Annotated in this window: 46 protein-coding genes, 1 tRNA gene and 1 pseudogene (2 of these 48 only partly in view); 39 read left to right on the top strand and 9 right to left on the bottom strand. The window is 65.4% G+C overall.

The window, feature by feature from the left end:
- The 4 genes from LK459_RS01255 to LK459_RS01240 all read right to left on the bottom strand — a co-directional run.
- A protein-coding gene (locus LK459_RS01255) for a multifunctional oxoglutarate decarboxylase/oxoglutarate dehydrogenase thiamine pyrophosphate-binding subunit/dihydrolipoyllysine-residue succinyltransferase subunit (RefSeq protein WP_265416853.1) crosses the window boundary here: on the bottom strand, positions 1-3,549 show its 5' portion. The gene continues 312 nt to the left of window position 1, outside the view; the window shows 3,549 of its 3,861 coding nt (coding positions 1-3,549); the start codon lies at positions 3,547-3,549; its stop codon lies beyond the left edge, outside the window.
- 252 nt (positions 3,550-3,801) lie between these two features.
- Complete coding sequence (locus tag LK459_RS01250) at positions 3,802-7,743, bottom strand: ABC transporter ATP-binding protein (protein WP_227921302.1); 3,942 nt, start codon at positions 7,741-7,743, stop codon at positions 3,802-3,804.
- Complete coding sequence (locus LK459_RS01245; protein ID WP_227921300.1) at positions 7,740-8,480, bottom strand: hypothetical protein; 741 nt, start codon at positions 8,478-8,480, stop codon at positions 7,740-7,742. Before LK459_RS01245 ends, LK459_RS01250 begins: the two co-directional genes overlap by 4 nt.
- Positions 8,477-9,532, bottom strand: coding sequence for a glutathione S-transferase family protein (locus LK459_RS01240; RefSeq protein WP_227921298.1), 1,056 nt, complete (start codon positions 9,530-9,532; stop codon positions 8,477-8,479). The genes LK459_RS01245 and LK459_RS01240 overlap by 4 nt, the downstream gene beginning before the upstream one ends.
- Positions 9,533-9,633: 101 nt before the next feature.
- On the opposite strand from LK459_RS01240, the gene LK459_RS01235 reads away from it, so the two are divergent.
- From LK459_RS01235 to LK459_RS01220, 4 genes are all read left to right on the top strand, one after another.
- Entirely contained in the window at positions 9,634-10,311 is a 678-nt protein-coding gene (locus LK459_RS01235) for a PadR family transcriptional regulator (protein WP_227921296.1), read from the top strand.
- Positions 10,312-10,358: 47 nt separating this feature from the next.
- Positions 10,359-11,843, top strand: a complete 1,485-nt coding sequence (locus LK459_RS01230; protein WP_227923514.1) for an MFS transporter — start codon at positions 10,359-10,361, stop codon at positions 11,841-11,843.
- A 65-nt stretch (positions 11,844-11,908) separates the two neighbouring features.
- Positions 11,909-13,141 carry an exonuclease SbcCD subunit D gene (locus LK459_RS01225; protein ID WP_227921295.1) on the top strand — a complete coding sequence of 411 codons (1,233 nt, stop codon included), beginning with the start codon at positions 11,909-11,911 and terminating at the stop codon, positions 13,139-13,141.
- Positions 13,138-16,107: an AAA family ATPase gene (locus LK459_RS01220; protein ID WP_227921293.1), complete on the top strand. Its 2,970-nt coding sequence runs from the start codon at positions 13,138-13,140 to the stop codon at positions 16,105-16,107. The genes LK459_RS01225 and LK459_RS01220 overlap by 4 nt, the downstream gene beginning before the upstream one ends.
- A gap of 28 nt (positions 16,108-16,135) precedes the next feature.
- Here the strand turns inward: LK459_RS01220 and LK459_RS01215 are convergent, their stop codons facing one another.
- Positions 16,136-18,196, bottom strand: coding sequence for a HelD family protein (locus tag LK459_RS01215; RefSeq protein WP_227921291.1), 2,061 nt, complete (start codon positions 18,194-18,196; stop codon positions 16,136-16,138).
- A gap of 268 nt (positions 18,197-18,464) precedes the next feature.
- Between LK459_RS01215 and LK459_RS01210 the strand changes: the two genes are divergently transcribed.
- Complete coding sequence (locus tag LK459_RS01210; RefSeq protein WP_227921290.1) at positions 18,465-20,633, top strand: DUF222 domain-containing protein; 2,169 nt, start codon at positions 18,465-18,467, stop codon at positions 20,631-20,633.
- 62 nt (positions 20,634-20,695) lie between these two features.
- A tRNA-Arg gene (locus LK459_RS01205) sits at positions 20,696-20,768 on the top strand.
- 75 nt (positions 20,769-20,843) lie between these two features.
- On the opposite strand, the gene LK459_RS01200 is transcribed toward LK459_RS01205, so the two are convergent.
- The gene (locus tag LK459_RS01200; RefSeq protein ID WP_227921288.1) at positions 20,844-21,218 is read right to left on the bottom strand and encodes a cupin domain-containing protein; all 375 of its coding nucleotides are present in this window, start codon (positions 21,216-21,218) and stop codon (positions 20,844-20,846) included.
- Between the two features lie 68 nt (positions 21,219-21,286).
- Here LK459_RS01200 and argS point away from each other — a divergent pair, with 68 nt between their 5' ends.
- From argS to rho, 6 genes are all read left to right on the top strand, one after another.
- Complete coding sequence (gene argS / locus LK459_RS01195) at positions 21,287-22,939, top strand: arginine--tRNA ligase (RefSeq protein WP_227921287.1); 1,653 nt, start codon at positions 21,287-21,289, stop codon at positions 22,937-22,939.
- On the top strand, positions 22,936-24,354 hold the full coding sequence (gene lysA / locus LK459_RS01190) for a diaminopimelate decarboxylase (protein WP_227921285.1): 1,419 nt from the start codon (positions 22,936-22,938) through the stop codon (positions 24,352-24,354). The genes argS and lysA overlap by 4 nt, the downstream gene beginning before the upstream one ends.
- On the top strand, positions 24,355-25,659 hold the full coding sequence (locus tag LK459_RS01185) for a homoserine dehydrogenase (RefSeq protein ID WP_227921284.1): 1,305 nt from the start codon (positions 24,355-24,357) through the stop codon (positions 25,657-25,659).
- A complete protein-coding gene (gene thrC, locus LK459_RS01180; RefSeq protein ID WP_227921283.1) occupies positions 25,652-26,746 on the top strand; it encodes a threonine synthase in 1,095 nt (364 codons plus the stop codon). Before LK459_RS01185 ends, thrC begins: the two co-directional genes overlap by 8 nt.
- On the top strand, positions 26,727-27,704 hold the full coding sequence (thrB, locus tag LK459_RS01175; protein ID WP_407648691.1) for a homoserine kinase: 978 nt from the start codon (positions 26,727-26,729) through the stop codon (positions 27,702-27,704). Before thrC ends, thrB begins: the two co-directional genes overlap by 20 nt.
- Before the next feature lie 381 nt (positions 27,705-28,085).
- Complete coding sequence (gene rho / locus LK459_RS01170; RefSeq protein ID WP_227921279.1) at positions 28,086-30,107, top strand: transcription termination factor Rho; 2,022 nt, start codon at positions 28,086-28,088, stop codon at positions 30,105-30,107.
- 104 nt (positions 30,108-30,211) lie between these two features.
- Here the strand turns inward: rho and LK459_RS01165 are convergent, their stop codons facing one another.
- Complete coding sequence (locus LK459_RS01165; RefSeq protein ID WP_227921278.1) at positions 30,212-30,742, bottom strand: CGNR zinc finger domain-containing protein; 531 nt, start codon at positions 30,740-30,742, stop codon at positions 30,212-30,214.
- A gap of 25 nt (positions 30,743-30,767) precedes the next feature.
- On the opposite strand from LK459_RS01165, the gene LK459_RS01160 reads away from it, so the two are divergent.
- Entirely contained in the window at positions 30,768-31,010 is a 243-nt protein-coding gene (locus LK459_RS01160; protein WP_227921276.1) for a hypothetical protein, read from the top strand.
- Positions 31,011-31,105: 95 nt separating this feature from the next.
- On the opposite strand, the pseudogene LK459_RS01155 reads toward LK459_RS01160, so the two are convergent.
- Positions 31,106-32,233: pseudogene (locus LK459_RS01155) on the bottom strand (sulfite reductase subunit alpha); the annotation flags it as partial.
- Positions 32,234-32,831: 598 nt separating this feature from the next.
- On the opposite strand from LK459_RS01155, the gene rpmE reads away from it, so the two are divergent.
- The 15 genes from rpmE to LK459_RS01080 all read left to right on the top strand — a co-directional run bounded on the left by rpmE (position 32,832) and on the right by LK459_RS01080 (position 46,148).
- Positions 32,832-33,059, top strand: coding sequence for a 50S ribosomal protein L31 (rpmE, locus tag LK459_RS01150; protein ID WP_227921274.1), 228 nt, complete (start codon positions 32,832-32,834; stop codon positions 33,057-33,059).
- A gap of 137 nt (positions 33,060-33,196) precedes the next feature.
- Positions 33,197-34,282 carry a peptide chain release factor 1 gene (gene prfA / locus LK459_RS01145; protein WP_227921273.1) on the top strand — a complete coding sequence of 362 codons (1,086 nt, stop codon included), beginning with the start codon at positions 33,197-33,199 and terminating at the stop codon, positions 34,280-34,282.
- 27 nt (positions 34,283-34,309) lie between these two features.
- Positions 34,310-35,167: a peptide chain release factor N(5)-glutamine methyltransferase gene (gene prmC / locus LK459_RS01140; protein ID WP_227923510.1), complete on the top strand. Its 858-nt coding sequence runs from the start codon at positions 34,310-34,312 to the stop codon at positions 35,165-35,167.
- A 53-nt stretch (positions 35,168-35,220) separates the two neighbouring features.
- Complete coding sequence (locus LK459_RS01135) at positions 35,221-35,874, top strand: L-threonylcarbamoyladenylate synthase (RefSeq protein WP_007240735.1); 654 nt, start codon at positions 35,221-35,223, stop codon at positions 35,872-35,874.
- The gene (locus LK459_RS01130; protein WP_007240734.1) at positions 35,874-37,091 is read left to right on the top strand and encodes an MraY family glycosyltransferase; all 1,218 of its coding nucleotides are present in this window, start codon (positions 35,874-35,876) and stop codon (positions 37,089-37,091) included. Before LK459_RS01135 ends, LK459_RS01130 begins: the two co-directional genes overlap by 1 nt.
- Positions 37,092-37,423: 332 nt before the next feature.
- On the top strand, positions 37,424-37,840 hold the full coding sequence (locus tag LK459_RS01125) for an ATP synthase subunit I (RefSeq protein ID WP_007240733.1): 417 nt from the start codon (positions 37,424-37,426) through the stop codon (positions 37,838-37,840).
- Entirely contained in the window at positions 37,837-38,607 is a 771-nt protein-coding gene (gene atpB, locus LK459_RS01120; RefSeq protein ID WP_227921272.1) for a F0F1 ATP synthase subunit A, read from the top strand. Before LK459_RS01125 ends, atpB begins: the two co-directional genes overlap by 4 nt.
- An 87-nt stretch (positions 38,608-38,694) precedes the next feature.
- Positions 38,695-38,952 carry a F0F1 ATP synthase subunit C gene (locus tag LK459_RS01115; RefSeq protein WP_005179417.1) on the top strand — a complete coding sequence of 86 codons (258 nt, stop codon included), beginning with the start codon at positions 38,695-38,697 and terminating at the stop codon, positions 38,950-38,952.
- A 50-nt stretch (positions 38,953-39,002) separates the two neighbouring features.
- A complete protein-coding gene (locus tag LK459_RS01110; RefSeq protein ID WP_007240731.1) occupies positions 39,003-39,506 on the top strand; it encodes a F0F1 ATP synthase subunit B in 504 nt (167 codons plus the stop codon).
- 2 nt (positions 39,507-39,508) lie between these two features.
- Entirely contained in the window at positions 39,509-40,861 is a 1,353-nt protein-coding gene (locus tag LK459_RS01105) for a F0F1 ATP synthase subunit B/delta (protein ID WP_227921270.1), read from the top strand.
- 93 nt (positions 40,862-40,954) lie between these two features.
- Positions 40,955-42,583 carry a F0F1 ATP synthase subunit alpha gene (gene atpA, locus LK459_RS01100; protein ID WP_227921268.1) on the top strand — a complete coding sequence of 543 codons (1,629 nt, stop codon included), beginning with the start codon at positions 40,955-40,957 and terminating at the stop codon, positions 42,581-42,583.
- 62 nt (positions 42,584-42,645) lie between these two features.
- The gene (locus tag LK459_RS01095; protein WP_007240728.1) at positions 42,646-43,584 is read left to right on the top strand and encodes a F0F1 ATP synthase subunit gamma; all 939 of its coding nucleotides are present in this window, start codon (positions 42,646-42,648) and stop codon (positions 43,582-43,584) included.
- Positions 43,585-43,631: 47 nt separating this feature from the next.
- Positions 43,632-45,080 (top strand): F0F1 ATP synthase subunit beta, encoded by a 1,449-nt coding sequence (atpD, locus tag LK459_RS01090; RefSeq protein ID WP_007240727.1) that lies wholly within the window; start codon positions 43,632-43,634, stop codon positions 45,078-45,080.
- Positions 45,081-45,089: 9 nt separating this feature from the next.
- Positions 45,090-45,467: a F0F1 ATP synthase subunit epsilon gene (locus LK459_RS01085; RefSeq protein ID WP_007240726.1), complete on the top strand. Its 378-nt coding sequence runs from the start codon at positions 45,090-45,092 to the stop codon at positions 45,465-45,467.
- 237 nt (positions 45,468-45,704) lie between these two features.
- Positions 45,705-46,148: a DUF2550 domain-containing protein gene (locus LK459_RS01080; RefSeq protein WP_007240725.1), complete on the top strand. Its 444-nt coding sequence runs from the start codon at positions 45,705-45,707 to the stop codon at positions 46,146-46,148.
- 17 nt (positions 46,149-46,165) lie between these two features.
- Here the strand turns inward: LK459_RS01080 and LK459_RS01075 are convergent, their stop codons facing one another.
- Positions 46,166-46,762 (bottom strand): cob(I)yrinic acid a,c-diamide adenosyltransferase, encoded by a 597-nt coding sequence (locus LK459_RS01075; RefSeq protein ID WP_227921266.1) that lies wholly within the window; start codon positions 46,760-46,762, stop codon positions 46,166-46,168.
- Positions 46,763-46,832: 70 nt separating this feature from the next.
- Here LK459_RS01075 and murA point away from each other — a divergent pair, with 70 nt between their 5' ends.
- The 11 genes from murA to LK459_RS01020 all read left to right on the top strand — a co-directional run.
- Positions 46,833-48,089 carry a UDP-N-acetylglucosamine 1-carboxyvinyltransferase gene (gene murA, locus LK459_RS01070; RefSeq protein ID WP_007240723.1) on the top strand — a complete coding sequence of 419 codons (1,257 nt, stop codon included), beginning with the start codon at positions 46,833-46,835 and terminating at the stop codon, positions 48,087-48,089.
- A gap of 5 nt (positions 48,090-48,094) precedes the next feature.
- Complete coding sequence (locus LK459_RS01065) at positions 48,095-48,487, top strand: ArsR/SmtB family transcription factor (RefSeq protein WP_007240722.1); 393 nt, start codon at positions 48,095-48,097, stop codon at positions 48,485-48,487.
- A gap of 187 nt (positions 48,488-48,674) precedes the next feature.
- A complete protein-coding gene (locus tag LK459_RS01060) occupies positions 48,675-49,385 on the top strand; it encodes an energy-coupling factor ABC transporter permease (RefSeq protein ID WP_227921265.1) in 711 nt (236 codons plus the stop codon).
- The gene (locus LK459_RS01055; RefSeq protein WP_227921263.1) at positions 49,382-49,777 is read left to right on the top strand and encodes a PDGLE domain-containing protein; all 396 of its coding nucleotides are present in this window, start codon (positions 49,382-49,384) and stop codon (positions 49,775-49,777) included. The genes LK459_RS01060 and LK459_RS01055 overlap by 4 nt, the downstream gene beginning before the upstream one ends.
- 2 nt (positions 49,778-49,779) lie before the next feature.
- Complete coding sequence (gene cbiQ / locus LK459_RS01050; protein WP_227921261.1) at positions 49,780-50,556, top strand: cobalt ECF transporter T component CbiQ; 777 nt, start codon at positions 49,780-49,782, stop codon at positions 50,554-50,556.
- Positions 50,553-51,350, top strand: a complete 798-nt coding sequence (locus tag LK459_RS01045; RefSeq protein ID WP_227921260.1) for an energy-coupling factor ABC transporter ATP-binding protein — start codon at positions 50,553-50,555, stop codon at positions 51,348-51,350. Before cbiQ ends, LK459_RS01045 begins: the two co-directional genes overlap by 4 nt.
- A 188-nt stretch (positions 51,351-51,538) precedes the next feature.
- Positions 51,539-52,831, top strand: a complete 1,293-nt coding sequence (mdo, locus tag LK459_RS01040) for an NDMA-dependent methanol dehydrogenase (protein WP_007240717.1) — start codon at positions 51,539-51,541, stop codon at positions 52,829-52,831.
- A 151-nt stretch (positions 52,832-52,982) separates the two neighbouring features.
- Positions 52,983-54,257 carry an AAA family ATPase gene (locus LK459_RS01035; protein ID WP_227921258.1) on the top strand — a complete coding sequence of 425 codons (1,275 nt, stop codon included), beginning with the start codon at positions 52,983-52,985 and terminating at the stop codon, positions 54,255-54,257.
- 14 nt (positions 54,258-54,271) lie between these two features.
- Complete coding sequence (locus tag LK459_RS01030) at positions 54,272-55,798, top strand: VWA domain-containing protein (RefSeq protein ID WP_227921256.1); 1,527 nt, start codon at positions 54,272-54,274, stop codon at positions 55,796-55,798.
- 117 nt (positions 55,799-55,915) lie between these two features.
- Positions 55,916-57,151, top strand: a complete 1,236-nt coding sequence (locus tag LK459_RS01025; RefSeq protein ID WP_407648687.1) for an iron-containing alcohol dehydrogenase — start codon at positions 55,916-55,918, stop codon at positions 57,149-57,151.
- On the top strand, positions 57,148-57,671 hold the beginning of the coding sequence (locus tag LK459_RS01020) for a MadS family sensor histidine kinase (protein ID WP_227921252.1). The gene runs 913 nt beyond the window's last position; only the first 524 of its 1,437 coding nucleotides appear in the window; the start codon lies at positions 57,148-57,150; the stop codon falls past the right edge of the window. Before LK459_RS01025 ends, LK459_RS01020 begins: the two co-directional genes overlap by 4 nt.

Here is a 57,671-nt window from a genome sequence, read left to right as displayed (position 1 = left end):
GGCGAGCTCGTAGTAGATCTTGCCGCTGACGAGCAGAACGCGCTTGACCTTGCTGCGGTCGCCGTCTTGCTTGCGGAACTTCGGGTCGTCGATCACCGAGCGGAACTTGTCGTCGGTGAAGTCCTCGACCGGGCTGACCGCAGCCTTGTTCCGCAGCATCGACTTCGGCGTGAAGACGATCAGCGGTCGGCTGATGCCGTCGAGAACGTGGCGACGCAGCAGGTGGAAGTAGCTCGCGGGTGTCGACGGCTGCGCAACGGTCATCGAACCCTCCGCACACAGCTGCAGGAAGCGCTCGATGCGTCCCGACGTGTGGTCGGGGCCCTGGCCCTCGTGGCCGTGCGGAAGCAACAACACGACATCCGAGCGCTGACCCCACTTGGCCTCGCCGGAGCTGATGAACTCGTCGATCACCGACTGCGCGCCGTTGACGAAGTCACCGAACTGCGCCTCCCACAGCACGAGAGCGTCCGGGTTGCCCACCGAGTAGCCGTACTCGTAACCGACCACCGCGAACTCCGACAGCGGCGAATCGTAGGCCATGAAGCGGCCTTCCGAGTCCGCGTCACCATCGAGTGGTGCGAGGTGATTGAGGGGTGTGTACTCGGAGCCGTTCTCGCGGTCGATGAGTACCGAGTGGCGCTGGCTGAACGTACCGCGGCGTGAGTCCTGGCCCGACAGGCGAACGGTGCGTCCCTCGAGCACCAGCGAACCGAAGGCCAACAACTCGGCGAACGCCCAGTCGATGTGTCCGTCGCGGCTCATCTCGTGGCGGCGCTTGAGTACCGGCTTCACGCGTGGGTGCGGAGTGAAACCATCCGGAGTGTCGTAGAACGCGTCGCCGATGCGCTCGAGCACCGACTTGTCGACGGCGGTCACGAGCTTCTGCGGCAGCGGCTGATCGGCTTCCACCGATTCGCTCGGCTCCGGGGTGAACTTCTCGAGTTCCTTGACCTCGTTGAAGACCCGTTCGAGCTGCCCCTGGTAATCGCGCAGCGCGTCTTCGGCCTCCTTGGTGGAGATGTCACCACGACCGATCAGAGCCTCGGTGTAGGACTTGCGGACGCCACGCTTGGTGTCGATCACGTCGTACATCGCCGGCTGGGTCATCGACGGATCGTCGCCCTCGTTGTGTCCGCGACGGCGGAAGCAGACGAGGTCGATGACGACGTCCTTGTGGAAGGCCTCGCGGTAGTCGACCGCCAGCTTGGCCACCCAGACGCACGCCTCCGGGTCGTCGCCGTTGACGTGGAAGATCGGGGCACCGATCATCTTCGCGACGTCGGTGCAGTACTCGCTCGAACGCGAGTGTTCGGGAGCTGTGGTGAACCCGACCTGGTTGTTGACCACGATGTGCACGGTGCCGCCGGTGCGGTAGCCGGGCAGCATCGCGAGGTTGAGGGTCTCGGCCACGACACCCTGGCCGGCGAACGCGGCGTCGCCGTGCAGCATGAGCGGCATGATCGAGAACTCACGCTCTTCGGGTAGCTGGTCCTGCTTGGCGCGGACGAGCCCCTCCAGAACCGGGTCGACCGCTTCGAGGTGGCTGGGGTTCGCGGTGAGCGAGACGTTGATCTCGTTCTCGCCGAACATCTGGTAGTACTTGCCCTCGGCGCCGAGGTGGTACTTCACGTCACCCGACCCGTGCGCCTGCGACGGATTCAGGTTGCCCTCGAACTCGGTGAAGATCTTCGAGTAGGGCTTGCCGACGATGTTCGCGAGCACGTTGAGGCGGCCGCGGTGTGGCATGCCGATGACGACCTCGTCGAGCGAATACTCGGCGCTCTGGTCGATGACGGCGTCCATCATCGGGATGACCGACTCCGCACCCTCGAGCGAGAAGCGCTTCTGCCCAACGTATTTCGTCTGGAGGAAGGTCTCGAAGGCCTCGGCGGCATTGAGCTTGGACAGGATGTACTTCTGCTCGGCGACCGGCGGCTTGACGTGTTTGATCTCGACGCGCTCCTGAACCCAGCGCTGCTGCTCGGGTTCGAGGATGTGCGTGTACTCGACTCCCACGTGTCGGCAGTACGCGTCGCGCAGGATCGACAGCACGTCGCGCAACTTCATCGTGTCCTGGCCGTGGAAGCCGCCGACCTTGAAGCTACGGTCGAGATCCCACAGGGTCAGGCCGTAGGTGAGGATGTCGAGATCCGGATGCGATGTGCGGGCGTAGCTGTCCATCATGAGCGGATCGGTGTCGGCCATGAGGTGCCCGCGGTTGCGGTAGGCCGCGATCAGCTCGAGTACCCGCGCGTTCTTGTCGACGACACCCGCGGGGATGTCACGACGCCAACGGATCGGCTCGTAGGGAATGTGGAACGCGGTGAACAGCTCGTCGTAGAACGCGTCGTCGAGCAGTAGTTCGTGGATCCTGCGCAGGAAGTCGCCCGACTCGGCGCCCTGGATGATCCGGTGATCGTAGGTGGAGGTGAGCGTCATCAGCTTGCCGACACCGAGTTCGGCGATCTGCTCGTCGCTCGCGCCCTGGAACTCCGCCGGATACTCCATGGCACCCGCACCGATGATGGCGCCCTGGTTCTTCATCAGACGCGGCACCGAGTGCACTGTGCCGATGGTGCCCGGGTTCGTCAGCGAGATGGTGACACCCGCGAAGTCGTCGGCGGTGAGCTTGCCGTCACGTGCGCGACGCACGATGTCCTGGTAGGCGGTGTAGAACTCGGCGAAACCCATTGTCTCGCAGTTCTTGATGGCAGCGACAACCAGGGAGCGGTTGCCGTCCTTGCCGACGAGGTCGATGGCCAGACCGAGGTTGGTGTGCGCCGGTGTGACGACGTTCGGCTTGCCGTCGATCTCGGCGAAGTGCCGGTTCATGTTGGGGAACGACTTGATCGCCTGGACGATGGCGTAGCCGAGGATGTGGGTGAAGCTGATCTTGCCGCCACGCGTACGTGACAGGTGGTTGTTGACGACGATCCGGTTGTCGATCATCAACTTGGCGGGAATTGCGCGAACCGAGGTGGCCGTCGGGATCTCGAGCGATGCGGCCATGTTCTTCGCGACCGCGGCCGATGCGCCGCGGAGAACCTTCTGGGTGTCCTCGCCTGCGGGCTCGTCGCCGCCCTTCGGCGCGGCCTTCGCGGTCGCCGGTGCCTTCTGCGAACGCGACGAACCATCTCGGCTGGCAACGCTGTGACCCGAGGCGGCCTTGGTCGCAGTGGATTCGCGGGCGGGGGAGTTGTTGCCTGCCGGGCGCGGCGTCGGCTCCTGGTCGAGCGTCACCTGACGTGCGGCGGGCTTGTTGCCGTTGGACGACGTCCCGTTCGACGCCGACGAGTCCTTGGTGGAGGAAGCGCTCGTGGCGGATGAGGCGCTCGACGAGGCTGTCGCACTCTTGGTCGTCGGTGCGCTCTTCGTCGCTGTCGTGCTCTTCGTCGGCTGACCGCTTCCGGCCTTGCCGGTGCTACCGTTGCCACTCGATCCATTGGACGGCGAGGACGCGCCGTCCTCGCCGGGCCGGTAGTCCTTCAACAGGTCGTGCCAACTCGGGTCTACCGAGTTCGGGTCCTTTTTGAATTGCTGGTACATTTCGTCGACCAGCCACGTGTTTTGTCCGAAATCTGATATCGAACTGCTCACAGCGGTATCTCGCCTCAATTCCCTCTGGTGTCGGGTCGCTCGCTCGCGTCGCTAGCCCCTCGTGAAGACTACGGCGCACCACCTGCCCATGCTACGCGCGCGACGTTGCGCGCCGTCTACCGGCCGCGACGACGCGATTGCGGCGCGGCCCCCATCCGCAGCCGGCGTTGCCGACTCGTGTCGGCAGACACGAACATCGCCTCAAGCAGGCTCGATACCGTCGGCGTCCGGATCGACACCTGCATCCCAGAACGCGCGGTACCTACCGCCTAACGACAACAGCTCGTCGTGTGTTCCCAACTCGACGATGCGGCCGTCGTCGACGACCGCGATGCGATCGGCTCGGGCAGCAGTTGCCAGGCGGTGCGCGACGATCACAGAGGTACGACTGCGTGTGACCGTCTCGCCCGCGGCGAGCACCAGCGCCTCCGTCGCCTGGTCGAGTGTCGCCGTCGCCTCGTCGAGTAGTAGGAGGTCGGGCTCGACGAGCTCGGCGCGGGCCAGTGCGATCAGTTGCCGCTGGCCCGACGACAGGCCACCCCCGCGTTCGCCCACCTGGTGTCGCATACCGCCATCGAGCCCTGAGATGACGTCCGTGGCACCCACGGCGAGCGCCGCGGCAGCGATCTCTGTCCGGTCGGCGTCGGGCCTCCCGTAGGCGATGTTGTCCGCGATACTGCCGGTGAACAGGTGGGCTTCCTGTGGTACCAGCCCGATGCGGTGACGGTAGTCGAGCAGTCCGAAATCGCGGATGTCGGTCCCGTCCATCTGCACCTCACCCGTGGTGGGGTCGTAGAAGCGGGCGAGCAATTTCACCACCGTTGACTTACCTGCGCCCGTGCGCCCGACGAGGGCGAGTGACGATCCCGCCGGAATGGTCAGTTCCACGTCGCTCAACGCGTCGGCAGAGGCACCCGCGTAGCGGAACCCGACGTCGGCGAGATCGATATCGCCGCGAAAACCGTTCGCGGGAACGGGTACTCGGTCAGAGCGTGACTCGAGTGAACTGCGAGTTCGCAGGAGGTCGGCGATGCGGCGGAGGCCGACGACGGCCTGCTGGTATCCGTCGAAGACCTGTGAGAGCTGCTGAACCGGCCCGAACAACAGCGTCAGGTAGAGGATGAATGCGACGAGCGTGCCCGCCTGCATCGTGCCGCCGGCGATGCGATGCGCACCGACCGCGATCGCCACCGCGGTGGCGATGTCGGACATGAGGGTGATGAACGGGAAGTACACCGAGATCGCGCGTTGTGAGCGCATACGCGCACGCACCCACTCGAGTGTGCGGTCGGTGAAGCGCGCCATCGCCACGGCGCTGTTGCGATAGGTCTGGGTGGTCTTGATGCCCGCGATGTTCTCCTGGAAGTCGGCGTTGACGACGCTGACCAGTTCGCGTGACCGTGTGTACGCATCGGCGGCGACCCGCCGGAAGGCGACTGTCGCGGCGATCAGGATGGGGAACACCGGAAGGATGATCAGGCCGAGTTCGATGTCGGTGAGCAGCAGAGCGACGGTGACGCCGACGAGGGTGAGGACGGCGACGATCGCCGACGTCAGTCCCGTCTGCAGGAACGTCGACAGTGCATCGACGTCAGTGGTCATGCGGGTCATGATGCGGCCGGACAGCTCGCGCTCGTAGTAGTCGAGGCCGAGTCGCTGTAGGTGTGCGTAGCTGCGCACCCGCAGTCCGAACAGGACACGCTCACCGGCGCGCGTGGAGGTCAACGTCATCACCGCGCCGACGATCCATCCGATGGCGACGAGCGCGACACCGAACGCCGCGACCTCCCAGAGCCGTGTTTCGTCCGCGCGGTCTGCGGCGTCGAGAACAGCTCGCGCCAGGGACGGGAAGGCGAGACCGATCAGGGTGTCCAGCGAGATGCAGATGATGGCTGTTGCGAGGAGCAGGCGAACCGGCGAGAGGATTCCCCACAAACTGAACTGGCGGTCTTCCCGACGTATCGCTGCGGTGTCGACATGGGGATCCTCGTCGGCGGGTGGCAATGCGTCGACCGCCCGAGTCAGTTGCGGCGTGGCCTGCATGGAGCCGAGAGCACTCGCGACGCCGCCGCCCCTGCCGGAGGGCCGACCGGGTGCGGGCGCGATGTGTGCCGCCGCTGACGTCGACGCCATGTCTGCAGGTGCCGTGTCTGCAGATTCGGACTCGACGGGTGGCCACAGCCGGGCCATGAGGCCGTCGTCGATCGCCGTCGGTGTGTCGGGGGTCGGGGATGGTGGTGCGGTGCGGCCGGAGGTGGTGGCGCCTGCCGTCTCCGCGACGATCCCGGTCATCAGTTCGCGGAAGCGCGGACTGCGTGCGTCGAGTTCAGCGACCGTGCCGATGTCGGTGATGGTTCCGCCGTCGAGTACGGCAACGCGGTCGGCGAGCATCAACGTCGAGCGCCGGTGCGCGAGGACCAACATCGTGGGTCTGCTGCTCCTACCCCCGCCTGACCCCGCGCCCGCTTCGCTGTCTGCGTGTGCTCCGCGGAGGTCACGCAGGATGCGCGACTCGGTGGCGGCGTCGACGGCGGACGTGGCGTCGTCGAGGACGAGGACTCGCGGAGCGGCGTAGAGCGCGCGGGCGAGTGCGACTCGTTGCCGTTGACCTCCCGACAGTGTCAGACCGCGCTCGCCGACGACGGTGTCGAATCCGTCCGGCAGAGCCGAAATGAACTCGAGCGCGTCGGCCCGCGCCGCGGCGTCGACGAGTCGTGGGTCGGGCGAACCGTCCGCGGAAGTTCGCTCGCCCGGTGCGGCGCCGAGGGCGATGTTGGCGGCAATGGTATCGGAGTAGAGGAACGGTTCGTCGAAGACGACCGCCAGCGCGGTGTGCAGGCTGTCGGGGGAGAGGTCGGCGACGTCGTGGATGCCGTCCCTCGCGGTCAGAGACACCGAACCGGAGGTCGGCACGAGATAGCGGCTCGTCAATTCGGCGAGGGTCGACTTCCCGGAGCCGGGCGGTCCCACGATGGCAACGCACTCACCCGGCGCGATGTCGAGGTCGACGTCGTGCACCACGGTCTTGTCGCCGAACGCGAAGTCGACGGCGTCGAGCCGGAGCCCGAGCGGCCCGTCCGGCACCGTGCCGGTCTGTCGGTCGCCCGGATCGGTGGGTTCGTCGATCACCTCGTAGACGCGGTCGACAGCTGCGCGGGCCAACTGGGCACTGACGACCAGATTGGTGAGCAGCCGGGCGAGCGAGGTCATCGTGGCGACGTAGGTGGCGAATGCGAGGAACGTGCCCGCGGTGATGGTGCCGTGCAATGTGAGCCATCCGCCGAGCGCGATCACCGCGACCATTCCCAACTGGGGGATGGCTGCCATCGTCGGCGCGAATCGCGCGTTGATCTTCGCCGCGCGCAGTCGTTTCGAGTACAGGTCGCCGGCCAGCCCGACGAGTTCGTCGACCGCGCGTGATTCCTGACCGAAGCCCTTGACGACGCGTACGCCCGTCACGGTCTCCTCGACGTGTTGTGCGACGTTGGCCGCCGCCTGCTGAGCAGACCACGTCGCAGCGAAAAGCTTTCGGCGCGTGGTGAACACGACTACACCGACAATGGGGATGATGCTCAGAGCGACGATGGTCAGCAGTGGGGACAAGTAGGCCATGATCCCGATCGCGACCACGACCTGGACCGCTGCACCCGCCGAGAGTGGCACCACGGCCAACAGGCCCTGCACGATCTGGAGATCGGATATCGACCGTGAGACGACCTGTCCCGTACTGATGCGAGACTGCGCTGCGCCGTCGAGGTGCAGCAGAGTTCGCATCAGACGTAGTCGCAGCGAATTCTGCACGCCGATCGACAGCTGCCCGGCGGTGAGCCGTCTGCCGAACTGGCAGGCATAGCGGACGACCGCAAGGATAAGCAGAGCCGTCACGATCATCGGGATCGTCACGGAGTCGTGCACCGCTCCGGTGGCGCGGTCGATCGCCGCTTTGGCGAGCAGCGGTGCGACGAGGTCGACGCCGACGGCGACGAGTGTTACCGCGAGAGTGATGACCACCAGTCTGCGGTGGCGCCAGCATTCTGCGGAGAGTCGACGAATCCAGCCGGTTCGTTCGGTCGGTGTTGCGCTGTCGGAGGTGGGTGGGGCATCTCGGGTCGGGGCCCGGCTGTCCGTGAGGGAGCCGGTCACCGATCCCCGGCGGGCAGACCGGGTTCGGTCACCACAGAACCGTCGACGACGTCGCCGTGCCACGATCTCGGTGCGGGGCCGAATGCTTCACGTGCGTTGAGGACGACGCGACGTCCGAGTGCTCGGTTGCCGACGCCGCCGACGACGGCGCCGATACCTGCGGGCATCATCTTGCCGAAGATCAGGGGCGCGCGCTTGATCGCGTACTTCTTCACGATCTTGTTCATCAACGCCGTGTTGAGTTTGCCCACGCCGCCCCCGGGAATGGCCGCGGTCCCCAGTCGGCGCAACGCGCCACCTCGTGTCCCGATGAGGCGGCCGAGTGCCGTGACCCCCTCCTCGCCGAGCGCGACTGCCAGAACCAGTGTCTTTCGTCGTTCCGACTGTTCGACGCCGATCCCGTGCACCTCGGCGATCGCGAGAGCGAGCAGAGCCGATGCCTCGAGAAAGAGGACCGTCTCGCCGGTCATGGCACCGAGCGCGGTCATCGTACCGATACCGGGGACTGCCGCGGTTGCACCGACGGCGCTGCCCGAACCCATCACGGTGCGCAGATACTGCTTCTCGAGGCGGCGGATGATCTGCTCGGGCGACTCATCCGGATGCGCCTTACGTAGCGCGTTCACGTATTTCGTGACCGCAGGAGCCTGCAGACGCTGCGCCTTGTCGAGCACAGAGCCGGTGAGTTCGACCGCCTTCTTGGGAGGCTTCTGTTCGGTCCGTTTGGTTTCGGTCATGACAGCGGTACCCAATCCTGTTCGGGAACGACCTCGTTCGGCTGCGGTGGGGGTGGTGGTGTTCCGTCGCCGAAGGGACGTCCCCCGAGTTCTTCACGGTGGTGTGGGGTCAGCCAGTTCCGCAAGTCGGGGCCGTCCGGCACGATCCCGGTGGGGTTGATGTCGCGATGAACGATGTAGTAGTGCTGCTTGATCTGCGTGAAATCGACCGTGTCACCGAAGCCCGGTGTCTGGAAGAGGTCGCGTGCGTACGCCCACAGCACCGGCATCTCCGACAGCTTGCTGCGATTGCACTTGAAGTGTCCGTGATACACCGGATCGAATCGCGCCAATGTGGTGAACAGTCGCACATCGGCCTCGGTGATCGTGTCGCCGACCAGGTAGCGCTGCGAGCTCAGACGTTCGGTCAACTCGTCGAGCTTGGTGAAGAGCCGATCATATGCCTTGTCGTATGCCTCTTGGCTGCCGGCGAATCCGCAGCGGTAGACGCCGTTGTTGACCTCGGTGTACACGCCCTTGCTGACGGTTTCGATCTCGTCGCGCAGGTGCTCGGGGTAGAGATCGGGTGCACCGTCGCGGTGGTAGTCGACCCACTCGACCTCGAAATCGACGGTGATCTGCTTGAAGTCGTTGGTGACGACCTCGCCGCTGGGCACGTCGACGATCGCCGGAACGGTGATTCCCTTGGGGTAGCCGGGAAAGCGCTTCTCGTAGGCATCCTTGAGGCGGGGGATCTTGAGAACCGGATCGACTCCGCCCGGGTCGAGGTCGAACGTCCACGAGTTCTTGTCGTGGGTGGGACCGCACAGGCCCAGTGAGATGGCGTCCTCGAGGCCGAGGAGCCGACGCACGATGAGGGTGCGGTTTGCCCACGGGCATGCGCGGGCGGCGACGAGCCGGTACCTGTTCGGCTCGACGGGATAGCCGTCGCGACCATCACGTGTGATGCGCGTTTCGATGTACTGGGTGTCGCGGACGAACTCCTGTCCGCTGGTGACATAGGACGCTTGCCCGTCGGGCTCGCGCGTTGCGGTGGACTGATCAGCGCTCATGGAATCCACAGTAGTGATCGCGACCGACGCTTGGCACGGCATAGTCGGAGCGGTATATTCCACCAGGAATATTTGGTTCGGAGTGATTGAGAGGAGGCGACGTGACCCCGACGCCGTTGGCTCCGCAGGCGATCCTGGTTCTCGGGCTGGTCAGCGAGCGGCCGATGCACCCGTACGAGATGTTCCAGACCACGATCGAACGCCAGGAAGACCGCTTGACGAAGGTCCGGCCGGGGACGCTCTACCACACAGTCGATCGGCTGGCGGCTGACGGTTTGATCGAGGTTTCCGAAGTCCGCAAGGAGGGCAATCGCCCCCAACGAACCGTTTACACGATCACCGACGCAGGCAGGGCGGCGCTCGACGCCAGCCTCGAGGCCATCCTCGAACGGCACCCGGTCGAATACCCCGAACTCTATCTCGCACTCTCCGAGGCACATTCGCTGCCGCGGCAGCGCGTCGTCGAGTTGCTTGAACGGCGCGTCGCGGCGATGCGCGCCGACTACGAGCGCATCGAGGCCGCTCAGGCGGCCGCGAATACGTGCGGAGCGGTCGAGATGTTCTACCTCGACGTCGGCTGCCGACTGGCGACGCTGCGAACCCAGATCGACTGGCTCGCCCATCTACTCGAACGGCTGCGGCACGGCGACATCGAGTGGATCGACGATCCCGACTCGACGTGGAGATCGAAGCACGCCGCAACACCATCCACCGCGACATCATCTCCAGCAACGCCATCCACCACAACGTCCACAGCACAGAAAGTTCCGAACCCGTGACAGCTCCAACGTTCAAGTCGGTGACCAACAGACCGTGGCTCTCGCTCATGGCATTGTGTGTCGGCTTCTTCATGATCCTCGTCGACATGACGATCGTCGCCGTCGCGCAGCCGCAGATCCGCGCATCTCTCGACACCGATGTCAACGGCATCGTGTGGGTGACGAGTGCATATCTGCTGACCTACGCGGTGCCGCTGTTGATCACGGGCAGGCTCGGCGACAAGTACGGACCCAAGACCGTCTACCAGGTCGGCCTCGTGGTCTTCACCGCCGCGAGTGTCTGGTGCGGCTTCTCCGGTTCGATCGGCGAGTTGATCGCGGCCCGCGCGCTGCAAGGAATCGGTGCCGCCCTGATCACGCCGCAGACGATGGCGATGATCCAACGCATCTTCCCGCCCGAAAAGCGTGGCGCCGCAATGGGTGTCTGGGGAACGGTTGCCGGTGTCGCCACACTCGTCGGCCCCTTGCTCGGTGGTGTGTTGACCGACAACCTCGGGTGGGAGTGGATATTCTTCGTCAACCTGCCCGTCGGAATCGTCGGACTGATCCTGGCCGCAGTGCTGGTCCCCGAGGTCGACAAGCACGACCACAGTTTCGACTGGGTCGGTGTGGTGCTGTCGGCAGTCGGTCTGTCCGCCTTGGTGTTCGGAATCCAGGACGGAGAGAAGTACGACTGGGCGCCGTGGATCTGGACGCTGATCATCGTCGGAATCGTGGTGTTCGCACTCTTCATCTATTGGGAGTCGCGGGTCAAGACCGAGCCGCTGGTGCCGTTGTCGTTGTTCCGTCAGCGCAACTTCTCGCTGTCGAACATCGGTATTGCTTCCATGGGCTTCGCGATCTCGGGCCAAATGATTCCGGCGATGTTCTTCCTGCAACTCGTGGGAGGCATGACGCCGACGCAGTCCGCACTGGTGATGGTGCCGATGGCGATCTTCACCGGTGTTCTCGCGCCGATCGTCGGCAGGATCCTCGACAAGGTGCATCCGAGCCTGATCATCTCGACGGGACTGTTGCTGGCCTCGATCTCGCTGTTCTGGATGGGCGCCATCGCCCGCTCGGCCACGCCGGTGTGGCAGCTCATCCTGCCGCTGTGCCTGATGGGTATCGCCTCGGCGGGCATCTGGGCGCCACTCGCGGCGACCGCCACTCGCGATCTTCCCTGGTATCAGGCGGGCGCGGGCGCCGGTGTCTACAACACCACCCGAATGATCGGGTCGGTGATCGGTGCGGCCGCGGTCGGTGCGTTGATGCAGACCAGGCTCGCAGCCGAATTGCCGGGCATGGACACAGCATCGAACAACGACAGTGCCAAGCAGCTGCCGATCGAGGTCTTCGGCCACGCCGTGCGCGAACCGTTCGCCCATGCCATGGGGCAGACGCTGTATCTGCCTGCGGCGGCACTGCTGATCGGCGTGGTGGCCACCCTGTTCCTCAAGCGCCCGGCGGGGCAGCGTTCGTATCCGCCTGCTGCGGACGTGAAAGCTGCTGCCGGCGCGGAGGGTGCGGTGGAGGAGGCCGGCGCCGCCTGAGGGCGCGGGCCGACCGCTGACGCGCCTCCGCAGATCTGTCGGTGGCAGATCGTACGGTGTTGGTCATGCGCATCCTGCACACCTCCGATTGGCACCTCGGTCGCACGTTTCACGGCATCGATCTGCTCGACGACCAGCGGCAGACGCTTGTTCAGTTGGCAGCGATCGTCGCGGAAGAGTCCGTCGACGTCGTGGTGGTCGCGGGCGACGTGTACGACAGGTCGGTGCCGTCTGCCGACGCAGTGCGTGTGTATGACGAGGGACTCGCGGCGATTGCAGCGGCGGGGGCAGCCATCGTCGTGACGTCGGGCAACCACGATTCCCCGACCCGACTCGGCGTCGGATCTGCCTTTGCCGCAGCTGGTGGACTACATCTGCGGACATCTGTCGATGCCATAGACGATCCCGTGATCCTATCCGACGAGTACGGGGACGTGGCGATCTACGGCATTCCGTACCTCGAACCCGAGGTCAGTCGAGTGGCCCTCGGTGTCCCCGACGCTCGGGGCCACCAGGATGTTCTGACCGCGGCCATGGACCGCATTCGCGGCGATCTCGCCTCTCGCAACGCACGTTCGGTCGTCGCTGCACACGCATTCGTCGTCGGGGGCGAGGCAACCGGTACTGAGCGATCCATCAGCGTCGGTGGTGTGGAAACCGTTGCCGCCGAGACCTTCTCCGGTATCGACTACGTTGCTCTCGGTCACCTGCACTCACCGCAGGAGATCACGCCGGCCGTGCGCTACAGCGGGTCGTTCCTGCCGTACTCGTTCGGCGAGCGCACGCACCGCAAGGCGGTGTGGCTCGTCGACCTTGGCGCCGACGGAGTCACCGAGGTGCGACGTCACGACATTCAGGAGGTGCGCGGCCTCAGCTCGCTCACGGGAACACTCGACGAACTGCTGACGTCCACCGATCATGCAGGCGCAGAGGACCACTACGTCGAGGCGACGTTGACCGATGCGACACGCCCGGTCGACGCGATGCGTCGACTCCGCGAACGCTTCCCACATGCGGTGCACGTCCAGTGGCAGCGTCCCGAGGCGGCAACAGAACTCGACTACCACTCGCGGGTGCACGGACGAACCGATGCGCAGATCATCCGCTCCTTCGTCACTGATGTCCGTGACGAACCCACGGCTGCGGAGTGTGCGCTCCTCGATGCCGCGTTGCGAGCCGTCGTCGGTGAGCCGGAGCATGTTGCTGCGGCGGAACAGGTCGACGAATCGCGCGACGCCGAGAAGACAGCAGAGTCGCTGACGCTGTTCGAGATCGACACCATGGCTGAGACGGCATGAGACTTCATCGCCTCCGCATGTGTGCGTTCGGTCCATTCGCCGACGACGTCACCGTAGACTTCGACGCCCTCGCCGAGGACGGGCTGTTCCTCTTGCACGGGCAGACCGGTGCGGGGAAGACGACGATTCTCGACGCCGTTGCGTTCGCATTGTTCGGTCGGGTGCCGGGAACGCGTCACGACGCCAAGCGACTGCACTCCGATCATGCGTCGGCGCAACAGGTTCCGGAGGTGGAGCTCGAAGCGACCATAAGCGGACGCAGGCTGCGCATCGTGCGATCCCCGGAGTATCACCGCCCGAAGAAGCGGGGGACGGGCACCACCAAGGTGCAGGCCAGGGCCACCCTCGACTGGATCGACGGGTCAGGCGTACCGCTCACGCGGCTACCCGAGATCGGCGAGGTGATCGGCAGTCTCCTCGGTATGAGCGCCGAGCAGTTCTTCCAGGTGGTGTTGCTGCCGCAGGGCGATTTCTCCCGGTTCCTGCGCGCTGCCAACGAGGATCGAGAAGCCCTGTTACAACGCCTGTTCGACACCGAGCGCTTCGGCGACGTCGAGGAATGGTTGCGCGACCACGCGCGTGCGGGCAATGCAGCGCTCGACGAAAAGGAGGCCACGCTCGGTCGGATCGCGGCGCAGATTGCGGCACTGGCCGAGACGGAAACGCCCGTCGAGCCCGACATGGATTGGGCCCAGGGATGTCTCGACGCCGCACGCGAGTCACATGAGCGCGAGGTCCTCCGACTGTCGTCGGTTCGAGCCGAACTCGAGCGAGCGCAAGACACATACGATCGGGGAACGAGTCTCATGCGCGACCGGCAGAGAGGACTCGCTGCCCGGTCGAAGATCGATCAACTCGAGGCTGCGAGCGCTGAGCTCCACCGCGCCGAGACCGATCTCGCGGCTGCACGACGCGCAGCTCCGGTGGTGCCGTTGATGGTGGATCATCGTGATGCTCTCGAAGCGCTCGAGCGGTCCCTCGCACGCTGTGCCGGGTCAGAATCGGCGTTGTTCGGAATACCGGAAGCTGCTGCGCTGCACGGGTGCACAGACGGCGATCTCGAGCGGGCGGCCGACACCTGGGCGGCGGAATCGGCCCGCCTCGAACCGCTGGCGCGCAGAGTTGACGAACGCCCGACCATCGTTGCCGACATAGCCGCCGTCGAACGGGAGATCGCGACCGCGACTGCCCGTGTGGACGACATCGACGCCGCGCTGACAGCGATGCCCGCGCGCAAAGCCGGTGCGATCGACGCGTTGGGTGCTGCTCGCGACCAGCGCGCACAGCTCGAGATGTTGCGTGGCAGAGTGGAGAAGGTCGAGACGGTCGACCTTGCGCTCGGCCAGCGCGAAGAACTCACGCAGACGATCGAGCGCGCCGAGCGTCGACTTCACGACGCCCGCGAGGCGCACAACGAGGCTCGCTCGCATCTGCTCGACCTCCGCGAGCGTCGACTCACCGGCATGGCCGCGGAACTGGCATCACAACTCGTCGACGGCGAGCCGTGCGTCGTGTGTGGGTCGTCGCTTCATCCGGCGCCGACGACTGCAAGCCCTGAGGTTCGTGTCAGCGACGTCGATGAGCGCGCAGCGTCCGAGATCGAGCAACGCGCGGCCGACGACGTGGCGGCAACGCGGTCGTCGCTCGGTACCTATCTCGAGCGCAGGGCGAATCTCGACAGCATTATCGGCGGTGCGAGCCGCGAAGGAATCGCTGCCGAACGAGCAGACGCTGCAGCGCGTCTCGCGACAGCCGAACGGGTTGCAGGCTCTATCGACGATCTGCAGCGCGAGGTCGACGATCTCGACGCCCAAGCCCAGCGGCTGACCGCCGAGCGAGGCGAACAGCAGTCCGCCCGTGCGTCGGCGTCGACGCGGCTCGACGCACTGCGCGCCGAGCTGACGTCGCTCGACGACGAGGTCGCGCAGGCGACCGGAGGTCGGGTCAGCGTCGCCGCACGGCGTGAGGAACTAGCCGAGCTGTGTCGCGCCATAACCTCGGTACGAGACGACCGCGCCGAGGTCATCCGATCACGTGAGCGTCTCGAGCGCACAGCCCGACGCCTTGCGGAGGCGTGCGCGGATGCCGGGTTGGTCGACGAAGAAGCGGTCCGCGCCGCTATGGCGACTCCCGAACAGATGGAGATCTGGGAGTCGTCACTGCGGCGCGCGCACGGCTTGCGCAGTGAGGCGCAGGCAACGCTGGATGACGACGACGTCTGCGCAGCACTCGCTGCCGACCCCGTTGACGTCGATGCGCTGGCTGCGGCTGTTGATAGCGCTCGTCAACGCCATGACACCGCGGCGGGTGCCGAGGCCGTGGCCGGGCGTCGTGTGAGCGGATTGGCCGATCACGTCGCCCAGTACTGGGAGGCGTTGAGCGCCATCGAGCCCGTGAGAGCCAAACAGCTGGAGCTTCGCGAGCTAGCCGAACTGGTCAGCGGTCGCGGCCAGAATGCGCGGCGCATGACACTGCGCTCCTACGTTCTCGCGGCGCGCCTCGAAGAGGTACTGGTGGCAGCGTCGGCCCGACTCCGTCAGATGTCCGCGGGGAGATACGAATTCGCGCACACCGACGCAGGCGGACCACGCGGTCGGCGCGGTGGCCTCGGCATCGAGGTACGCGACGAGTACACCGGCGCGACTCGCGCGGCGACAACCCTGTCCGGCGGCGAGACATTCTTTGCCTCGCTCGCGCTGGCACTCGGCCTCGCTGATGTGGTGTCCGCGGAATCGGGTGGACGAGTGCTCGACACCATGTTCATCGACGAGGGATTCGGCACCCTCGATCCGGAGTCGCTCGATCTGGTCATGGGTGTCCTTGACGAATTACGTTCCGGTGGAAGGGTTGTCGGCGTGGTCAGTCACGTCGACGAGTTGCGTGCGCGGATACCGTCACAGCTGCAGGTACTGCGTGGTGAGGCGGGTTCGTCTGTGAAGGTCCGCACGCTCGCCGCGTCGGGCTGACCAGTCGCGCGATTCAGCTATGCGCTCGTCACTCGGTGCGGATGATCGTGATCAGTCGCTTCGTGGCTCGCGTCTGTGCCACGTACAGATCTCTCAACCCAGCCGCGCCGGCGGACTCGATCTCGTCGGGTGCCACGACGATGACAGTGTCGAACTCCAAGCCCCTGGCTTCTGCTGCGGGAATGACGAGCACGTCGGGACCGACACGACTCGACTGCCTGGCGTTCGCGTCTTGCAGGTGGGTCTCACGGCCGTCAGCGCCCAGCACTGCGGCCCGCCCTGACGCGGCGATGATGCCGATCAGTTCGCCGGGATGGTCGCGTCGTAGCTCGGCGATGAGCGTGCCGATGGTGGCATCGACGGTGTGATCGGAAGCTGTGACGACGATCGGCTGGTCTCCATGGCGGAGCGAGCGCGAAAGCCGTTGGCTGGGCGCGATCCGACTCAGTAACGGGGCGGTGGCGTCGAGAATCTCGGCGGTTGTGCGGTAGTTGATGGTCAGGGTGTGATGGACGAAACGGTCGGCGACGAACGGGTCGAGAGCGTCAGCCCACGCTGTGATCGTGGTGGCCGGTCCCGCCTGGGCGAGATCTCCGACTACGGTCATCGACCGGTTGGGACAGCGGCGCATCAGCATGCGCCACTGCATTTCGGACAGCTGCTGTGCCTCGTCCACGACGATATGCCCGTAGACGGTGTCCGGTGGGCCGTCGAGAAGCGTGTGGAGCTCGTCGAGTAGCGCGAGATCGGCGACAGTCAAACCTGATTGGGATTCAGACATGGCCGAGTGGATGGCTTCGTCTGACAGTTCGGGAAGTAGTCGGCGTAGGGCAACGTCGTCTCGGAGGGCGGTCTGGAGAACCTCGTTCGGCTGAAGACGGGGCCAGACGCGATCGACGCTCGCGCGGATAACTTCATCCTCGAGGAGGTCGTCGCGAATTCGGTCCCAGTCGATCTCATCCAATCCCGAAGACTCTGCGGCATCGGGTGAGTCGCGGTACTCGCTGGCGAACATGCGATCGAGATCGATGCCGAACGCTTCCTTGATCTCGGCTTCGAAGTCGGAGATCTCCTGCACAGTCTGTCGTTCCAGTTCGGTGACGACGTCGTCGACGATGTACTCGATGAAGGCTTCTCTCGCGGGGTTGTGTCCGCCCCCTCCTTGGAGAGCCCGGCGTCGAGCATCGTCGACGCGATCTGCCTCGACGACGATGGTGCCGTGCCCGGTGTGCAACCGCAACGAGCTCCCGTGCGGCTGCAGTGCCCGGACGATCTCGTCGAGTGTCGCGGCACATGATGCGCGCCCCTTGGCGCGTGCGATGTCGTCGGATTCGAGACGATCGGGTTGGACGTCGACGAGATCGGCTGCCGTGGCCATGGCGACGTCGTTCTCTCCCAGAGAGGGCAGCACGTCCGAGATGTAGGACAAGAACCGAGCGTTGGGACCGAAGATCAGCACGCCGCGGTCGGCGATCGACGGAACTGCGTACAGCACGTAAGCGGCGCGGTGGAGTGCGACGATCGTCTTTCCTGTCCCGGGACCGCCGTCGACGACGACGATTCCGCGATGCTGCGACCTGACGATCTGATCCTGTTCTGCCTGCAGGGTGGCTGCTGCTTCGTGCATGCGACCCGATCGCGCACCGGTCAGCGCTGCGGTGAGTGGTGCATCGCCGACGACATCGTTCTCGGTCTGGGTGGTGCCATCCATTATCTCATCGGTGACATCGACGACCGTACGACCGTCGAGGCGTAGATGGCGTCGGCGTCGCACTCCCAGTGGTGATCTCGTCGTCGCTCCGTAGAAGGGTCGAGCGGCCTCGGCGCGCCAGTCGACGAGCAGTGTGCTGCCTTCCGCCGACTGCAGGCCTACCCGCCCGACATGCAGATACGCACCGTCATCGGTCATGTCGATACGTCCGAAGCACAATGATCGCTCTGCGCGTCGACGTCGTTGTAACCCGGCGTCGATTCGGTGGAGCTCGGCATCTCTGGCTACGCGCATCTCGGGCTCGTCCGCCCCAGATGTCAGGGTGCGTGCTCGGGCGGCGAGGATCTCGTTCTGCTCGGCGTCAAGACGGTCGTACATTTCATCAATCGCCAGCTGTTCATTTGCGACCTGCAGTGCTCTTGTCTGATCTGTATTCACCAGTGGGGCTGCTCTCTTTGGTCGGTGATGTGGCGTCCACTGTGGAGGTAGAACTCCGATATTGCAACGTTGACTTTCGCTGAAAACTTTGGCCTCACAGAGGTTTATCCACAGATGTGCTCTGTGCATCTGGGGCGGACATTCTTGTCGGTGCCCGCCCGTAGTATGGGTACAAACGTTCGATCCGGCGAGGGTAAGGGGGTGTGGGATGTCGATCGAGTCAGTTGGCCGAGGGGCCGATTCGGCTGCGGGAGGTAATGATTCAAGACGATTCGATTCGACGCCCGATGCTGTTCAGTCGGATTGGGCGACGGACCTGCCGCTCGGGTTGTTGGGTGGTGTCGATCCCGCCGCTCCCGAGGGTTCGGACACGGTTGCCGTCCTGGAGGGTTTGACCCGATTGCGGTGCGGTGAGGCGTTTGTGGCGTGGGCGCGGTATCAGTCGATCGGTGTGCTCTATGACCGGCTGGTCGTCGAGCGTGCTGCATCTGACGGGCTGATCGTCGACGGCTTCGCGGATGCTGCGGCACGCATCTCAGGAGTCTTCGCAGTATCACGTCCGCAGGCGGAACGCATGATCGACGAGGCGATCGTGCTGCGGGATGATCTGCCGAAGGTGTTCGGCTGTCTGCGGGAGGGGATCGTGTCGGTCGAGCAAGCGCGACTGGTGATCTCACGTACCGATCTGGTGCGTGGGCCGGGCACCCCGCCCGAGGTGGTGGCCGCTGTCGACGAACAGATCGCGACCACGCTACGTACCCGGCGGGGGTCGTGGAAACGACCTCGCCTGCGGGACATGGTGGATCGGATCGTGTTCCGCCAGGATCCGGATGCGGTGCGTGAACGTCGTGAACGTGCTCTGGACAAGCGGGGTGTGTTCACCGACAACTGTGGTGACGGGGTCGGGGAGATCACCGCCGTGATGTCGGCGGAGAACGTGCGGGTAGCGGTCGCGGCGGTACGGCGTTTGGCCGACGCGGTATGCGGCGGTGATGGTCGGACTCGTCAGCAACGCGCCTCGGATGCGATGTTCGCTCTCTTGAGCGGTTCCCGATTCGAATGCGCCTGCGGCAGCATCGACTGCACCGCCCAGATCCCCGCGCCGGGCACCGTACCGCCTGCCGATCCGCGGTTCGTCATCCACGTCGTGTGCAACGAAGGCGCCCTCACCCCACCCGAAACCGCCGACGGCACCAAGAGTTCCGCTGACGAACCCGCCGATTCCGCCGACAGCACCGGCGATTCCGCCGACGGCACCAAGAGTTGCGCTGACGGCACCGGGAATCGCGTCGAGGGCACCGCTGATTTCGCTGACGGCACCGGGAATCGCGTCAAGGGCACCGCTGAGTTCGCCGACGGCACCGGCGATTCCGCTGACGGCACCGCAGATCTCGTCGACAGCACCGCCGCTTCCGCTGACGGCATCGGGAATCGCGCCGATAGCACCGCCGATTTCGCCGAGGGCACCGCAGATCGCGTCGACGGCGCTGGGGAAACCGGTGGTAGAGCAGCGGATGCCGTTGACGGCGAGACGGATTCGTCGTCTGGTGGCGTCGCTCACGGCAGCGACGACGATGGTGTGTCCGACGGTGACGCGTCCGGCGATGCTGCCGGTGGCCGACGGCCCGGGTTGCGTTATGCGCGCAAAGACGGTCACCGGACCGGCCAGTCATCCGAGTCGGTGTCGGTCGGGTTCATGGACGGCTACGGCATCATCTCCGCCGAACACGTGCGTGATATCGCCGCTCGCCCGGACACGGTGACCCGCCGGGTGGTACCGACAAACACTCCCGAGAACGCCGACGGCACCTACACCCTGCCCGCACACGGTACCGACCCCTACCGCCCATCGACCGCCTTGGATGAGGCGGTGCGCTGTCGCGACGGCTACTGCGTCGACCCCGGCTGCGCCCATTCGGCATGGACCGCCGACAACGACCACGTCACCGAATACGACCACCACAACCCCGAGGCCGGTGGGCACACCAGCTACGAGAACCTCAACACCAAATGCCGATACGGACACATCACCAAGACCTTCGGCAACTGGGTCGATGACCAGTACCGCGATCCCGCGACCGGACGGCTGGTTACCGAATACATCACCCCGGAAGGATTCGTCATCCCCGGCGACGCCGAAACGTTCGAGGACACCTTCCCCGGACTACGCCGACTCCGCTTCACCCCACCCACGACTGGTGATCCACCACCCCGACCACCAGCAACCCCATCACCGCAGGCAACACCGCGCCACCGAACACGCGCGGCCAACAAACACGCCCGACGCCGCGCCGAGCGACACCGCAACCGCCAACGCCGACTCACCCACGACACTGACCAGCCCCTCGTCGATACAGGCGGACCACCACCGTTCTGAGCACACGCGTGCCGGGTTGGGATCCGTTCGCGCTGTGGGTTAGGCTTGCTGTCGCCCGTTGAGCCCCCGTAGCTCAGGGGATAGAGCGTCTGCCTCCGGAGCAGAAGGCCGCAGGTTCGAATCCTGCCGGGGGCACCGTTCTTTATCTCGGGGTCCAGCAATAGCAACCAGGCGATCGCGCGCTGGGTCCGTCGCACGCCGTAGAACCCATCACTGGGCCTGGAACCCCGACTTCGCGTCGTCGGCGAGCCCGACGTACAGCCGTCGCCACGGATCGTCGCCGAGTAACTCCCACCGGTGACCGGTTCCGTCGGTGTCCTCGGCGACCAGCACCATCCCGGGCTCCAAGCGGAATGTCTCGCCGTCGCGAGTGACGAAGTCCAGCACGCCGGCGAGGGTGATCACGTACTGACGCCGCGGCGCGGTGTGCCAGGCAAACGATCCGCCCTCGGCGGTCTCCTGGAATGCGGCGGTGGTTGTTGCAGTCTCGGCTGACCGCATCGTGTGCGCGTCGAGAGACACCGAGCCGTGCTCGACGTGAGATCGGCCGTCGGTGTCATTCCAGAGTCGTATCGCAGGGATCACGGTTCAGAACTCTACGATTCACCAGGCAGTTGTGGCTCGCCGAAGTGGGGCCAATAGGATGGTGACCTGTGACTCCCGCCGATCTCGCCGCATTGTTGAGTACCGTGACCCGGACCGTCGTGTCCGATCGCGGACTCGACGCGTCTCTGGTGCCCGAATCCGTGGTCGTCGAGCGTCCTCGCCACGCTGATCACGGCGATTACTCGACCAACGTCGCACTTCAGCTCGGCAAGAAGCTCGGCGTCAACCCGCGCGAACTCGCTGGTTGGCTCGCCGAGGCGTTCTCCGCTGCGGACGGAATCGAGAAAGCCGAGGTCGCGGGCCCGGGGTTCGTCAACATCTGGCTGGCGGCGGCCGCTCAGAACAGCGTCATCGAGACCGTCCTCACCCAGACCGCCGAGTACGGCAAGGGTGACGAGTTCAGCGACAAGACCATCAATCTCGAGTTCGTCTCGGCGAACCCGACCGGGCCGATCCACCTCGGCGGTACCCGCTGGGCAGCCGTCGGGGACGCGCTCGGCCGGGTATTGGCAGCGCGCGGCGCGAAGGTCACCCGCGAGTACTACTTCAACGACCACGGTTCGCAGATCGACAAGTTCGCACGCTCACTGGAGGCGTCCGCGCTCGGCGAGCCGACGCCCGAGGACGGGTACGCGGGTGAGTACATCGTCGAGATCGCGAACAAGGTGGTCGAGGCTGTCCCCGGCGTTCTCTCGCAGCCACAGGAGCAACGTCGTGAGACGTTCCGGTCGGTCGGCGTCGAGTTGATGTTCGACCACATCAAATCCAGCCTTCACGAGTTCGGCACCGACTTCGACGTCTTCACCCACGAGAACTCCATGTTCACCTCCGGCTTGGTGGAGGAGTGCATCGCCGAACTCCGTGCGAACGGCAACCTCTACGAATCCGACGGTGCATGGTGGCTGCGGACAACGAGCTTCGGCGACGACAAAGACCGCGTGGTCATCAAGAGTGACGGCGAAGCCGCCTACATCGCAGGCGACATCGCGTACTACCGGGACAAGCGCAATCGCGGCTTCAACCTGTGCATGTACATGCTCGGTGCCGACCACCACGGCTACATCAAGCGCCTCAAGGCAGCCGCCGCTGCGCTGGGCGACGACCCTGACACCGTCGAGGTCCTCATCGGACAGATGGTCAACCTCGTCCGTGACGGCAAACCGGTACGGATGAGCAAGCGGGCGGGCACCGTGATCACACTCGACGACCTCGTCGACGCCGTCGGGGTCGACGCAGCGCGCTACGCGCTGATCCGTTCGTCGATCGACGTCAACATCGACATCGATCTCGATCTGCTGGCCAAGCAGTCCAACGACAATCCGGTGTACTACGTGCAGTACGCGCACGCCCGGTTGTCGGCCATCGCGCGCAACGCCGACGAACTGGGTCTGAAGCCGCGCCTCGAGCACGTCGACCTCCTCGACTCGGACACCGAAGGTGATCTGATCCGCACGATCGGCGACTTCGACGAAGTCGTGGCGACGGCCGCGCAACTGCGTGAACCGCATCGCATCTCGCGATATCTGGAGTCCCTCGCCGGTGCCTACCACCGCTTCTACGCACACAATCGGGTGCTGCCGCAGGGCGACGAGGAGCCCGGCGACATCCATGGTGCACGGCTCGCGCTCTGCGCTGCGACCCGTCAGGTGCTGCGTAACGGACTCGATCTCATCGGCGTCAGCGCCCCGGAGCGGATGTGAACGCGCACCCCGCCGGACCTCGCCACGCGGAGATCCAGGCGGCACCCCACCTTGCGCAGCAGCCGCGTGACCCCGCCGCGGTGGCCAGGATTCCGGCAAACGTATTCCCACGCAATGCTGTTCGTGACGAATCCGGTGAGCTGACCATCGCGGGCGTCGGCGTGGGCGAACTGGCCGAGACATTCGGAACCCCGCTGTTCGTGCTTGACGAGGACGATTTCCGCTCTCGCTGCCGAGACATGATGGCCGCCTTCGGCCCGTACGGCCGGGTGCACTACGCGTCGAAGGCGTTCCTGTGCAGTGAAGTCGCGCGCTGGGTTGAGCAGGAGGGCCTCTCACTCGACGTCTGCTCCGGCGGCGAGCTCGCGATCGCGCTGCACGCCGGTTTCCCGGCCGAACGAATCGCGTTGCACGGCAACAACAAGAGCATCGACGAGCTGGCTGCGGCCCTCGACGCCGGTGTCGGTCACATCGTGCTGGATTCGATGATGGAGATCGAACGTCTCGACAGCCTCGCCGGCGAACGTGGCGTGGTCGCCGACGTTCTGATCCGAGTGACCGTGGGCGTGGAAGCGCACACCCACGAATTCATCGCCACGGCACACGAGGACCAGAAGTTCGGTTTCGCGCTGTCGGGTGACGTCGCCATGGAGGCGGTGCGTCGGGTGTTCGCCACCGACAACCTGCGTCTCGTGGGGCTGCACAGCCACATCGGCTCGCAGATCTTCGACATGGATGGCTTCGAACTCGCAGCTCATCGCGTGCTCGGACTTCTGCGCGACGTTGTCGCGGAGTTCGGTGTCGACAAGACATCACAGATGTCGATTGTGGATCTCGGTGGGGGACTGGGTATCTCGTACCTGCCTGACGATGATCCGCTGCCCGTCTCCGACGTCGCAGAAACCCTGGCGGGCATCGTCCGTCGCGAGTCGGAGGCCCTCGGACTGCCGATGCCGACGATCGCAGTCGAACCGGGCCGTGCGATCGCAGGCCCGGGCACTATCACGCTCTACCGGGTCGGAACGATCAAGGACATCGAACTCGGTGGCGGATCGGTGCGACGCTACGTCTCTGTCGACGGCGGCATGAGCGACAACATCCGCACAGTGCTCTATCAGGCCGAATACGACGTCCGGTTGGTGTCTCGGGTGTCCGACACCGAGCCTGTGGTCAGCCGCGTCGTCGGAAAGCACTGCGAGAGCGGCGACATCGTCATCCGCGACTGCTGGTTACCCGGCGACCTCGAGCCCGGCGACCTGATCGCCGTCGCGGCGACGGGTGCCTACTGCTATTCGATGTCGAGCCGGTACAACATGGTGATGAGGCCCGCCGTTGTTGCGGTGGCCGACGGTGCGGCGAGGGTGATCCTTCGTCGCGAGACGCTCGACGACTATTTGCGGCTGGAGGTGAGCTGAATGAGCGAGAACAAGACGATCGGCATCGCGGTGCTCGGTATGGGCAACGTCGGCGCCGAGGTGGTCCGGATCATCGAGGAGAACGCCGCGGATCTGCGCGCGCGTGTGGGCGCCCCGGTCGAACTGCGGGGCGTGGCCGTGCGCGATCTGAGCCGTCCGCGCAAGATCGCGCAGGAGTTGGTCACCGACGACCCGGCAGGTCTGGTCGCACGCGACGACGTCGACATCGTCGTCGAACTCATGGGTGGAATCGATCCCGCGCGTGAATTGATCCGTACCGCACTGCAATCGGGCAAGTCGGTGGTGACCGCGAACAAGGCGTTGCTCGCCGAGTACACCGGTGAACTGGCTACGGCTGCGGCCGAGGCGAAGGTCGATCTCTACTTCGAGGCCGCTGTCGCCGGTGCGATCCCCGTGGTGCGTCCGCTGATGCAGTCGCTCGCCGGTGACACCGTCGAGCGGGTGGCTGGAATCGTCAACGGCACGACGAACTTCATCCTCTCGGCCATGGCCGAGACGGGCGCCGGCTATGACGAAACCCTGGCGGAGGCAGGACGTCTCGGATACGCGGAGGCCGATCCGACCGCCGACGTCGAGGGCTACGACGCGGCAGCCAAGGCCGCGATTCTCGCGTCGATCGCCTTCCACACCCGCGTGACCGCCGCAGACGTCTACCGCGAGGGCATCACGCACGTGACGCCTGACGATCTCGTGGCCGCCCGGAAGTTCGACTGCACGGTGAAACTGCTCTCGATCTGCGAGCGCGTGCGTGGTGACGACGGTTCGCAGCGGGTCTCCGCACGGGTGTATCCGGCACTGATCCCGCTCTCGCATCCCCTGGCAACGGTCAACGGTGCGTTCAACGCGGTCGTGGTGGAGGCAGAGAACGCGGGCAGGCTCATGTTCTACGGACAGGGCGCAGGCGGGGCGCCGACGGCGTCGGCCGTACTCGGCGACATGGTGATGGCGGCGCGTAACAAGGTGCACGGCGGACGCGGCCCCCTCGAGTCGACCTACGCCTCGCTACCCATTGCGTCCATCGACGAGGTCCCCACGCGCTACTACGTCTCGATGCGGGTCGCCGACAAGCCGGGTGTACTCTCACAGGTCGCCAACGAATTCTCGAAGCGCTCCGTGAGCATCGCCGCCGTGCGCCAGGAAGGCGCGGGCGACGACGCCCGGCTCATCGTCGTGACACACCGCGCACCCGATCGGGCACAGTCGGAATGCGTTGCAGCACTTGAGGACATGGACTCCGTGACAACGGTGTCGAGCGTTCTTCGATTGGAAGGAACCGATGACTGACGCCACCAATGCACCCGCGCATGCCCCTGTGCACGCAGGCTGGCCGGGGCTGATCGAAGCCTATCGGTCGCGACTACCTGTCGGTGACGACTGGACAGTGGTGACTCTGCTCGAGGGCGCCACCCCGCTGGTTCCGGCACGTCATCTGTCGGAGCTGACCGGCTGCGAGGTGTACCTCAAGGTGGAGGGGCTCAATCCCACCGGCTCGTTCAAGGATCGTGGCATGACCATGGCCGTGAGCAATGCGGTGAACAACGGCAAGACCGCCGTGCTGTGTGCGTCGACCGGAAACACGTCGGCATCGGCGGCCGCCTACGCCACCCGGGCCGGGATCACGTGTGCTGTTCTCATTCCCGAGGGCAAGATCGCGATGGGCAAACTCGCCCAGGCTGTGATGAGCGGCGCCAAGATCATCCAGGTCCAGGGCAACTTCGACGACTGTCTCGAACTCGCGCGCAAGGCGACTGCGGAATTCACCGAGATCGAACTGGTCAACTCGGTCAACCCGGCTCGCATCGAAGGCCAGAAGACCGCGGCATTCGAGATCGTCGACGTTCTCGGTCGCGCCCCCGACGTCCATGTGCTGCCGGTCGGTAACGCGGGCAACATCACCGCCTACTGGAAGGGCTACCGCGAGTACAACGCCGATGGCATCAGTGATCTGCCACGCATGCTCGGTGTCCAGGCTGCTGGTGCGGCTCCGCTCGTCAACGGCGCACCCGTGAAGGATCCCGAGACGATCGCGACCGCGATCCGCATCGGATCGCCCGCGAGTTGGAACCAGGCCGTCGCAGCCAAGGAGGAGTCGGGCGGACAGTTCCGCGCGGCCACCGACGAGAAACTGCTCGAGGCATACCGACTCGTGGCGGGCAAGGAAGGCGTCTTCGTCGAGCCCGCATCGGCGGCGAGCGTCGCGGGCCTGCTCGCAGCCCACGCAGACGGTTGGATCACACCGGGTCAGACTGTCGTCTGCACGGTGACCGGTAACGGACTCAAAGACCCTGACACCGCGCTGTTGGGAATGCCGGAGGTCGAGGCCATCCCCGTCGATCCCGTGGCGGTTGCCGATGCGCTCGGCGTCGCCTGAACCCGGGACGGCCTCACGAATGGTCAGCCCGGATACGGTCTACAGGCAACTGCCCGAAGGGCTTTCGGCTCGAGTTCGTGTGCCTGCCTCGAGCGCGAATCTCGGTCCGGGGTTCGACTCCCTCGGTATCGCGCTCGGACTCTACGACGAGGTGGTTGCCACCACGACTCCCGCGGGCATCGACGTCGACGTCGACGGCGAGTCTGCCGACGAGGTACCGCGCGACGCCAATCATCTCGTCGTCCGCGCGCTGCTCGCGGGACTCGCCCACGCGGGAGTGTCGGCCGCGGGCCTGCACCTGAAGACGGTCAATGCCATCCCGCATTCCCGCGGACTGGGATCGTCGGCCTCGGCCGCGGTGTCCGGGCTCGCTGCGGCCTCGGGTCTGGTTTCCGCCGCAGGCCTGGGGGATCCGATTTCCGATGGCGACCTGGTACAGCTGGCGAGCGCCTTCGAAGGTCACCCCGACAACGCGGCGGCCAGTGTCCTCGGTTCGGCGGTGGTCACGTGGATCGAGCCGGGCGAGCACCCCGTGTACGGTGCGCGCAGGCTCGGCGTTCATCCCGACATCCGGGCAACGGTTTTCGTCCCGGCGACCGAGTCGTCGACGTCCTACACTCGTGGACTGCTGCCGGACGCGGTACCGCGCACGGACGCGATCTTCAACGTCAGCCGCGCAGCCCTGGCTGTGGTCGCGCTGACCTCCGACCCGCGGTGTCTGTTCGCCGCCACCGACGACCGCCTGCACCAGCCATATCGAGCCGAGGCCATGCCGGAGACGTCGCGGCTTGTCGCCGAACTCCGCGCCAGGGGATACGCAGCAACGGTGTCGGGTGCCGGTCCGAGTGTCCTGGTACTCGACACCCGATCGCTGGACGCGGGCACCCGCGAACTCGCCTCTGAACAGGGTTTTCGTGTTCAACAGCTCGAGATCGCCGGCGGCGTCCGAATCGGCTGAATCTTCTCGTGCAGGTACGGCGTGTTGCCCGTATCATGCCTGGGGGGTTATCATAAACTGGTCTAGCCGCGCAGGCTCGTTCCGCCGTGCTTCTCACCGATCTCTGATCAGTATCCGGTCGGCTCCCGGATGCGCACATGAACAGTCACCGATCTGGGGCATCGCGTAATCCGCGAGTCGGCAGTTTCCTTGAGAGCACAGCAGTTCAGGAGTGACACACCGCAGCGGGACCACAATCTTGCCCGCCCGTCCACCGCGGACGGCGGCCAGTTTCCTCTGATGGATTCCGACCCGTCGAGTCGATATCGCGCGTCGGACGCCTCAGCAGGCGAAATCAAGACCTCATGCAGCATCTCACTGCGGAGGAACGAAAGGACATCCGTGACTGATACGGACCTGATCACCGCGCCGAGCGTCGCCGACGACCAAGGCGCAACCAAGACCAAGGCGCGCGCAGGCCTCTCCGGCATGGTGCTTACCGAACTCCGTTCACTCGCAGGTGAGCTGGGCATCAAGGGCACGTCCGGAATGCGCAAAGGCGACCTGATCGCCGCCATCAAGGAGCGTCAGGGCGCAGGTGCGCCCGCGTCAGACGCTCCCAAGGCCGCGGCCACGAAAGCCGAGGCCCCCAAGGCCGCGACGCGCGCAAGTGCACGTCGCACCAAAGAGACCGGCTCGGCTCCCGAGCAGATGACGATCTCCGCGGAGGAGACCGCCGCGCCGTCGAAGTTGGCGTCCACCGAAGGCCAGCCGCGCCCCGCGACCAGCAGGGACGACGTGAATAGCGTCGGTTCCGCGGGCGCCGACGCTGGCGTCTCGACCACCTCGGTGGCAGCGGGCGAGTCGAGCTCTCGCAACGATCGTGCTGACGGCGACCGCGGGAGCACCGACCGAGCCGGCGGAAACAATTCCGGCAACGACAGCTCCGGCAACCAGAGCGCCAACAACCGCAACCGGAATCGCAACCGCAGTGGCGGACAGGGCGGCTCCAACTCGGGCGGCTCGAACAACAGCGGTTCCAACAACAGTGGTTCGAATGCAGGTCAGCAGGGTGGCGACACCAACCAGGGTGGCCAGCAGAACAGCGGTAAGAACCAGGGCGCCAGCAGCAACCGCGACAACAACGCCCGTGACAACCGTGACGACGACGGCGAGGGCGGCGGTCGCGGTCGCAGGGGTCGACGCTTCCGTGAGCGTCGCCGCGGGCGTGACCGCGACGGTTCGGGCAATGGAGAGCCGCAGATCTCCGAAGACGACGTGTTGCAGCCCGTCGCCGGCATCCTCGACGTGCTCGACAACTACGCGTTCGTGCGAACCTCCGGCTATCTGGCCGGACCGAACGACGTGTACGTCTCGATGAACCTCGTACGCAAGAACGGGTTGCGCCGCGGCGACGCGATCACCGGTGCGGTGAAGGTTCCGCGCGAGGGTGAGCAGCAGAACCAGCGGCAGAAGTTCAATCCGCTGGTGCGGCTCGACTCGGTCAACGGAATGGATGTCGACGCCGCTCGTAAGCGACCCGATTTCAACAAGCTCACCCCGCTGTACCCGAATCAACGGCTGCGCCTCGAGACGGGCAAGGAGCAACTCGACACCCGTGTCATCGACCTCATCATGCCGATCGGCAAGGGGCAGCGCGCATTGATCGTGTCCCCGCCGAAGGCCGGTAAGACAACGATCCTGCAGGACATCGCCAACGCGATCGCGACCAACAATCCCGAATGCCACCTGATGGTCGTGCTCGTCGACGAGCGACCTGAAGAGGTCACCGACATGCAACGTTCGGTCAAGGGTGAGGTCATCGCCTCGACCTTCGATCGGCCGCCGTCAGACCACACCTCTGTGTCCGAACTCGCGATCGAGCGCGCCAAGCGGCTCGTGGAGCAGGGCAAGGACGTCGTGGTGTTGCTCGACTCGATCACCCGACTGGGCCGCGCCTACAACAATGCGTCGCCCGCGTCGGGGCGCATCCTGTCCGGTGGTGTGGATTCGACAGCTCTCTACCCGCCGAAGCGCTTCCTCGGTGCCGCGCGCAACATCGAGAACGGCGGATCGCTCACGATCATCGCGTCCGCGCTGGTCGAGACCGGTTCGACCGGTGACACGGTCATCTTCGAGGAGTTCAAGGGCACGAGTAACGCCGAGCTCAAACTCGACCGCAAGATCGCTGATCGTCGTGTCTTCCCGGCCGTCGATGTCAACCAGTCGAGCACCCGCAAGGACGAGCTGCTGATGTCGGCCGAGGAGTTCGGGATCATGCACAAGCTGCGGCGCGTCCTGAGTGGACTCGATTCGCAGCAGGCGATCGATCTGCTGATCAGTCAGCTCAAGAAGACCAAGAACAACTACGAATTCTTGCTGCAGGTCCAGTCGAACACCCCAGGCGCCATGAAGGACGACTGATCACGGTGCAGACCGGCTGACACAGCACAGCAACTGAGCAGGGGCCCGCGGACTCTCACCTTGGAGAGTCCGCGGGCCCTCTCGTATTCTCCGAGATCGTTCTTTCACCGTGCTGTCAGGCGTGCGGCACGGTGTCTGCGCACGGCGGCCCGATTCGCGCACGTGGGCGAGCAGTAGCGCTGCCTGCCATTTCGGGAGACGTCGGCGTACACACGAGTGCATTCGGCGAGTTCGCATTCCCCCAAGCGGTCGATGCCGCGGCCCGTGAGGTGCAATGCCGTCGCGGCGGAGATCAGCACGCAGATCTGCTGCCAGCCCGCGACGTTGTCGTCGCGGAAGTGCAGATGCCAGCCCGTACCCGCATGATCGGTCAGTCGGGGAGCTGCCGCGTGGTGGAGGAGTAGATCGTTGAGAAGATCTGCCCGGACCTGTTCGTCGACGGCACGGGCAACGGCCCGCCACCGCTCGAGGTATTTGAGTGTCTTGTGTAGATCGCGGATGCCGACGTCATCGGCGTCGAACACGAACCCTGCTGCGTCGCATCGGGAAACGAGTTCACCGGCATCCCGCGGCGGATCGTTCGCCAGGTCGACGGCCAGCAGGACCGCATCCTGCCCGTAATGGTTGAAATGCACAATGCCATTACATCACAGTGGGGACATGGCACTCACACACTTCGACCATGCACACCGGTGGACCACCCAGTCCCGTCACTTCACGTCCACGGGTGCGGTTGTCTACCAACGGTGTTCGTGCGGCGCATTCTCCGTCATCGAGTATCCGATCGGGTCCACCGACACCCCCGACGAAGCCGTTCGGTTCTGCGCAGAGGTCGACGTGATCAGCCCTCGTCGTCCCACCCGATGCCAGAAAGCGAGCCCCTCTGAGTTCTCGGTCAGATAGGTTGTGCGCGAGGTGTTTCCGTCGTTGCCGAAAAGGGAAGATGATGGTCGACACCTGCTCGCGCGCATTGTCGGAACCGCTGATGGTGGGGCGGGTCAGTAGACGTCGCGGACGTAGCGTCTGTCTTTCTTGAGTTGCGCCAGCACATCCTTCGCGGAGGCGATGCTGTGGTGGCCGTGTTCGGTGACGATGTCGAGCAACGCCTCCTCGACATCGTGGGCCATGCGAGTGGCGTCGCCGCAGACGTAGACGTGAGCGCCGTCCTCGAGCCAGCGGTAGAGGTCGGCCCCGTGAGCACGCATCCGGTCCTGGACGTAGACCTTGTGGTCCTGATCGCGCGAGAACGCCAGGTCGAGGCGGTTGAGGACGCCGTCGCTGACGAACCGGGCGATCTCCTCTCGGTAGATGTGATCGCACGTCTCGTGCTGGTCGCCGAAGAAGAGCCAATTCTGCCCCGACGCACCGCGTTCGGCGCGTTCGTGCAGAAACGCGCGAAACGGTGCGACGCCGGTGCCCGGTCCGATCATGATCACCTTCGCGTCGTCGGCGGGAAGCCGGAACGACCTGTTGGGAGTCACGAACACGCCAACCGTCTGCCCGTCGACGATCCTGTCGGCGAGGTGGGTCGAACACACGCCACCACGTTCCCGTGCGCCGCCTGCTCGGTAACGGATGGTCGCCATCGTGAGGTGCACTGTTCCCGCATGCGCACGAGGACTCGACGAGATGGAGTACACGCGGTGCGCGAGCGGTTGGAGTTCTGCGAGCAGTTCGTCGGGCGTGATGGTGAGTGACCTGTCGACGTCGAGGAGGTCGAGAACGTCCTTGCCCCACAGCCAGGCGTCGAGGGCATCGCGGTCACCAGTCGACACCAGATGGGTGAGTTCGGGATCGCCGCTGCGTGCGGCGATGTGGTCGAATAGATACTTCGACGCCGTCGCGATCTCATAGCGGTCAGTGAGAGCGTCGCGGAGAGTCCGCTGCTCCTTGCGGTCGACGACCGGGGTGTCAGGGGAGACCCCGAGCCGGTCGATGATGCGGTCGACCAACGCGGGATCGTTGCGCGGCACGACGCCGAGCCCGTCGCCCGGCTCGTAGGTCATCCCGCTGTCACCCAGCGAGAGCACCAGGTGTCGGACCTCTTTCGCCGACCCCGCACCGGAGAGGACCGTGTTGGCGATCACCCTGGCCGGGTAGGGACTCTTGCGGTTCCACACAGACTTTCGTCGACGCGACGACGTCGATCGCAGCATGTCCGCGTTGCCGGTCTGCGTGGCGTAGGCGATCAGCGACGGATGCTCCACGAACTGCGCCGTAGCAGGATCTGACGTGGAGGAGTCCGATGAGCCGGTGGGAATGTAGGGAAATCGCATGTCATCCCGTCTCGAGGTGTGGCACAAGGGTGGTCGGCGCGTGATCTGTCGGCTGCCGGTGACCTGTGTGCGTATCGAGGGCCTCGTCTCGTCGCCGCGCACGACTATAACTCAAGTAACTTAGGTAAGGCACAGTAAACTAAGGTTGCCCTCATCGGGATAACGACCGGGTGAGTGATGGCATCGCGTCGTGCAAGTGTCCCAGCGTGCGGGGTGCACGTAGCCCGCTGGGCGCTGGCGGAATGAATGTGTGCGAGGACGTGTTGAGGCGTGTGACAGGCAGTCGAGTCGAGTGCGACGGCCACGACGGGAGCGCCGCGACGTCATCACGTAGTCGCGATTTCCGTCAGGGCCTGGCCCGATGGCATACTGGTCGGTCGAGTCCGGTACCGGTTCACACCGCCGAATCGCGGCGGTGACCCGGCGACCACGAGAAAGGGACACCAGAATGAAGCAGGGAATTCACCCCGATTACCACACGACCACGGTCGTCTGCGGCTGTGGCAACACCTTCGAGACCCGCAGCACCGCCGAGAACGGTCGGATCAACGTCGAAGTCTGCTCGCAGTGCCACCCGTTCTACACGGGCAAGCAGAAGATCCTCGACACCGGCGGCCGCGTCGCGCGCTTCGAGAAGCGCTACGGCAAGCGCACCAAGAAGGCCGACGCCAAGTAGCACACCTGACGACGCCCGCCCGGTTATCTTCAACCGGTCGGGCGTCGTTTGTGTTGTGTGTCGCTGTGTTGTGTGTCGCTGTGTTTGCGCCGCGAACGCGTGACTGTGTCGCAGATGTCTGACGAGGAGGATCAGTAGTGGGTGAGAGCACGAAGAATGCCGGTACGGCGATAGACGACATCCTCGCCGAGCATGCCGGACTCGAGCAGCAGCTCTCCGATCCCGCGTTGCACGACGACCCGGCCAACGCACGCCGCGTGGGCAAGCGTTTCGCCGAACTCGCGCCGATCATGGCGACCTATTCCAAATTGCAGAGTGCGCGTGATGATCTCGCCGCAGCCGAGGAGCTCGCGGCCGACGACGCAGCCTTTGCCGAGGAAGTCCCTGCGCTGCAGGAGTCCGTCGCCGTTCTCGATGCCACGTTGACCGACTTGCTCGCGCCTCGCGATCCGCATGACTCCGACGACGTCGTGCTCGAGATCAAGTCGGGCGCGGGTGGCGAGGAGTCGGCGCTGTTCGCCTCCGATCTGGCGCGTATGTACCTCAAGTACTGCGAGCGACACGGATGGAAAGCCCAGATCCTGGGTGTCACCGAGTCGGATCTCGGTGGATACAAGGAGGCAACGCTCTCGATCAAGGGCCGCGAACCGTCGCGTGACGGTGTGTGGTCGCGCCTGAAGTTTGAGGGTGGCGTGCATCGGGTGCAGCGTGTGCCGGTCACCGAATCTCAGGGGCGGATCCACACGTCTGCCGCGGGAGTACTGATCTACCCGGAGCCCGAGGAGGTCGAGGCGGTCGAGATCGACGAGTCGGACCTGCGGATCGACGTTTACCGGTCGTCGGGCAAGGGCGGTCAGGGCGTGAACACCACGGACTCGGCCGTGCGGATCACCCACCTCCCGACCGGGATTGTCGTGACCTGCCAGAACGAACGCTCACAGCTGCAGAACAAGGCGCGTGCCATGCAGGTGCTCGCGGCGCGTCTGCAATCGGCCGCCGAGGAGGAGGCCGAGGCAGCGGCCGCCGAGGGCAGGGCCGCGCAGATCAGGACGGTCGATCGGTCCGAGCGAATCCGCACCTACAACTTCCCCGAGAACCGCATCACCGATCACCGGATCGGGTACAAGGCGAACAATCTCGACGCCGTGCTCAGTGGCGACATGGATGCACTGCTCGACGCGCTCGTGGCCGCCGACCGACAGGCGCGCCTCGAGGCGGAGTGAGGACAGCGCCGAGTGATCAATGATCAGATGACGTCGACGACGTCGGAACTCGCTGAAGCGACGCGGGTTCTCGCCCGCGCAGGAATCGAGTCGGCACGCAGCGATGCCGAGTGGTTGTTCGCGCATGTGCTCGACGTCGACCGTGGGCGGTTGGCGTTCGTCGACGAACCGGATGCGACGGCGCGGGCACGGTACCGGGATCTCGTGGCCCGGCGCGCTCGCCGGATTCCGCTGCAGCACATCATCGGGCGGGCCGCGTTCGGCCCTGTCGACGTCGCCGTCGGTCCCGGTGTCTTCGTGCCGAGGCCCGAGACGGAGGTGATGCTCGAGTGGGCCGTCGAGAGTCTGCGGAGCGTCACCCATCCGCTGGTCGCGGACCTCTGCAGTGGCAGCGGCGCGCTCGCCATCGCGATAGCGGTGTCGGTGCCGTCGGCTCGGGTCGTCGCTGTCGAGAAGTCACCAGCGGCCCTGCTCTGGCTTCGCCGTAACGTCGAGAATCTCGGGGTGGGGGACAGGGTGGCCGTGCTCGGTGCCGATGTCACCGACCACGCCGGGTTGCGTGAACACATCCCCGACGGCTCGCTCGACCTCGTCGTGGCCAACCCGCCCTACGTCCCAGCCGACACAGAGGTGTCACCGGAGGTCGACGCCGATCCCGCCGAAGCGGTGTTCGCCGGCAGTGATGGCATGGCCGTGATCACGCCTCTCGCCAACGTCGCCGTACGGTTGTTGGCGGCCGACGGCTTGATCGGCGTCGAGCACGACGACTCGACGTCGTCGCAGGTGGTGGACGCCTTCACTGCCACCGGATCATTCGAGGAGGTCCTGGCGCGTCGCGACCTCGCAGGCAGGCCCCGATTCGTGACAGCCCGCCGACGAGGCTGATCGGACCGACGACGCTGATCGGCGCCAGACATGTGTCGTGAAAGGATGAACCGGTGAGTACCGTATTCGATTGCACTGACGAGGAGACCCGCTCCGCTGGTATCCAGGCTGCAGTGGGGGCGGCCAAGGCGGGACGCCTGATCGTCACGCCGACGGACACGGTCTACGGCATCGGATGCAACGCGTTCGACGCCGAGGCCGTCACCGATCTCCTCGCCGCCAAACACCGCGGTCGGGATATGCCAGTCCCGGTACTCGTCGGTTCCTGGCACTCCATCGACGGACTCGTCCTCTCTGTCTCCGCGGCTGCGCGCAGCCTCGTCGAGGCGTTCTGGCCGGGAAGCGTGAGCCTGGTCGTGGAGCAGGCGCCATCGCTGGCCTGGGATCTGGGCGACACGTCCGGCACGGTGATGCTCCGGATGCCTCTGCATCCGGTTGCCATCGAGGTTTTGCGTGAGGTCGGACCAATGGCTGTTTCGAGTGCCAACGTGTCAGGTAGGCCGCCAGCGATCACGTGCGACGACGCGCGCGAACAGTTGGGCGACTCCGTGTCGGTCTACCTCGACGGAGGCCGCGCTCCCAAGGGCGAGCCGTCGACCATCGTCGACATCACCGGCCCCGTGCCGCGCGTCCTGCGGGAGGGGGCGGTGACAACGGCCGAGGTCGCCGAGGTGCTCGACGTCGATCCGGCCAGCCTGGTCGACTGATGCTCGAGCCCGTCACCGGTGCCGGCATGGTCGTCGCTGACATGCTGTCCGCTGATTCCGGTTCTGGCGGTGCCGGTGTGCCCCTGCGGGAGTTGCTGCTCGTCGGACTCACCGCAGCAGCGGTCACCTACTTGCTGACATCACTCGTCCGCGTCGTCGCGATCCGTGTCGGAGCGGTCGCGGTGCCCCGCGTACGCGACGTCCACACCATCCCGACCCCGCGCCTCGGTGGCGTCGGCATGTTCATCGGGGTACTGGCCGCGATCGTGCTGGCAGCAAACCTGCCGGCACTCAACAGGGGCTTCGCGTACACCAACGACATGGGGGCAGTGGTCACGGCGGGGGCGGTGATCGTCATCGTCGGCATCATCGACGACCGGTGGGGACTCGATGCCCTGACCAAGTTCGTCGGCCAGCTCACCGCTGCAGGGGTCATGGTCGTGATGGGGGTGAGCTGGCTTCAGGTGCCGGTGCCGTTCGGCAACATCGGAACGATCGTGCTCGACCCCTTCCAGTCCGGGCTCCTGACGGTCGTGATCACAGTCGCGACCATCAACGCCGTCAATTTCATCGACGGACTGGACGGACTTGCCGCAGGACTGGGACTGATCTCGGCGTCGGCCATCTGCATGTTCTCGCTGGGGCTGCTCCGCGATCAGGGCGGCGACGTCAGCTACTACCCGCCCGCCCTGATCTCCGTGGTGCTGGCAGGCGCGTGCCTCGGATTCCTCCCGCACAACTTCTCTCCCGCGCGGATCTTCATGGGCGACTCCGGCGCCATGCTCATCGGACTGATGCTGGCGGCGGCGTCGACCAGTGCCTCCGGGCGTATCGCGGTGAACGCCTACGGGCCCGCCGACGTCTTCACGCTGTTGTCGCCCTTGATCCTGGTGGCGGCCGTCGTCTTCATCCCGATGCTCGACATGCTGATGGCCGTGGTGCGTCGCACGCGTGCGGGCGTTGGCTTCTACACGCCGGACAAGCTGCACCTGCATCATCGCCTGCTCGAACTCGGACATTCCCAGCGTCGGGTCGCGCTGATCATCTACCTGTGGGTCGGCATACTCGCGTTCTCGGTCGCGGCGAGCACGATCTTTCCGATGCGGGTGGTGCTCCCGGCGTTCGCCGCAGGACTCGTCGTCGCCATGCTGGCGACCATGGCGCCCCGGCTGCAGCGACGCATTGCGAGCTTGAGGACAGCGCGCGCGCTGCGGTGAGCCGACCCGGGTGCGGCACGTGTGACGGGGTAGTGGGCGACGGTCCGGCCGGACGGTAGGCGACCGACCAAGCGGATAGGTAACCGGAGAGTAAAATCGTGTACTATCAGCTGTAGTACTTGAGGGTGATGCATGCGCCTGCGCTGTCAGCGTTGTGAGCTGCCACCCCGAGAAGCCAACACATTCTGCGAGGACACCCCCCGGTGACCGTGGAAAACCGTGTTGATAAGGTCACTGCAAATGCAGAGCGTACGCTCGGCGGCTCCTGCCGCGAGGACGCACGCTCATCGTCTGATGCCCATGGCATGAGGCGTGTCACGTGAGGAGAGGCAATGGCGACGTCCGCCCCTGACTCGGCTCCCGTGTATTACCCGCCCGCGCCGACCGGCCTTCTCCGACCGGCGATCATCGCCGGTGTCCTGACGGTCATCGTCGCGGTCGTCGCGGTGTATCTCGGCAGCTGGATGTTCCCGCTGTTCTTCGCCGTCGGCGTGGTCGCCGTCTTCATCAACACCAAGATGGTCATGATCTCCGTCGAACGTGTTGCCGCAGAAGAGAATCCCCGCAAGAAACTGCTCGCCGTCAACTCTGCCGCACGCCTCGGAGCCATCACCGTGCTCGCGCTGGCCGCGGCGTTCCTGTTCCGGCCCGACGGGCTGGGCGTGATGTTCGGACTCGCTCTCGGCCAGGTCGTCCTGGTGCTGAACACGGTGATTCCGGTGATGAAAGGACTTCGTAAGCAGCTATGATCGCATCGACTTACGGCGCCGAAACCCTCGTGCTGGCCGAGGCCAAGATCGAGGTCGGCCACCACAAGCAGGTGGAATGGCTCGGCATGACGTGGAACATCGACACGATCATCGCCACCGCCATCGCGGCAGTGATCGTGATCGCGCTCGCGTTCTTCGTGCGCTCGCGGATGACCTCCAAGCGCCCCAACGCAGTACAGCTGTTCTTCGAGGCCGTCACCACGCAGATGCGTACTCAGATCGAGAACTCGATGGGCATGAAGATCGGCGGGTTCGTCCTGCCGCTCGCGGTCACCCTGTTCACGTTCATCCTCATAGCGAACTGGATGTCGGTCCTCCCGCTGCAGTACGCCGACTCCGAAGGTGCGTCCCACGAGGTGTTCGCCCCGGCGGCCAGCGACGTGAACTTCTGCTACGCGCTCGCGCTCTTCGTGTTCGTCTGGTACATGGCGGCCGGTATCCGCCGCCGCGGGCCGATCGGTCACTTCAAGCGCCTCGTGAAGGGTCACGTCGCATTCCTGGCGCCGATCAACATCATCGAGGAGATCGCGAAGCCCGTCTCGCTCTCTCTCCGTCTTTTCGGCAACATGTTCGCCGGCAGCATCATGGTCGCGCTGATCGCGCTGTTCCCCGCCTACATCATGTGGGCGCCGAACGCGATCTGGAAGTCGTTCGACCTGTTCGTCGGCCTCATCCAGGCATTCATCTTCTCCCTGCTCACCGTGCTGTACTTCAGCCAGGCCATGGAGATGGACGAAGACCACTAGCAAGTCCGACCCCCGGCCGGCACCGCGCCGGTCGGACCTTAGACCTGGCAATCCGATTGCCAGTATCACCCGAAAGGAAAGTTCTCAATGGATCCGAATCTGATTGGTCTGGGCGCGTTGATCGGTGGCGGCCTCATCATGGGTGGCGGCGCAATCGGTGCCGGCGTCGGTGACGGTATCGCCGGTTCCGCGTTGATCTCCGGCATCGCACGTCAGCCGGAGGCTCAGGGCCGTCTGTTCACTCCGTTCTTCATCACGGTCGGTCTGGTCGAGGCCGCGTACTTCATCAACCTCGCGTTCATGGCGCTGTTCGTGTTCGCCACCCCGATCTCCGGCCAGTCCTGATCTTCCCGGTCTTTAGTCGGGTTCCTCGAACAACAAGGGACATCTGAACCATGAATCTCGCCGCAGAGAACTTCTTGATCCCCAACGGCACGTTCTTCGCGTGCCTGCTGATCTTCGTGATCGTGCTGGTCGTGATCCGCGCCTGGGTCGTGCCGCCGATCGTCAAGGTGCTCGATGAACGGCAGGCACGAGTCGCGAAGACCGCCGAGGACAACAACGCCGCTGCGGAGAGTTACGAGGAAGCCGACCGGGAGTACCAGGCTCGCATGAAGGACGCCCGCGCTGACGCGACCGGAATCCGGGACGAAGCGCGGGCCAAGGGGAACGAGGAGTTGTCGGAAGCGAAGCGGCGTGCGACGGACGAAGCCGACGCCGCTCTCGCCACGATCTCCGCGGACCTCAAGGTCGAGGCCGACAAGGCTGTGACCGAGGCCAAGCGGGACGTCGACTCGCTGTCGCAGACACTTGCCGATCGCGTTCTCGGCAAGCAGGGGGCCGGCGTTCAAAGTTCTGGGGCGGCGACCGCCTCGGCAGAGACTGAGACGGTGAAGTAGCAGTGGACATTTTTATCGGACAGCTCGTCGGCTTTCTGCTCATCATCGCGCTGTTGTGGAAGTTCGTCGTGCCGTTCTTGCGCAAGACCGTGAAGAGTGCGCAGGAAGTCGTCGACCAGCAGGTCGCGGAGAGCGAGGCGGCGCAGGCACGGCTCGCAGATGCGAAGGTGGCGCACGAACGCTCGATCGAGCAGTCGAAGGTCGAGGCGCAACAGTTGCACGAAGGTGCACTCGAGGATGCCAAGGGCATCACCGACGACCTGCATAAGCAGGCCGATGTCGAGGTGAAGCGCATCTCGGAGCACGGCAAGGCGCAGGGCGAACTGACCCGCACCTCCATGGTGCGTCAGTTGCGCAGCGAGCTCGGTCTCACCGCTGTCGACGGCGCGGGCAAGATCGTGCGCGATCACCTCGCCGATCCGGCGAATCAGTCGGAGACGGTCGACCGCGTGATCGATGAACTCCATGAGATGGCGCAGGGCGGGCAGGCACCGGCAACGGTGCCCAGCTCGAGCGAACTGATCGGGCTGCATTCGATGCATGCCGCCAGCCGTGAGTCGGCGCGCGCGATCTCTCACGAGTTCGACTCCAACACGGCAGGCGCAAGCTCGCAGGACCTGGTGACGGCGAGCGAGGATCTGACAGAGATCATCGACTTCCTGCAACACCATCCGGTGCTGCGCAAGAAGCTGACCGAGGACGAAGACTTTCCGGCCCTCAAGAAGCAACTCGTGCACCGACTCTTCGACGGCAAGGCGTCGCCCATCGCCGTGGAGATCGTCGCGTCCGGAGTGGTGCAGAACTGGTCGCAGCCAAAGGACCTCGTCCCGGTGCTGCGCCGACAGAATGCCCTGGTCGTCCTCACCGCCGCCGAGCGCGACGGTTCGATCGAACAGGTCGAGGACGAACTGTTCCGCGTGAGTCGTCTGCTGGACGCGAACCCACAACTCGCGTCGCTTCTCTCCGACTTCACCAAGCCAGCGGACAAGCGCATCGGCCTGCTGGAGAACCTGATCGGCGACCAGGTCAGCACTCACACCTGGCATCTTCTGTCGCAGGCGATCCGACTTCTCCACGGTCAGCCGGCGGAGTCGGTGGCCGATCAGCTCGCACAGTTGGCCGCCGCCCGACGAGGCGAGACCGTCGCCCATGTGGTGTCGGCGGCCGAATTGAGCGATGCTCAGAAGGAACGACTCGGCGGCGTGCTCGCCGAGATCTACCACCGTTCGATCTCGGTGCAGACCGAGGTCGATCCCTCGATCATCGGCGGACTGCGCATCGGGGTGGGCGACGAGGTCATCGAGGCCGACATCGCCACTCGATTGGCCAAGGCGGCCGAGACACTGCCGAGGTAATCGCCGACGACGGTTCAGCGACACCGCACCGGCGACCGACACCTCACCACCACGACTACTCACACCGACCGACATCAAGAAAGACGAGAACCCATGGCGGAGTTGACGATCTCAGCAGACGAGATTAAGGGAGCGATCGAGCAGTACGTCTCGTCGTTCGAAGCCGAAGCCTCGCGCGACGAGGTCGGCACGATCACCGACACGGCTGACGGAATCGCCCACGTCAGCGGCTTGCCGGGCGCGATGGCCAACGAGCTGTTGCAGTTCCCGGGCGGCATCCAGGGTGTTGCTCTCAACCTCGACGAGGACGAGATCGGCGCCGTCATCCTCGGTGACTACGAGGAGCTCGAAGAGGGTGGCCAGGTCAGCCGCACGGGCGAGGTCCTCTCGGTTCCCGTCGGCGACAAGTTCCTCGGCCGCGTCGTCGACCCGCTCGGCGCACCGATCGACGGACTCGGGGACATCGAGGCAGAGGACAACCGCGTCCTCGAGCTGCAGGCGGCCACCGTCCTCGAGCGTCAGCCTGTCGAGGAGTCGCTCGCGACCGGCATCAAGGCCATCGACGCGATGACCGCGATCGGCCGTGGCCAGCGTCAGCTCATCATCGGCGACCGCAAGACCGGCAAGACCGCGGTCTGCGTCGACGCGATCCTGAATCAGAAGGACAACTGGGCGACCGGTGATCCGAGCAAGCAGGTCCGTTGCATCTACGTCGCCATCGGTCAAAAGGGCTCGACCATCGCGGGCGTCAAGACCGCTCTCGAAGAGGCCGGCGCGATGGAGTACACCACCATCGTCGCGGCTCCGGCATCTGACTCGGCCGGCTTCAAGTGGCTCGCGCCCTACACCGGTTCGGCACTCGGCCAGCACTGGATGTACCAGGGCAAGCACGTCCTCGTCGTGTTCGACGACCTGACCAAGCAGGCCGAGGCCTATCGCGCCATCTCGCTGCTGCTGCGTCGTCCGCCGGGCCGTGAGGCATACCCCGGCGACGTGTTCTACCTGCACTCCCGCCTGCTGGAGCGCGCTGCGAAGCTCTCCGACGAGCTCGGCGGTGGTTCGATGACGGCCCTGCCGATCATCGAGACCAAGGCCAACGACGTGTCGGCGTTCATTCCGACGAACGTCATCTCGATCACCGACGGCCAGGTCTTCCTCGAGTCCGACCTGTTCAACAAGGGTGTTCGTCCCGCCATCAACGTCGGTACCTCGGTGTCGCGTGTCGGTGGTGCGGCACAGACCAAGGGCCTCAAGAAGGTGTCGGGGTCGCTGCGTCTCGAACTGGCCCAGTTCCGTGAGCTGGAGGCCTTCGCGGCCTTCGCCTCCGATCTCGACAACGCGTCGAAGGCGCAGCTCGAGCGCGGCGCACGCTGGGTGGAGATGCTCAAGCAGGACCAGTACAGCCCGTACTCCGTCGAGGATGAGATCGTCTCGATCTACCTGTGCGGCGAGGGTCACTACGACTCGGTGCCCGTCGACGACATCCGTAACTTCGAGACCCAGTTGCTCAGCCACCTGCACCACAACGCAACGGGTGTCTACGACTCGATCGCAGGCGGCAAGGTGCTCGCGGACGACCAGGCCGAGGCTCTGGTTGCGGAGACCAACAAGTTCAAGAACAGCTACCTGACGCACGACGGCAAGCGTGTCGTGAACGAGGCCGAAGCAGCTGCCATGGACGCCGACGACGTCGAGCAAGAACAGATCAAGATCCGGAAGTGATCGAGTGCTTGTCGGTGTCCGCAGCGGTCGTATCCGCGCGATGGAAGAAGGGGTGAGGGCTCATGGCCAGCATTCGTGAGCTGCGCTCACGCATCCGGTCGGTCCAGTCGACGAAGAAGATCACCAAGGCGCAGGAACTGATCGCGACCTCGCGCATCACCAAGGCTCAGGCCCGGGTGGCGGCTGCGAAGCCGTACTCGGAAGAGATGACCAAGGTGCTCTCCGAGCTCGCGAGCAGCGCCGGGTCGCTCGACCACCCGCTGCTCAAGGAGCGCGATCAACCCAAGCGCGCCGCGATCCTGGTGATCACCAGTGACCGTGGCATGGCCGGCGGTTACAACGCCAACGTGCTTCGGTCCTCGCGCGAGCTCATCTCGCTCATCCGCGAGGAGGGCAAGGAGCCGGTGCTCTTCGTCATGGGTACCAAGGGCGTGAACTACTTCACCTTCCGTGGCATGGAGGTCGCGGCATCGTGGACGGGCTTCTCGCAGTCGCCCGAGTACTCCGACGCGGCGCAGGCAAGCAACTTCCTCGTCGATCTCTTCGTGGCCGGTTCGGGGGAGAACATCGACCTCCCGGACGGTGAGGGGACGATCGAAGGCGTCGACGAACTGCACATCGTCTACACCCGGTTCGTGACCATGCTGACCCAGACGCCTGAGGTTCGCCGTATGGCGCCGCTGGTGGTCACCGAAAACGACAACCCCGCTCACGGTGAGGTCGAGGTCGACGACGAGTCGCGCAACTACAGCTTCGAGCCGAGCGCGGAGACCCTGCTCGAAGCACTTCTGCCGAAGTACGTCGCCACGCGCGTCTACGCGGCGCTCCTCGACTCGGCGGCGTCCGAGTCGGCGGCCCGTCGTACCGCGATGAAGGCGGCGACAGACAACGCCGAGGAACTGTCCAAGACGCTGTCTCGCGAGGCCAACCAGCTCCGGCAGGCCCAGATCACTCAGGAAATCAGCGAGATCGTCGGCGGATCGAGCGCACTGGCGAACTGACGCCGATCCCCAACAAACTTCGATCAAAAGGAAGTGACCCAAGCACCATGACCGCAACTGTAGAGACACCCTCGTCGCAGTCGGCGGGGTCCACCGAGGGCCGCGTCGTCCGCATCATCGGCCCCGTGGTCGACGTCGAGTTCCCCCGCGGCTCGATCCCAGACCTGTTCAACGCGCTGCACACCGAGGTCACCCTCGAAGCTGTGGCGAAGACCCTCACCCTCGAGGTCGCCCAGCACCTCGGCGACAACCTCGTCCGTACCATCTCGATGCAGCCCACCGACGGCCTCGTCCGCGGTGCGGCGGTGTCCGACTCGGGGTACCCGATCCGCGTGCCTGTCGGTGACCAGGTCAAGGGCCACGTGTTCAATGCCCTCGGTGACTGCCTCGACAGCCCGGGCCTCGGCCGTGACGGCGAGCAGTGGGGCATCCACCGCAAGCCACCGGCCTTCGACGAGCTCGAGGGCAAGACCGAGATCCTCGAGACCGGTATCAAGGTCATCGACCTCCTCACCCCGTACGTCAAGGGCGGAAAGATCGGCCTGTTCGGCGGCGCAGGTGTGGGCAAGACCGTGCTCATCCAGGAGATGATCACCCGTATCGCACGCGAGTTCTCGGGCACCTCGGTGTTCGCGGGCGTCGGCGAGCGTACGCGTGAGGGCACCGACCTCATCATGGAAATGGAAGAGATGGGCGTCCTCCAGGACACCGCCCTCGTCTTCGGCCAGATGGACGAGCCGCCGGGCACGCGTATGCGCGTTGCCCTCTCGGCCCTCACCATGGCCGAGTACTTCCGCGATGTGAAGCACCAGGACGTGCTGCTGTTCATCGACAACATCTTCCGATTCACCCAGGCGGGTTCGGAGGTGTCGACCCTGCTCGGTCGTATGCCGTCCGCCGTGGGTTACCAGCCGACGCTGGCCGACGAGATGGGTGAGCTGCAGGAACGCATCACGTCGACCAAGGGCCGTTCGATCACGTCGCTGCAGGCCATCTACGTGCCCGCGGACGACTACACCGACCCGGCACCTGCCACGACGTTCGCGCACCTCGACGCGACCACCGAGCTCTCGCGCCCGATCTCGCAGCTCGGTATCTACCCGGCTGTGGATCCGCTGACCTCGACCTCGCGCATCCTCGAGGCGTCGATCGTCGGCGACGAGCACTTCCGTGTGGCGAACGAGGTCAAGAGCATCCTGCAGAAGTACAAGGAGCTCCAGGACATCATCGCCATCCTCGGTATGGACGAGCTGTCCGAAGAGGATAAGGTCACCGTGCAGCGTGCCCGTCGTATCCAGAAGTTCCTGGGCCAGAACTTCCTGGTCGCGGAGAAGTTCACCGGTCAGCCGGGTTCGGTCGTGCCGCTCGCCGACACCATCGAAGCCTTCGACCGTATCTGCAAGGGCGAGTTCGATTCCTACCCGGAGCAGGCGTTCAACAGCTGCGGTGGCCTCGACGACGTGGAGGCAGCTGCCGCCAAGCTCGCCGGAAAGTAGCGGTTACTCATGGCTGAGAAGTCCTTTCATGTCGAGGTCGTGTCCGCCGACGCCGAGCTGTACTCGGGTGAGGCCACGTTCGTCATCGCACAGACCACGGTCGGTGAGATGGGTGTGCTGGCCAATCACGAGCCGCTTCTCGGACAGCTCGTGCCGGGTGGCTTCGTGGTGATCGTCGAGGAAAGCGGCACGCGTAAGGCTGCGGCTGTCGAGGGCGGCTTCATCTCGGTGACCGGCGAGTCGGTGACGATCCTCGCAGAGGCGGCGGAGTGGGCCGATGGTGTCGACGTCAATGCCGAGAAGAACACCCTCGACTCCGCCGAGCCCGGTACAGACGAGTACAACCGTGCCCACGCGCGGCTGCGCGCTGCGGAGCAGATCGCCTGATCCGGGTTGCGACAGGCTCACACGTGAGGATGTCACCCGACCGACGACCTTGTGTCGCAACTGAATACGAATCGGACCGATGACCCGGTCCGTGTCTGCCAGCCACCCGCTCCGTGCGGGTGGCTGGCCGCGTCATACGGTCAGCTGGCATGCTGGGGGAAACCATCGCCGGACACAGCCCGTCGACAGCCCGCCGACACGTCCGGTGATGGAATCCACGCGAGGGAGGTATGCCGCGTGACCGTGGTGGTCGTCCTGCTGATTCTGCTCGTCCTAGCGCTGGTCGTCTGCGGACTGCTCGGCTATCGGTTGCAGCAGCTGCGTAGCGCCGGTACGGCAGCGTTGCTGCGGGAGCTGCCCGCGGACTTCGACGAGGGCTGGCGACACGGAAGTGTTCACTACGGTGACGACTCCCTGCGGTATTTCCGGCTCAGCTCTCTGCGTCCCGGCCCCTCGCGCAGTTTTCCACGGCACGGTATCGAGATCGTCGGTCGACGCTGCGCCGCGGGCAGTGAGGGTGTGATCCTCGATGGGATGACGATCCTGCACGTGCGCGAGGACCGCGACGGCGAGGAACCACGAGAGTACGAGTTGGCGCTGACGCCCGACGGCGTCACCGCGTTCCAGGCATGGCTGGAGGCCGGGGCACCGCAACGGTCACAGCGGCGTCGCAGCGCCTGATCCGTCCTGGCGCGAGCTCACGGACGGTGACGATCGCCGCCGGGAATCCAGGTGATGTCGCCCGCTCCACCCGGAAGTCGAGTGGCGACGCGCGAGAGGATGAACAGCAGATCCGACAGTCGGTTGAGGTAGCGGGCCGGCAGGACGGACGTGTGCTCCGGATCGGCGTCGACCGCGGCCCACGCCGATCGCTCGGCTCGGCGGGTCACCGTGCGGGCCTGGTGTAGAAGTGCTGCGAAGGGCGTTCCGCCCGGCAGGACGAAGGAGTTCAGCGCCGGGAGGTCGGCGCCGAATTCGTCGCACCACGTCTCCAGTGCGTCGATGTAGTCCTGTTCGATCCGCAGCGGCGGGTGCGGAGGATTGTCGACGACAGGTGTCGACAGATCAGCGCCGGCGTCGAAGAGGTCGTTCTGCACGGTTGTCAGGGCTGTGACGATCTCGTCGGGGATGTCCCCGCCGATCGCCAGTGCCGCGCCGATGCACGAGTTGGCCTCGTCGCAGTCGGCATAGGCGACAACCCGGGGATCCGTCTTGGCCACCCGGGTGAAGTCACTCAGACCGGTGGTGCCGTCATCGCCGGTACGGGTGTAGATGCGGGTCAGATGCACGGCCATGGACCCAAATGTAACCGCAGAAGAAGTGGTGTGCGTCGAGCACACCGGAGAGGCGGATAAGGTATCTGACGTGAGTGATCGGTTTCTGGTGTCCGGGGGAGCGCGCCTGCAGGGCGAGGTGTCGGTCGGTGGGGCCAAGAACAGCGTCCTCAAGCTGATGGCGGCGTCGTTGCTGGCCGAAGGGACAACGACCCTGACCAACTCGCCCGAGATCGCCGACGTCCCGCTCATGGCCGACGTACTGCGTGGCCTGGGCGCCGTCGTCGATATCGATGGCGAGACGGTGACGATCGAGGCGCCGGCAGAACCCAAGTACCACGCCGACTTCGACGCGGTGAAGCAGTTCCGGGCGTCGGTGTGTGTGCTCGGGCCGCTGATGGCGCGGTGTCGTCGCGCGGTCGTCGCGCTTCCCGGTGGCGACGCCATCGGGTCGCGGCCCCTCGACATGCATCAGGCCGGGCTGCGTGCGCTGGGCGCCCACAGTTCGATCGAGCACGGTTGTGTGGTCGCCGAGGCCGATGCGCTGATCGGCGCGCCGATCGCGCTCGAGTTCCCGTCGGTCGGTGCCACCGAGAACATCCTGATGGCCGCGGTCCTCGCCGAGGGCGAGACCGTCATCGACAACGCCGCCCGTGAGCCAGAGATCGTCGATCTGTGCGTGATGCTGCAACAGATGGGTGCGCGCATCGAGGGTGCGGGTACGTCGACGCTGACCGTCACCGGAGTCGAGCGTCTGCATCCGACCACCCATCGGGTGGTCGGCGACCGGATCGTCGGCGCCACGTGGGGTATCGCTGCGGTGATGACACGCGGCGACGTGACGGTCAACGGCGTCAATCCGCACCACCTGCAGCTGGTGTTGAACAAACTCGTCGACACCGGAGCACGTGTCGAGACGCATCCGAACGGTTTCCGGGTCAGCCACGACCGCAGGCCGACCGCCGTCAACGTCTCCACGCTGCCGTTCCCCGGTTTCCCGACCGACCTGCAGCCGATGGCCATCGGCTGGGCGTCGATCGCCGACGGCATGTCGGTGATCACCGAGAACGTCTTCGAGGCCCGCTTCCGATTCGTCGAGGAGATGGTGCGGCTCGGTGCCGATGCGCGTACCGACGGCCACCACGCGGTCATCCGCGGCATCGACAAGCTGTCCAGTGCCCCTGTCTGGTGCTCGGACATCCGTGCCGGGGCCGGTCTGGTACTCGCGGGACTGGTCGCCGACGGTGTGACCGAGGTGCACGACGTCGAGCACATCGACCGCGGCTACCCGCACTTCGTCGAGAATCTGCGCAGCCTCGGCGGCCAGATCGAGCGAGTGTCGGGGTAGTCGGCATGCCCGACATCGATGGCGTGTCTCCTGACGCACCCGCCGCCGGTGCGCACTTTGACGACGACAACGACCACAACCACGACCAGGCCGACGACGCCGGCGAGACAGGGCACGTCGACATCGCCGAGTGGTCGACGCGATTCGATCTCCTGTCGGATCCGCACAGACTCGAAATCCTGCTGCTGTTGCATCGGCATCCGGGAATCATCGTCGGCGACATCGCCGCACAGGTCGGACGTACCGAGACTGCGGTGTCCCAGGCACTGCGCGTGCTACGTCATCAGGGGTGGGTCACCTCGACCCGGGTGGGGCGATCGGTGAGCTATCGACTCGACGACGAGACGGTGCACGATCTGCTGCACTGGATCGGCGCCGGTCACAACCCGCCGTCGTAGGGCACCGGCCATCGGGGTACAACGCGGAGCGCTGTGGTCAGGACCACACCTGACCCTTCGGATAGTCTGACGGCTTCAACATCTGAATAAGTGGACAGATATCGGGGCCGGTCCTATCGTTCCTCTCATCGTGTGACCGCGAGTCGCCGCGGCCGCATTCGCGTACATCGCAGAAGGGACACCGCTCATGTCCACCACTGTCGTCGCCATGCACATGAGTGACGGGATCATCAACGCGCAGACGTCGATACTGTTCGCCGTCGTCGCCATCGCAGGGCTTGCGTTCTGTGCGTGGCGCGCCCGCGCAGACCTCGACGAGAAGGCCGTACCGATGGCCGGGCTCGTGGCAGCCTTCATCTTCGCCGTGCAGATGATCAACTTCCCGATCCTGCCCGGTGTCAGCGGCCATCTTCTCGGTGGCGCGCTCGCTGCGATCCTCGTGGGGCCGTACACCGGCGCACTGTGCATCGCGATCGTGCTCGTGGTCCAGTGTCTGCTCTTCGCCGACGGGGGCGTGACCGCCCTGGGTGCCAACATCACCAACATGGCGCTGATCTCCACGTTCGTGGGATATGGCGTCGCTGTGGTGCTCTATCGCCTCGTGCGATCGCGGCGCGAGCGGCTGCCCGGGCTCGCCGTCGTGGCCTTTGTCTCGGCATTGTGCGGAACAGTCGCTGCCGCAACTGGTTTCGTGGTCGAGTACGCGATCGGAGGTGCCGCGACGACATCACTGTCGACCGTGGCCGGCTACATGTGGGGTACCCACGTCCTGATCGGGGTCGGTGAGGGGCTCATCACCGCGGTGACGGTGGTCGCCGTGGCCCGCGCCCGTCCCGACCTGGTGTACCTCCTCAGTCGCACCCATGTCGTCGCAGAACAGATCGAGGTGTCCGCATGAGTACCACCGCTTCGCCGCGCCCCCGCGTGCGTCGCCGCACCTTCCTCGTCGGGTTCGGCGTGATCGCACTGTTGATAGCGGGGGTCCTGTCGTACATCGCGAGCAGTTCGCCCGACGGGCTCGACTCGGCGACGCAGCAGGGCTGCCAGACGGTCACGGTCAACGGCACCGAGGAGCTGACGGGCTCTTGTATCGCGCAGCACGCCACCGATCACGCGATGTCGTCCTCGCCGCTCGCCGAGTACGCCGTGAAGGGCGCGCAGTACACCAACGGCATCGCGGGGATCATCGGGGTGATCGTCACGCTCGCAGTCGCCGTGGGCGCCTTCTGGCTGATCGCCCGCGCACGACGGACGACCGCGACCCGCGACTCGGTCGCGGCGGGGAACTGACCATGGGCGCCGGGCACGCGCATCCGCTCTACCGCGACGTCACCTCGCGTGTGCACCGTGCGCCAACGGAGGTCAAACTCGTCTGCCTCGTCGTGTTCGTGTTCGCGGTCGTCGCCACGCCGCGCGAGATGTTCTGGCCGTATCTGGTCTACGCCGTCATCCTGCTCGGCGTCTGGCGACTGGCACGGGTTCCCGTCGCCTGGATCGTGCCACGGATGCTGATCGAGGCGCCCTTCGTCGTGCTCGCAGTGCTCCTGCCGTTCGCCGAGGGTGGGCGCCGCATCGATGTCGTCGGGATGTCGCTCTCGGTTGCAGGTCTGTACGCCGCCTGGGGGATCGTCATCAAGGGCACTCTCGGTGTCGCGGCGTCGTTGACTTTCGCCGCTACGACACCGGCGCGGGAGTTGCCGGTCGCGTTGAGCAGACTGGGCGTCCCGCGCACCATCACGCCGGTCTTCGTGATGATGCTGCGGTACGTCGACCTGTTGTCCGCCGAAGTCAGGCGGATGCAGATCGCGCGTGCAGCCCGCGGAGACTCCCCGCGGATGCTGCACCAGGCCAAAGCCGTTGCCGTCAGTGTCGGTTCGGTCTTCCTACGGTCCTACGAGCGGGGAGAGCGCGTCCACCTGGCGATGATGTCACGCGGATTCACCGGCACCATCCCGGAGATGCCCGGTGTGGCGACGTCGGTGCGCGCGACGCCTGCGCAGTGGGCGATCGTCTCGCTTCCCGCAGCGGCAGCGGTGGTCGTGGCGGCCACGGCCTGGGGTCTGCGATGAACGCCATCGACATCCGCGGACTCCGCTTCGCCTATCCCGACGGCCATCTGGCTCTCGACGGCGTCGACCTCACGGTGGCCGACGGCGAGCGCGTGGCTCTCCTCGGCCCGAACGGCGCGGGGAAGACCACGCTCATGCTCCAGCTCAACGGCGTGCTGCTGCCCACGTCGGGTTCGGTGTCGATCTACGGTTCGCCGGTGGGGAAGTCGACGCTGCGTGAGGTGCGTCGACGGGTGGGATTGGTCTTCCAGGATCCCGACGACCAGTTGTTCATGCCCACCCTGGCCGAGGATGTCGCGTTCGGGCCCGCCAACTTCGGTGTCACGCAGCCAGAACTCGCGAATCGTGTCACCGAAGCGCTGACGGCGGTGTCGATGGCTCAACACGCCGACCGCAGCCCCCACCACCTGTCCGGTGGACAGCGTCGCCGAGGTGCTCTGGCTACCGTATTGGCTTGCCGCCCAGACATTCTGGTGCTCGACGAGCCGTCGGCGAACCTCGATCCGGTGGCGCGACGCGAACTCGCCGACACCCTGCTCGGACTCGACACGACCATGCTCGTGGTGACACACGACCTGCCCTACGCGGCACAACTGTGTGACCGCGCGGTCATCGTCGACGGCGGGCGCGTCGTCGCCGACGACTCGGTGGACGCCATCCTCGCCGACGCGCAACTGCTCGCGGCTCATCGGCTCGAACTGCCCTGGGGATTCGAGCCCGGAGCGCTGACCCGTGCGAAGTCACGCCAACGCTCTGGGCGTCGGATCGCATCGGGTGGGGCGCGAGTCGACTGACATCTCGGATGGAGCACCCTGCCCGATCGGATAGGTGTTCACCCGACCCGAGGTCAGTACTGGCGGCTGTATCGGATGGTTCGGTCGCAAACCACTTCTGACACCCGCTGTGACGCGCGTAACGTCTCGATCGCTCACCCACTCCCGACGACGCGTGCGTCGGCAGCATCGAGAAGGTCAGGTCAGAAATGCAGGTTGACGAACTACTCAAGCCGTTCCCCATCAAGGAATTCCACCCGTTCCCGCGCGCCATGATGGGTCCCGGTGCGCACGAGATGATCGGTCCCGAGGCGCTCAAGCTCGGCTTCAAGAAGACGCTCATCATGACGACGGGTCTGCGCGGCAGCGACACCGTTCACAAGATCGTCGAGTCGTGCAAGTACCACGGACTCGAAGTCGTGCTCTACGACAAGGTCGAGTCCAACCCCAAGGACTACAACGTCATGGACGCGGTCTCGCTCTACAACTCCGAGCAGTGCGACTCGTTCATCTCGATCGGTGGCGGATCGGCACACGACGCCTGCAAGGGTGCGCGCATCTCGGTGGCGCACGACGGCCGCAGTGTCAACGAATTCGAGGGCTTCAACAAGAGCGAGAACCCCAAGAATCCGCCGCACATCGCGGTATCCACCACTGCCGGAACGGGTTCGGAGACCTCGTGGGCGTATGTCATCACCGACACGACCACCGATCCCGAGAAGCCGCACAAGTACGTGGCATTCGACGACGCGGCCGTCACGACCCTCGCGATCGACGACCCGGTGCTCTACTACGATTGCCCGGTCGCCTACACCGCACAGTGCGGGTTCGACGTTCTCGCGCACGCCTCGGAGCCATACGTCTCGCGACTGAACTTCCCGCCGTCGATGGGCAACGCGCTCTACGCGGTGAAGATGACCGCGGAGAACCTTCGTGAAGCCACCTGGAACGGCGTCGACCTGAAGGGTCGCGAGGGCATGATGTACGCGCAGTACATCGCAGCCCAGGCGTTCAACTCCGGTGGTCTCGGCATCATCCACTCGATCAGCCACGCGGTGTCGGCGTTCTTCGATACGCACCACGGACTCAACAACGCCATCGCGCTGCCGCGCGTGTGGGCCTTCAACATGCCCGTGATGTACGAGCGTTACGCCGACATGGCCGCGGCGATGGGCGTGGACACCCACGGTATGACGAAGGTGCAGGCCGCCGACGCTGCGCTCGAGGCCGCGATTCGCCTGCTCCGCGACGTCGGCATCGTCGAGCGTTTCGCCGATGTCAAGCAGGACTCGTATCCGAAGAACCGGCTGGGCCAGGGTCCGACGAAGTACTACGAAGGTCGACCTGACATCACCACCGATGCCGCGACGATCGATGCGCTGACCAACCACGTCCTCGGTGACGCCTGTACCCCGGGCAACCCGAAGGAGTGCACATTCGAGACGGTCCGGCCGGTCGTCGAGCACTGCATGCTCGGTGACCTCGACGAGCTGCTGCCGTAGGTCGGGAGAACTCCGCACGGGCACCCGTGCGCGTACGACCCCGGATGGCGGATTCCGCTGCCTTAAAGCGGGATTCGCCATCCGGCTCCATCCCAGACACAACGACGCACGTCCCGTGACCGATCCCACCCTCTCAGCACAGGAGACGCCGATGTCCGTGCACTTCGCCGCGACAGACGACACCACATCCGCGACGGGCGACAGTCCCGTCGATCCCTCATACTTCGCCGATGTCGACGACGTGCGGGCACGTTTCGCCGACGCGGGCTACCTTGCCGACGAACGCCTGGCGACCACGGTGTTCTTGCAGTCCAGACTCGGCAAACCCGTGCTGCTCGAGGGGCCTGCCGGTGTCGGGAAGACGCAGTTGGCGAAGACGCTCGCCGAGGTCACCGGGCGAGAGTTGTTGCGGCTGCAATGCTATGAGGGTCAGGACGAGACCACAGCGCTCTACGAGTGGGACTACGGCAAGCAGCTCCTCTACACACAGGTACTACGCGAGAAGATCAGTCAGGTCGTCGCCGACGCCGCGACGTTGTCCGATGCGGTCGACCGAATCGGCGCAGAGGAAAGCGTGTTCTTCTCCGAGCGCTTCCTCGCGCCGCGGCCATTGCTCGAAGCCGTGCGGTCGGAGACTCCCGTCGTGTTGTTGATCGACGAAGTCGACCGCGCCGATGAAGCGCTCGAAGCTGTCTTGCTCGAGTTGCTCGCCGAATACCAGGTGTCGGTGCCCGAGATCGGGACGTTCGTCGCGACACATCAGCCCATGATCGTGTTGACCTCCAACAACACCCGAGATCTTTCCGCGGCGTTGAAACGTCGCTGTCTGCACCTGTCGCTCGATTACCCCGACGCCGCGCGGGAACTCGACATCATCAAGTCCAAGGACACCGGACTCGCGGACACTCTCGCGGCCAAACTCGTCGAGATCGTCCGCGGGCTACGCGATCTCGACCTGCGTAAGGCGCCGAGCATCTCCGAGGCCATCGATTGGGCGCGCACGCTCGCAGTTCTCGGCGCCGACGAGCTCAGCGCAGAAGTGTTGTCGCAGACGGCGAATGTCGTGGTGAAGTACGATCGCGACCTCACCCGTGCGCTCGACGCGTTGCCCCGCCTCGTCGACCCGAATGCGGAGGTACCAGATCACCTTCACGCCCACGGGCATTCGCACGATCACTCCCACGGCCATTCCCATGGGTCGGCCCACTCGCACGACCACGACCACGACCACGACCACGCCGAGCACGAGCACACGTCGGATCACTCCGGCAAGGCGCGTCGAGCGGCGAAGGACGAACCGGGTCGCCACAACGACGACTACTACGGCTCGCCGGGCTCGAAGAGCGACGCGGGCACGCGTGCCGTGAGCGCGTCGCAGGGAAGTCGATCGTTCAAGGCGCGCGGCGCACGTAAGCGTCCGGTCTAGCGGGGGAGTCGATCATGGAAGGGGCCGTACACCGTTTCATCCGTCTGCTCCGACTACACGGTGTGCGCATCGGGGTGTCGGAGGCGATGGATGCGATGGCCGCGACTGCTACCGCCGAGATCCTCGATGATCGGGAGCTCCTCCGGTCCGCGCTGCTGGCGTGTCTGATCAAGGATCGTCGGGACGAGGCCACGTTCGACAGGGTCTTCGACCGGTTCTTCGCACTCCGCCCGGTGGTGGAAGATGATGGTGGACACGGACATTCGCATACCCACGACGATCTGTCCGACGAGGGTGAACTCGAGGAGTACACGCTCTCGGACGAGGTCAGCAAGACCCCGGCGCAGGGGCACAGCCACGGACCGCCGTCGAACATCCGGCAGTATTTCGATCCCGAGGATCTGGCCGAGCAGTACAACCTGCACCAGGAGTCCAACAAACTCGACATGGCATCGCTGACCGACGAGATCGTCCTCTCGGCCGATTCGGTGCCCAACTCCGAGCAGGCCGCGCGGGTACAGCTCACCGTGTCCCGGCTGCACAACCCGGGCCGGCCGGGAGAGTTGGTGAGCGGGAACTCGACACAACTCGACGCCGAGCTGTCGGTCGCCCAGGAGATGGCCCTGCTCGACTGGCTCGACGACCCCGACGCCTTCGACGCGGCCCAACCCGATCCGGAAGAACTCGCGGCACTGCGCAGTGCGCTCGCAGGACTGCTCGACGGGCTGCCCGAGAAGCTGCGCGATCACCTCGAGCAACTGATGGCGACCGACCACGAACTCGAGGACCGTGAGATCAAGGCGACGGTGCGCGACGCGATCGGCGAGCAGGAGCGTGCCAGTCTCGAGGAATCGGTCCGACGACTGATCCGCAGTCTGCACGGTGCCCCGCGTTCGCGACGCAAGGTCGCGGCGCGAGGGACGGTCGACGCGGCCCGCACCATGCGTGCCAATCTCCGGTTCGACGGCGTGCCGTTCCGCCCTGTCACGGTCGCGAAGGTCGAGGACCGGCCGAGTTTGCTCATCCTCGCCGACGTGTCGCTGTCGGTGCGCGCCACGACACGGTTCACCCTGCAGCTCGTGCACGGACTGCAGAGCATGGTCGCGCACGTGCGTTCGTTCGCCTTCGTGTCCGATCTCGTGGAGATCACCGACCTGTTCGCCGAGCACCCGGCGGAAGAGGCGTTGTCGTTGGTGGTGTCCGGTCTGCCTGCAGGTGGCGTCCTCGACGTCGACGCCGATTCCGATTACGGGAACGCGCTACAGACGTTTCTCGACGAATACGGCGGCGCGGTCACGAGGAGGACGACGGTCATCGTTCTCGGTGACGGCCGCAACAATGGCCGTGACCCGAATCTCGCAGCGTTCGAGGAGATCTCGCGGCGTGCGCGGGAAACGATCTGGCTGACGCCGGAGCCGTCGTACTCGTGGGGTCTGGGGTCGTGCGATCTGCCCGCGTACGCCACGTACTGCGATCGTGTGAACGTCGTGCACGACCTGGCCGAGTTGGAGCAGGTCTCCGTCGCGACTTCCGGCGCGTGAGCAGTGACATCGCGCGTAGGATTCACGCGAAAGCGACCACTGTGATGACGGGCTACGGTGCCGGGTGCGCCGCGCGCCCTGCACTTCCCGATGTGCTGCGATGGGCAGGTGAGAGGTGTGCCGACTGACGTCGTCGGGGCCAGCACGGTCGCGGCTCCCCGCAATCTGCATCCGTCTCGTGAGCCGGAGGCAGCCGACCGCGCCGGCGGTGTGCACATCGCCAAGTTCCACACCCCTGAGATCATCATCGGCCGCGGTTCGCTCGCCGAGGTGCCACGTGCTGCCGCAGGCTTGGGGATGCGCCGACTGTTGATCGTGTCCGACAGGGGGCTCGTCGCAACACCGTGGTACCCGCAGCTCGCGCATTCACTGCATACCGAGAAGTTGTCCGTGTCGTCGTTCACCGACGTGTCGGCGAACCCGCGAGCCCCCGAGATCGTCGCGGGGTTCGCGCGGTACGAGGAGAGCGGTGCCGACGGGATCGTCGCGCTGGGCGGAGGCTCGGTGATCGATGCGGCCAAGGGCATCGCCATCCTGGCTGCGAACGGCGGACACATCCTCGAGTACGAGGGGATCGATCGTGCCAAGCGACCGCTACCACCGTTGATAGCGGCACCGACGACGGCCGGAAGCGGTTCGGACGTGTCGCAGTTCTGCATCGTGAACGACGTGGACCGGATGACCAAGGTCACCATCATCGGCCGTGGCCTGGTTCCCGATGTCTCCGTCGTCGATCCGAGCACATTGGCTTCGTTGCCGCCCGAGGTCGCCGCACAGTCCGGCATGGACGCCGTCACCCACTGTGTGGAGGCGTACGCATCGCTCGCGCACAATCGACTCAGCGATCGTGCGGCGCTGAGCTCGATCGGCACCGCGTGGCGGAGCATCGAGCGATTCGTCGACGACCCGTCGGATCCCGACGCCGGAACCGATATGGCGTATGCGGCGCTGGAAGCCGGTATGGCGTTCACCAACGCGATCCTCGGCGCCACCCACGCGATGAGTCATCCGGTCGGCGGGCTCTGCGACGCTGCGCACGGTGCCATCAACTCGGTGCTTTTGCCTCACGTCATCCGGTTCAATGCCCAGACCGACCCGACGCCCTACGTCGAGCTCGCCTCTGTGGTGGGTGTCAGCGGGGGAACGCCGCACGCGATCGCCGAGAGACTCGCCGACGAGGTGGCCTCGTTGGCCCGCAGGGTTGGTCTGCCCGCCGACCTGCGATCGCTCGGGGTGCGTGACGAGCACGTGGGGGTGTTGACAGCCAACGCGCTTCTCGACGCCTGCATGACGACCAACCCGCGTAAACCGACGGCCCAGGATGTCGCCCGCATCTACCGTGAGGCGTTGTGACCAGCCGGCGCGGTGAGGCCGAGCAGTTCGGGAGTGACCAGCACGAAATCGGACTCGATTCGCTGGTCGGGCTGCACTCGGTCAAGGGGTCGCATTACGCGCAGTACCGGGGTGTCGAACAGCGACTGACGCGCGTGGTCGGCGCGCTCGACCGCATCTCGCGAGCGCTGGTGCAGACCGCAGAGGGACCGGAGAACCTCGTGCTGTCGGTGGTACGTGCCGTCCGCGAACACCTCGACGCAGAATGGGTGGTCTTCGCGCTCAGCGACGGTGAACTCGAACGGACCGGCCCCCGCCATCTGATGATGAGCGGTGACGGCACCATCTACGCGTTCGAAGGCGTGCAAGCCGCCCGCACGCCGAGCCATCTACCCGACGAGGTGCTGAACAGGCTCAACGACGTCCTGCGTAATCAGATGGGAGAGTTGAGCCGACCCGTCGTCGCCGAGCACCACCTGCACGTGCCGGTGCATCTCGACGGTCGCGTCGTCGGCGGGCTCTCGGCGTGGACCCCCGCTCA

The organism is Gordonia otitidis (assembly GCF_020735545.1).
Taxonomy (GTDB): Bacteria; Actinomycetota; Actinomycetes; order Mycobacteriales; family Mycobacteriaceae; genus Gordonia; species Gordonia otitidis.
The sequence above is the reverse complement of the archived record's forward strand: the minus strand, read 5'-3'. Positions and strand labels throughout refer to the sequence as shown.

What these genes read in the sequence shown, in the direction of transcription:
- cbiQ (WP_227921261.1), top strand. Translation starts at nt 49,780, where the DNA reads ATGGGCGCCGGGCACGCGCATCCGCTCTACCGCGACGTCACCTCGCGT.
- rpmE (WP_227921274.1), top strand. Translation starts at nt 32,832, where the DNA reads ATGAAGCAGGGAATTCACCCCGATTACCACACGACCACGGTCGTCTGC.
- LK459_RS01055 (WP_227921263.1), top strand. Translation starts at nt 49,382, where the DNA reads ATGAGTACCACCGCTTCGCCGCGCCCCCGCGTGCGTCGCCGCACCTTC.
- atpD (WP_007240727.1), top strand. Translation starts at nt 43,632, where the DNA reads ATGACCGCAACTGTAGAGACACCCTCGTCGCAGTCGGCGGGGTCCACC.
- LK459_RS01130 (WP_007240734.1), top strand. Translation starts at nt 35,874, where the DNA reads ATGCTCGAGCCCGTCACCGGTGCCGGCATGGTCGTCGCTGACATGCTG.
- LK459_RS01030 (WP_227921256.1), top strand. Translation starts at nt 54,272, where the DNA reads ATGGAAGGGGCCGTACACCGTTTCATCCGTCTGCTCCGACTACACGGT.
- LK459_RS01095 (WP_007240728.1), top strand. Translation starts at nt 42,646, where the DNA reads ATGGCCAGCATTCGTGAGCTGCGCTCACGCATCCGGTCGGTCCAGTCG.
- LK459_RS01160 (WP_227921276.1), top strand. Translation starts at nt 30,768, where the DNA reads ATGGCACTCACACACTTCGACCATGCACACCGGTGGACCACCCAGTCC.
- atpB (WP_227921272.1), top strand. Translation starts at nt 37,837, where the DNA reads ATGATCGCATCGACTTACGGCGCCGAAACCCTCGTGCTGGCCGAGGCC.
- LK459_RS01110 (WP_007240731.1), top strand. Translation starts at nt 39,003, where the DNA reads ATGAATCTCGCCGCAGAGAACTTCTTGATCCCCAACGGCACGTTCTTC.
- LK459_RS01185 (WP_227921284.1), top strand. Translation starts at nt 24,355, where the DNA reads ATGAGCGAGAACAAGACGATCGGCATCGCGGTGCTCGGTATGGGCAAC.
- LK459_RS01125 (WP_007240733.1), top strand. Translation starts at nt 37,424, where the DNA reads ATGGCGACGTCCGCCCCTGACTCGGCTCCCGTGTATTACCCGCCCGCG.
- LK459_RS01220 (WP_227921293.1), top strand. Translation starts at nt 13,138, where the DNA reads ATGAGACTTCATCGCCTCCGCATGTGTGCGTTCGGTCCATTCGCCGAC.
- LK459_RS01085 (WP_007240726.1), top strand. Translation starts at nt 45,090, where the DNA reads ATGGCTGAGAAGTCCTTTCATGTCGAGGTCGTGTCCGCCGACGCCGAG.
- atpA (WP_227921268.1), top strand. Translation starts at nt 40,955, where the DNA reads ATGGCGGAGTTGACGATCTCAGCAGACGAGATTAAGGGAGCGATCGAG.
- prmC (WP_227923510.1), top strand. Translation starts at nt 34,310, where the DNA reads ATGACGTCGACGACGTCGGAACTCGCTGAAGCGACGCGGGTTCTCGCC.
- LK459_RS01060 (WP_227921265.1), top strand. Translation starts at nt 48,675, where the DNA reads ATGTCCACCACTGTCGTCGCCATGCACATGAGTGACGGGATCATCAAC.
- LK459_RS01230 (WP_227923514.1), top strand. Translation starts at nt 10,359, where the DNA reads ATGGCATTGTGTGTCGGCTTCTTCATGATCCTCGTCGACATGACGATC.
- thrC (WP_227921283.1), top strand. Translation starts at nt 25,652, where the DNA reads ATGACTGACGCCACCAATGCACCCGCGCATGCCCCTGTGCACGCAGGC.
- thrB (WP_407648691.1), top strand. Translation starts at nt 26,727, where the DNA reads ATGCGCTCGGCGTCGCCTGAACCCGGGACGGCCTCACGAATGGTCAGC.
- LK459_RS01065 (WP_007240722.1), top strand. Translation starts at nt 48,095, where the DNA reads ATGCCCGACATCGATGGCGTGTCTCCTGACGCACCCGCCGCCGGTGCG.
- LK459_RS01115 (WP_005179417.1), top strand. Translation starts at nt 38,695, where the DNA reads ATGGATCCGAATCTGATTGGTCTGGGCGCGTTGATCGGTGGCGGCCTC.
- LK459_RS01075 (WP_227921266.1), bottom strand. Translation starts at nt 46,762, where the DNA reads ATGGCCGTGCATCTGACCCGCATCTACACCCGTACCGGCGATGACGGC.
- LK459_RS01225 (WP_227921295.1), top strand. Translation starts at nt 11,909, where the DNA reads ATGCGCATCCTGCACACCTCCGATTGGCACCTCGGTCGCACGTTTCAC.
- LK459_RS01215 (WP_227921291.1), bottom strand. Translation starts at nt 18,196, where the DNA reads ATGTACGACCGTCTTGACGCCGAGCAGAACGAGATCCTCGCCGCCCGA.
- LK459_RS01035 (WP_227921258.1), top strand. Translation starts at nt 52,983, where the DNA reads ATGTCCGTGCACTTCGCCGCGACAGACGACACCACATCCGCGACGGGC.
- mdo (WP_007240717.1), top strand. Translation starts at nt 51,539, where the DNA reads ATGCAGGTTGACGAACTACTCAAGCCGTTCCCCATCAAGGAATTCCAC.
- LK459_RS01045 (WP_227921260.1), top strand. Translation starts at nt 50,553, where the DNA reads ATGAACGCCATCGACATCCGCGGACTCCGCTTCGCCTATCCCGACGGC.
- LK459_RS01240 (WP_227921298.1), bottom strand. Translation starts at nt 9,532, where the DNA reads ATGAGCGCTGATCAGTCCACCGCAACGCGCGAGCCCGACGGGCAAGCG.
- LK459_RS01245 (WP_227921300.1), bottom strand. Translation starts at nt 8,480, where the DNA reads ATGACCGAAACCAAACGGACCGAACAGAAGCCTCCCAAGAAGGCGGTC.
- LK459_RS01210 (WP_227921290.1), top strand. Translation starts at nt 18,465, where the DNA reads ATGTCGATCGAGTCAGTTGGCCGAGGGGCCGATTCGGCTGCGGGAGGT.